Origin of the sequence: Reyranella sp. (genome assembly GCF_036558665.1) — a bacterium.
Lineage (GTDB): Bacteria > Pseudomonadota > Alphaproteobacteria > Reyranellales > Reyranellaceae > Reyranella.
This window is the reverse complement of sequence record NZ_DATBFE010000097.1, coordinates 1-53,365: the sequence shown is the minus strand read 5'-3', so window position 1 is coordinate 53,365 and position 53,365 is coordinate 1. Positions and strand designations below refer to the sequence as shown.

Here is a 53,365-nt window from a genome sequence, read left to right as displayed (position 1 = left end):
AGGGGGTGGCGACTGTTTAACAAAAACACAGGGCTCTGCTAAGCCGTGAGGCGAAGTATAGGGTCTGACGCCTGCCCGGTGCCGGAAGGTTAAGAGGAGAGGTTCACGCCTTGAATCGAAGCCCCGGTAAACGGCGGCCGTAACTATAACGGTCCTAAGGTAGCGAAATTCCTTGTCGGGTAAGTTCCGACCTGCACGAATGGCGTAACGACTTCCCCGCTGTCTCCAACACCGGCTCGGCGAAATTGAATTCCCCGTGAAGATGCGGGGTACCCGCAGTTAGACGGAAAGACCCCGTGCACCTTTACTACAACTTTGCAGTGGCATTAGAGAATGGATGTGTAGGATAGGCGGGAGCCTTTGAAGCGCGGGCGCTAGCTCGCGTGGAGGCAACCTTGAAATACCGCCCTTTTGTTCTTTGATGTCTAACCGCGGTCTGTCATCCAGATCCGGGACCCTGCATGGTGGGTAGTTTGACTGGGGCGGTCGCCTCCCAAAGAGTAACGGAGGCGCGCGATGGTGGGCTCAGGCCGGTCGGAAATCGGCTGCTGAGTGCAATGGCACAAGCCCGCCTGACTGCGAGACTGACAAGTCGAGCAGGGACGAAAGTCGGCCATAGTGATCCGGTGGTTCCGCGTGAGTGGGCCATCGCTCAACGGATAAAAGGTACGCCGGGGATAACAGGCTGATACCACCCAAGCGTCCACAGCGACGGTGGTGTTTGGCACCTCGATGTCGACTCATCACATCCTGGGGCTGGAGCAGGTCCCAAGGGTTCGGCTGTTCGCCGATTAAAGTGGTACGTGAGTTGGGTTCAAAACGTCGTGAGACAGTTTGGTCCCTATCTGCTGTGGGTGTTCGAGACTTGAGAGGAGCCGTCCTTAGTACGAGAGGACCGGGATGGACGTACCTCTGGTGTACCAGTTGTGACGCCAGTCGCAGCGCTGGGTAGCTATGTACTGAAGGGATAAACGCTGAAAGCATCTAAGCGTGAAACCCGCCTCGAAACGAGGTCTCGCTGAGAGCCGTGGTAGACCACCACGTTGATAGGCCGCATGTGCAAGTGCAGTGATGCATTCAGCTTAGCGGTACTAATAGCTCGATCGGCTTGATTTCATTCGTTCCGTGCAGCGGTCGACATCCGCTGTTCGGCCTTGTACCCGAGACGTTGACCTCTGTGCGCTTCGACGACCTGGTGGCTGTAGCGAAGGGTGAACACCCGATCCCATTCCGAACTCGGCCGTGAAAACTTTCAGCGCCGATGGTACTGTGTCTCAAGGCACGGGAGAGTAGGTCGCTGCCAGGTCTTCCAAACGCGCGGAACCTCTTCCGATGAGGGCGAAGTAACCTTCGCCTAGATTTCAAAACTTTACGCATGGATTTGCCGCGGGGTGGAGCAGCCCGGTAGCTCGTCAGGCTCATAACCTGAAGGTCGTAGGTTCAAATCCTGCCCCCGCAACCAGTTCAAAAGGCCGTTCCCGCAAGGGGACGGCTTTTTGCTGTCGGGTTCGCATGGCAACCGGACGCTCTATCGATCGAGGCCGAGCTGGCCGAGATACGGCTGACGAGACGTCGGTTAGCGCCGGCCTCGCCACGAGCAGGCACCGTCGTCAGCCGCCCTTGCTCTCGTCGATCAGATCGAGGAAGTCATCCTCAACCCTGGCCTCCCACGTCTCGATGATGAAGGTTGCGGCGGCTCCCGCCATGCCGACGGCAAGCTGTGCATGGCGTGCCACGGGCCTTGCTGGCCGCCTGCCGTGGCCGTGCGCTTCATCAATCCTGCTGCGCAGGGAGCCAAGCCCTTCGATGACGCTCGCGGCGCCGACGAGGATGCGCTTGAATGCAGTCTCGGAGTGGTGTGTCGGAGCGAGGTTCAGTTGCTCGGCCGTCATCTTCACAAGCACCGGCAGATCCAACGTCTCCGAGTAAGTAATGTCACGCTCGTCGAGGACATGCTTGCATACCGTTTCGAGGAGTGTGCGCGCGCAGGCGATCGCGCCCTCGGGGTCCGAATGCCGTCGCTCGAGTGCCTCTTGCCAGACGGCGTAAACGCTCTCGGCATCAAGACTTTTCAGGGCGTCGGATGCCTTCGTCTCCCCGCGAGCGCCGACCGCCTGCAAGTGATCGAACAGCGGCGCCAGGGCGTCACGCACGTGCTTCCGCCGAGGCTCCCATTTCGGATCGATGTCCTTGATGTAGGACCACAGGTGCGGCAGATCGCGGTGCGCCAGGACGAACTCGGGCAGCCGCCGCTCGAGTTCCGGATCGCGGCGCATCACCCGTCGCAGTTCAATGTACGCATGGGCATCGGCCGGGCCGCGGTGGCCTTCGCACGCCCGGAGCAGCACAGTCTGGAGCAGCCGCGCGCGGCCTTCGGCGTCCTCCGGGATCGGGTCATTCACGTCGAATTCGTTGGACATGGAACCGGCGCCTCCCCGTGCATGAAGCGCGATCGGATGAGCATAGCTCAAAGGGCGAACCTGGTTTTGCAAAATCTTCGGCGGGCCGCCATTGGCAGTCCCGGTTTCTCGGGGCAGGAACCCCGACCCGATATCACATGGCCGCTTCGCGGGACGATCAGATGGTGCGGAAACCGCCGTCGGCCATGATGATGGAACCCGTGACGTAGGCCGACATGTCCGACGCGAGGAAGACGGCCGGGCCCGCGATGTCCGCGGGCTTGCCGGGACGGCCGAGCGGCGTGTGCCGCATGACCATGGCGACCATCTCCGGATTCCTGGCCCGCGCCTCGGCGTTGATCCTGGTCTCGATCAGCCCCGGGCCGATGGCGTTGACGCGCACGCCGTCCTTGCCGAGTTCCGCCGCCAGCGCCCGCGTGAACCCGAGCACGCCGTGCTTCGACGTCGTATAGGCGGCCGAGTTCGGCCAGCTCACATGCACGAACGACTGGATCGAGCCGATATTGACGATCCGTCCCCTGGTCGCCCGGAGCTGGTCGAGGAAGGCCTGCGTGACGTTGAACATGCCGTCGAGATTGATCGAGAGGATATCGTCCCAGTCCCGGGCCACGGCGGCGGCCTCGCCGGTGATCGGATTGCGGCGGTTGATGCCGGCATTGTTGACGAGAATCGAGATCTTGCCGCCGCGGCCGATTTCGGCCGCCGCGGCTTTGCAGGCCTCACGATCCGTCACGTCGAGCGCAATGGCCGATGCCGCGCCGCCTGCGGCCTCGATCAGGCCGATCGTCTCCTTTGCGCCATCGAGGTTGATGTCGAGGACGATCACGCGCGCGCCTTCCCGGGCGTAGGCCTGGCATATGCCCTGACCGATGCCCGATCCTCCGCCGGTCACGGCTGCAACGTGTCCCTCGAGAAGTCCTGCCATGGCTTGCTCCTGTCCACGTGCCGCATTCTTGCGTCTTCGCCAACAAAAGGGAACGACCCGATCGGCGACGATGCCTTGCCGTAGCCATTGGTGCGCCGCCGCTGACGATTCCCATATCTCCCGGCGACGCGCCCATGCGAGGTCAGGCGCATGGTTGTTGCCCCCGTAGAGGGGCACTCCTACAGTCGGGCAGGGGGAAATCGCAGAGGGGACCAGCCATGGACATCAAGCGCGTGCGCCGCCGCCAAGCCGTCTCGCTGATGGGAGGTGCTGCCGTCGCCGGCCTCACGAACGGGGCGTTCGCACAGGCCGAGCCACCGAAACCAGCCCAGATCGTCGTCAATCATTCCGGCGGGTCGATGGGCGCCGCGATGCGCAAGGCGTTCTTTAACGGCTTCGAGAAGAAGTATGGCATCCGCGTCGTCGAGACCTCGCCGGTCGATTTCGGCAAGCTGCGCGCCATGGTCGACTCCGGCAACGTCGAGTGGGACCTGACGGAAATTGGCGGCCAGGACGCGATCCGCGCGGGCAAGGCCAACCTCCTGGAGAAGATCGACACCAACCTCGTCGACCGCTCCAAATATCCGGCGACGGCGCAGAACCCCTTCGTCTTTGCCTCGTCAGTCTACACCACGATCATCGGCTACCGCACCGACGTCTTCAAGAACGGCAATCACCCCAAGACCTGGGCCGAATGGTGGGACGTCAAGACCTTCCCCGGCGCGCGCTCCATGCGCAACCATCCGACCGACAATCTCGAGTTTGCGCTGCTTGCCGACGGCGTGCCCAAGAACAAGCTCTATCCCATCGACTTCGACCGTGCCTTCAGGAAGCTCGACCAGATCAAGCCGCACGTCACCGCCTGGTGGTCGACCGGCCAGCAGCCTGCACAGCTCCTGCTCGACAAGGAGGTCGTGCTCGCGACCGGCTGGAACGGCCGTTTCTACGACATCATCAAGAAGGGGGCGCCCGTACAGGTCGAGTGGAACCAGGGGGCGTTGAAGCAGGGCAGCTTCGCTATTCCGCGCGGCGCCAAGAATCCCTATTGGGCCAACAAGATGCTGGCCGAGCTCGCCGTGCCGCAGCAGCAGGCCGTCTATGCGTCCGAGCTCGGTTATCCCGGTCTCAACCTCGAATCGCTGGATTTCGTCGATCCCAAGGTGAAGCCGTACCTGCCCACGGCCTATCTCGACAAGCAGTTCTGGATCAGCGACGAATGGTACGCCGAGAACGGCACCAAAGCGGCGGAGCTCTGGAACGCGTGGATGCTGAAAAACGGCTGATCCGCGCTTTGAGTATGCGTGCGGCTTCCGCCGAGCTGCGAGTCGAGGGCATCGGCAAGCGCTTCGGCGACGTGGTTGCGTTGGACCGCGTTTCGCTTGAGGTCGCCCAAGGCGAGCTTCTGACCATCCTGGGTCCGAGCGGATCGGGCAAGACCACCCTGCTCAAGGTCGTCGCGGGCTTCGAGGCGCCGGACGGTGGCAGCGTGAGGCTTGGTGGCGCCGAGATCACGTCACTGCCGGCGGCAAGGCGCGACATCGGCATGGTATTTCAGAACTACGCGCTGTTCCCGCATCTTACGGTCAAGGGCAACGTCGCGTTCCCGCTCGAGATGCGCAATGTTGCCAAGGCCGAGATCGACAAGCGGGTGACCGAGGCGCTGGCGATGGTCGAGCTCGAGGGCTACGAGGCGCGCCTGCCCCGGCAGCTTTCGGGCGGCCAGCAGCAGCGCGTGGCCCTTGCCCGAGCCATCGTGTTCAACCCGCGTTTGCTGTTGCTGGACGAGCCGTTCGGGGCCCTGGATCGCAAGCTGCGCGAGACCATGCAGCTCGAGGTGCGCCGCCTTCAGCGCCGCCTCGGCGTTACGACCATCTTCATCACCCACGACCAGGAGGAAGCACTCATCCTCTCCGACCGTATCGCCGTAATGCACCGCGGTGCGGTGCAACAGATTGCTACGACGACGGAGATCTACGAGCGCCCGGCCAACGACTTCGTCGCCGACTTCGTAGGCGAGAGCAACATCTTCCATGGAACGCTTTCGGCGCCGGGAACGGTCACGTTGCTTCGCGGCGGCACGCTCGCCGTCAGGAGCGACAAGCCCGTAGGCGCGGGAGTCGGCGTCCTGATGCGGCCGGAACGCTTTGGCCCCTCCGGTGCCAACCGGTTCGCCGGCGAGGTGATCGAGTCGGTCTATCTCGGTACGGGCTTCAAGCTGCGGCTGGCCTGCGAGGGTGGGATCGAGCTCTTGGTCCGCCAGCCTGCGCGCGGTCCGCTGCCCACGGCCGGTGCCAGGATCACCGTCGGCATCGACCCCGAGTCGGTCCATGTGTTCTAGGAACCGTGACCCCTTCGGCGCGCGCCGGCGTCATTTCGAGCGCCGCAAGGGATCCTTCGCCTCGCCCGGGACAGCCGGCGTGGCGCGGGGGTGCGCGCCATGAACAGATCGCTCTTGCCCGCGCTGCCCGCGCTGGTCCTGCTCGTCGCCGTCTTCCTGCTTCCGGTGCTACGCTTGCTGGGCGTCAGCCTCGAGGGCGGCACCCTCGACTGGTACGCCAAGGCGCTGGGGGAGGGACTCTATCTTCGCGTCTTCTGGAATACCTTCGAGATCGCGCTGCTGGTCACGCTGTTCTGCCTCCTGCTCGGCTATCCCCTGGGCTTCCTGATGGCGACGACTACGTCCGGTTGGGCGACCCTCGGCTTCATCTTCGTGGTGCTGCCGCTCTGGACGTCAGTGCTGGTCCGCACCTATGCCTGGATGGTGCTGCTCGGGCGAAACGGAGTCATCAACCGGATGCTTGTGGATGCCGGCGTCATCACCGATCCAATCCCGCTCCTGCACAATTTTGCCGGTGTCCTGATCGGCATGGTCCACGTCCTGCTACCCTATATGGTGCTGCCGATCTATGGCGCCGTGCGCAAGGTCGATCCGGCGATCCCGGCCGCGGCCGCGGGCCTCGGTGCCTCGGCGCCGGGCATCTTCTGGCGCGTCTGGTTGCCCCTCACGCTGAATGGCATCTTCGCCGGCTGCGTCCTCGTCTTCGTGCTCTCGCTCGGCTTCTTCATCACGCCGGCGCTGTTGGGCGGCGGCCGCGTCATCATGATCGCCGTGTTGATCGAGCAGCAGGTGCGCGAGGCGCTGAACTGGCCGTTTGCCGCGGCGCTCTCGGCCGTGCTGCTGGCCTTCACTCTTGTCGTCTACACGATCATGCAGCGCGTTAGCCGGCCGGAACGGGCGCAATGAGGCCCACCTGGAGCCGACGCCTCCTGGTCGCGGTATGCGCCCTGATCGACTTCTTCCTCATGCTGCCACTGCTCGTGGTCTTTCCGATCTCGCTCTCGTCGGCGCCCTATATGCAATTCCCGCCGCCCGGCCTCAGCTGGCAGTGGTACGAGCGCTATCTCGATGATCCGCAATGGATCGATTCGACCGGGCGCTCGGTCTATATCGGCGGCGCAACCGCCTTCCTCGCTCTTGCGCTCGGCGTGCCGCTTGCCTTCAGCCTGGTGCGCGGCCGCTTCATCGGCCGCGTGCTGGTCGACCGCCTCGCGCTCGCGCCGATCATCGTGCCCACCATAATCCTGTCCGTCGCGGTTTACGGCCTGTTCGCAAAGCTGAAGCTGATCGGCACCTGGTACGGACTCGTCGTCGTCCACACCGTGCTGGCGATGCCTTTCGTGGTGCTGGTGATCGCCGCCGGTCTGCGCGACTTCGACCATTCCCTGGAGCAGGCGGCCGAGGGACTGGGAGCCGGCCGCTGGCAGACGCTGCGCCGGGTAACGCTGCCGCTGCTTCGGCCAAGCCTCGTCTCGGCGGGGCTCCTGGCCTTCATCTCGTCCTTCGACGAGCTCGTCGTGGCGCTGTTTCTGGCGGGCGCGAACATGACGCTGCCCAAGAAGATGTTCGACAACATCATGATGGAGATCGACCCGACCATCGCGGCCGTTTCCGTCATGCAGATCTTGCTGGTGTCGGTGGTCCTGGTCCTGATCGGGCGCTTCGGTCGCGGCCTGAGAGATAGCGTCAGGTAACGAGCGTTCTCGAGTTCGTTGGAGGGAGTTATGCCCGATTCGGTGTTCCACAAGGATTTCAAGGCCATGCCTTGGTGGTGGGAGTGGTGGCATCCCTCCAGCGAGCTGTCGCAGGATCCACCGCTGAAAATCGACGTGCTCGTGGTCGGCGCGGGGTATGGCGGGCTCTCGACGGCACTCGAGCTCGCGCGGTCCGGGGTCGAGGTCGCCGTGCTGGAGCGCGGCGAGTTCGGGGTCGGCGCCTCGACGCGCAACGGCGGTGGCGTCAGCGGCGGTACGACCATGGGCAAGGGCTTTTCGGGCAAGGGCGTCGGCGGCGATCCCGAAGCGTGGAAGAGGATCATGGCGCGCATGCTCGCCGACGCTGCCGATTCGCTCACGCAGGTCGAGACCGTGATCCAGCGCGAGGGTATCGACTGCCACTGGCGCATGAACGGCCGCTTCTCCGGCGCCTATACGCCTCGCCACTACCGGGAGCAGGAGGCCAAGGTCGCAACCTACAACGCCGGGGCCAAGCTCGGCACCTACATGATCTCGCGCGACCGCCAGCGCGAGGAAATCGCCTCCGACTACTATTACGGCGGCATGGTCGTAGAGCGGACCGGCCAGCTCCACCCCGCCCTCTACTATGGCGGTCTGCTCGAGGCTGCGCACCGAGCCGGTGCCAAGCTGTGCGCCAACTGCGACGCCGAGAAGATCGAGCGCAAGACCGCGGGTTTCCGCGTGCTCACCAGCAAGGGACCGATCGAGGCCCGCGCGGTGGTGATCGCGACGAACGGCTATACCACCGAACTCACGCCGACCCTCAAGCGCCGCCTCGTGCCGGTGGCGAGCCACATCATCGCGACCGAGGAGTTACCCGAGGACCTGGTGCGGAGCCTGATCCCGAAGAACCGCGTTGTCTCGGATACCAAGCGCGTGCTCTGCTACTACCGTCAGTCGCCCGACAACAAGCGGGTGATCTTCGGTGGCCGCGCCCGCTTCACGCAGGTCCCACCCGAGGTCAGTGCGCCGGTGCTCCACCGCTACATGCTGGAGCGCTGGCCCCAGCTCAAGGGTGTGAGGATCACCCACGCCTGGACCGGCAACGTGGCATTCGCCTTCGATTTCCTGCCGCACATGGGCGAGGAGCAGGGGATGCACTACCTGATGGCGTGCAACGGCTCCGGCGTCGCGATGATGAGCTATCTCGGCTACCAGACCGCCCGCAAGATCGTTGGCGCCTCGAACGCGCCTGTGAATGCCTTCGACGGCCAGCCCTTTCCGACCGTGCCCTTCTACAACGGCAATCCGGAGTGGGTGCTGCCCCTCGTCGGCGCTTGGTACCGCAGCCGCGACTGGTGGGACCGCGTCACGGCATAGTCTTCCTTCTTCCTCAGGCGAGCAGCATTTGACCAACGGAACTTGTCGCGCATCCGTGTAGCTTCGATCGCGCCTTCTCGGTAGCCTCGGGCATGGGCTACGTCTTCGACCTCGGCAATCCCGCCACCAATTCCAATCCCTTTCCCGAATTCGCCCGGCTGCGGACCGAGGACCCGATCCACTGGTCGCCGGCGATGAAGGCGTGGATCGTCACGCGTTATGCCGACGTCAAGCACGTAGCCCTCAACAACAGGCAGATCTCGGCCGATCGGCTGACACCTTTCTTCAAGGCCAATCCCGAGTACCAGAGGGGCGCGATCGAGAGTCTGGTGCGCTACCTCAATCACTGGATGGTGTTTCGCGACCCGCCGGACCACACGCGCCTGCGCCGGCTGTTCAACAAGGCGTTCACGCCGACTTCGGTCGAAGATCTTCGGCCCAACGTCGAGAGCATCGTCGCCGAGCTGATCGAGGGCATGCGGACCAAGGCCAGGCATGATGGGACGGCCGACTTCATCGTCGACTTCGCCTACCCATTGCCCGCCTCCGTGATCATGGACCTCTTGGGTGTGCCGCGCGCCGATCTCGTCCGCATGAAAGTCTGGTCGGACGACATCGCGCTTTTCATCGGCACGGCCCAGGTGGCCGGCAACAAGTATTTGCGGGCAGAGGCTGGCGCCAGGGCGATGGCCGACTATTTCCGCGACCTGGTGGAGCGGCGCACGGCCGAGCCGGCGGCCGACATGATCAGCAAGCTCGTGACCGCGCGCGACGAGGCCGATGCGCTTACGACCGATGAGATCATCGGCACGTGTATCCTGCTGCTCTTCGCTGGCCACGAGACGACGACCAACCTCATCGGCAACGGCTTCCTCTATTCGATGCTCCATCGCGGGCAATGGGAACGCTTGATTGCCCAGCCGTCGCTCGTTGCCACGGCCGTCGAGGAATATCTGCGCTTTGATGGTCCGTCAGGCGCGCTCGCGCGCGTGGCGTCCGGCGACATCGAGATGGCGGGCAAGACCATCCGCGCCGGCGACCGCGTCTTCGCCTTCGTGAACTCGGCCAATCGCGATCCCGAGGCGTTCGAGGAGCCGGAACGCTTCGACATCGGCCGCGACCAGAATCCCCACCTGACGTTCGGTCACGGCATCCACTTCTGCCTCGGCGCGCCGCTTGCCCGGTTGGAGGCCCAGATCGCCGCGCGGCGGCTCAGCGAACGACTGCCGGGCCTCCGGCTCTCGGCCGGCGAACCGCAATGGCACGATTCGCTCATCCTGCGGGGCGTCAAGAGCCTGCCGGTTCGGCTCGGCTAGCCGGGCAAGCCCGGAGGCGGGCCGGGAAAGCTTGGCCTGTACGCCGGAAATCGTCGTTGGGCGCCCGCCATTCCCTTGACCGGCGTGATTTGCCTGTGGCTAGCTGATTTGACCGCGCCCTGCGAAACAGGGATGCGCCAAGAGCCGGTCGACCGGCCGAATTGGGGAGGGGAAGAAGCAGGGATGACCACGGCAGGGTCCAGCCACGGCTCAGAGGCTCTGGACACTTTTCCCAAGATGCTGGCAGCGCGCGCGCGCGCCGGCGGCGATCGGCCAGCCTATCGCGAAAAGGAGTTCGGCATCTGGCAGACGTACAGTTGGGCCCATGTTGCCAGCGAGGTCGAGCGGCTGGCGGCCGGTCTGGTCGTCCTGGGCTTCAGCCGCGGCGACAGGCTGATCGTGGTGGGCGACAATCGCCCGCGGCTGTACTGGGCGATCTGTGCGGCGCAGTCCCTGGGGGGCGTGCCCGTGCCGGTCTACCAGGATTCCGTCGCGGAGGAGCTCGCCTATGTCGTCGAACACGCCGGAGCCCGCTTCGCCATCGCCGAAAATCAGGAGCAGATCGACAAGCTTCTCGAGATCCGCAAGAGCGCACCGGCATTGTCGGTCCTGATCTACGACGATCCACGAGGCCTGCGTCACTACGAGGGTCTGCTGTCCTACAGCGAGGTACAAGAGCGCGGAACGAAGCTTTTGGCCGGGAGGCCGGAGTCGGTCGCCGCCGAAGCGGCCAAGGGATGCGGCGCCGACGACGCGATCATTCTCTACACGTCCGGCACCACGGGCCGCCCGAAGGGAGCGGTGCTGAGCTACGACAATCTTGTCTGGGCGGCCAGGGCTGGCGCTCACTTCGACGGCCTGAGGGAAGGCGATGAGCTTCTCTCCTATTTGCCGATGGCCTGGGTGGGCGATCACATCTTCTCCTACGCCCAGGGCTATGTCGTCGGCCTGGTAGTCAATTGCCCGGAGTCGGCCACCACAGTGATGAACGACCTGCGCGAGATCGGGCCGACCTATTATTTTGCGCCGCCACGCGTGCTCGAGAACCTGATCACCCAGGTCACCATCCGCATGGAGGATGCCGGCCTCGTAAAGCGCAAGCTGTTTCAGATCTTCGTCGGCCTGGCGCGTCGGATCGGTCCGGCTCTGCTCGACGGCAAGAAGGTATCGCTGGCGGATCGCCTGCTCTACCGGCTGGGCGATTTGCTGGTCTATGGACCGCTCAAGAATTCCCTGGGCATGAGCCGCGTTCGGGTCGCCTACACCGCGGGGGAAGCCGTCGGCTCCGAGATTTTCAGCTTCTACCGCGCGCTCGGCATCAACATGAAGCAGCTCTACGGCCAGACCGAGGCCTCGGTGTTCGTCACCATCCATCCCAACGGCGAGGTCTATTCCGATACGGTCGGCAAGCCGGTCTCGGATGTCGAGCTCAGGATCGGCAGCTCGGGCGAAGTGCTCTACCGCAGTCCCGGCGTATTCAAGGAATACTTCAAGAATCCCGAGGCGACGAACGACACGAAGACGGCCGACGGCTGGGTGCATACCGGCGATGCCGGCTATCTTGATGAGCGTGGCCACCTGCGCATCATCGACCGCGCCAGGGATGTCGGGAAGTTGAACGATGGTACGCTGTTTGCGCCGAAGTTCATCGAGAACAAGCTGAAGTTCTTTTCCCACATCAACGAGGCGGTTGTCTTCGGGCAAGGTCGCGACTTCGTCGCGGCATTCGTCAATATCGACATCACGGCGGTCGGCGATTGGGCCGAGCGACGCAATATCGCCTATGCGAGCTACCAGGAACTGGCGGGCCGGCCCGAAGTCTATGACCTGATCCAGGGCGAGATCGAACGCGTGAACCGCGACCTCGCCAATGATCCGCGCATGGCGGGCGCCCAGATTCGGCGTTTCCTGGTCCTTCACAAGGCGCTCGATGCCGACGATGGCGAGTTGACGCGTACGAACAAGGTACGACGTGGCTTCATCGGTGAACGCTACAAGCCCCTTGTCGAGGCGCTCTATGACGGCTCCAGGAGCGCCCATATGAAGGTCGGCGTCACATTCGAGGACGGCCGCAAAGGCACGATCGAGGGGACCGTGCAAATCCGCGATCTGGCGCCCCTGCCGGCGGCGCCACTCAAGAAGGCGAGCTGACCGAGATGGCCGACCGCGTGCGCTCCTTGACCGACGTCCTGCTCTCGGTCGAGAGCATCAGCCTGTCGTTCGGCGGGGTGAAGGCGCTGACCGACATCAGCTTCGATATCAAGAAAGGCGAGATTCGCGCCATCATCGGTCCCAATGGTGCCGGCAAGTCGTCGCTGCTGAACTGCATCAACGGCTTCTACCATCCGCAAGAGGGAGCCATCACCTACAAGGGGCAGCGCCGCTCGCGCATGCGGCCGCACGAGGCGGCCGAGCAGGGCATCGCCCGGACCTTTCAGAACATCGCGCTTTTTCGCGGTATGTCGACGCTCGACAACATCATGACCGGCCGCAACCTGGCCATGAGGACCGGCCTCTTCTGGCAGGCGTTGCGACTGGGACCGGCCGAGCGCGAGGAGATCGACCATCGCAAGGCGGTCGAGCGAATCATCGACTTCCTCGAGATTCAGCATATCCGCAAGGTGCCTGTAGGCCAGCTTCCGTATGGCCTGCAGAAGCGCGTCGAGCTCGGCCGCGCGCTCGCTGCCGAACCGGAGCTGCTGCTGCTCGACGAGCCCATGGCCGGGATGAACCTAGAAGAGAAAGAAGACATGTGCCGCTTCGTGCTCGATGTGAACGACGAGTTTGGCACGACCATCTGCCTGATCGAGCATGACATGGGCGTAGTCATGGACATCTCCGACCGCCTTGTCGTGCTCGACTATGGAAAGAAGATCGGCGATGGCCCACCTGAGGCGGTCAAGCACGACAAGGCGGTCATCGATGCCTATCTCGGCGTCAGCCATTAAGAGGACGCGACCATGGGCTTCTTCCTCGAGGTTCTGATCGGCGGCTTGCTGGCGGGCGTGCTCTATTCGCTGGTGGCGCTGGGCTTCGTGCTGATCTTCAAGGCTTCCGGCGTGTTCAATTTCGCGCAGGGCGCCATGGTGTTGACGGCGGCACTCGCTCTGGTCCGCGCCCTCGACGTCTTCGAGCAGTGGCATTGGCCATTTGCCGTCGCCCTGTTGTCGGCCTTTGTCTTCGCCGCGGTGATCATGGCGATCATCGCCTGGGCTGCGGAGCGACTGGTGTTGCGCAAGCTGGTGAACCAGGAAGGGATCATCCTCTTCATGGCCACCATTGGCGTCACCTTCTTCCTGGAGGGCCTGTCGCAGAGCCTGTTTGGCGCCGACGTCTATCCGCTCAACGTCGGCCTCCCCAAGGATCCGGTCTTCCTCCTCGAGTCGCTGTTCGATGGCGGCATCCTGGTGAACGAGCTCGACATCTGGGCCGCCGTGATCGCGGGCCTGCTGGTGGCCGGCCTGGCGCTATTCTTCCAGAGGACGCGCATCGGCCGGGCGCTGCGCGCCGTGGCGGACGACCACGCGGCCGCCCAGTCGGTCGGTATTCCATTGAACCAGATCTGGTTCATCGTTTGGCTGGTGGCGGGGCTGGTCGCCCTGGTGGCGGGAACCGTGTGGGGCAGCAAGCTGGGCGTGCAGTTCTCGCTCTCCCTGCTGGCGCTGAAGGCGCTGCCGGTGCTGATCCTGGGCGGCTTCACCTCGGTACCGGGCGCCATCATCGGCGGTTTGATCATCGGTGCGGGCGAGAAGCTTGCCGAAGTGTTCCTGGGCCCGTCGATGGGCGGCGGCATCGAGATCTGGTTCGCCTACGTCCTGGCGCTTCTGTTCCTGCTGGTCAGGCCGCAAGGCCTGTTCGGCGAGCGCATCATCGAGCGCGTGTGAGGGAGGAGCGTCGTGATCTACCGCGAAGCCGGCCAGTACAAGGCGAGCTACCAGGCCGATCAGGCGATCTTCCCGATCGCGCAGGACCGCTTGGCGATGCTGGCGCTGCTCGTCATCGCCTTCCTGGTCGTGCCTTTCGTTGCCAGCGAGTATGTCTATCGCGCGGTGCTGATTCCGACCGTGATCCTGTCCCTGGCGGCAATCGGACTGAATGTGCTGATGGGGTACTGCGGCCAGGTCTCGCTGGGCTCGGGCGCGTTCATGGGCATCGGTGCGTACGCCGCCTACAATCTGGCCATCCGCCTGCCGTTTCTCAATCCTTTCGTTTGCATCCTGTTGAGCGGCTTCGTCGCGGCGGCGGTCGGCATCGTCTTCGGCATCCCGAGCCTGCGCATCAAGGGCTTCTATCTCGCCTGCGCTACCCTGGCGGCGCAATTCTTTGGCGATTGGGCGTTCCTTCGCGTCAGGTGGATCACGAACGATACGCCTTCGGGCTCCGTCAATGCTCCGCCGCTGCAGCTCTTCGGCTGGGACCTGAGCTCGCCCACCGCGAACTACCTGGTGGCGCTCTGCTTCACCGTGGTCCTGGCGCTTGGCGTCAAGAACATCGTGCGCGGCCATATCGGCCGACAGTGGATGGCGATTCGCGACATGGACATCGCGGCCGAGATCATTGGCGTGCGGCCGATGTACGCCAAGCTGTCGGCCTTCGCCGTGTCGTCGTTCCTGATCGGCGTGGCCGGCGCCATGTGGGCCTTCCTCTACCTCGGTTCGTGGGAACCGGCGGCATTCGACATCGGCCGCTCCTTCACGCTCATGTTCATGGTCATCATTGGCGGACTGGGATCGATCCTGGGCAGTGCGCTCGGCGCCATCTTCATCGTGCTGCTGCCGATCTTTCTCAACCAGGCGCTGCCGCCTCTGGGAGCGGCCGTCGGCTGGCAGATCAGCACGGCGACGGTGTCCCATTTCGAATCGATGATCTTCGGCGCCCTCATCGTGTTTTTCCTGGTGGTCGAACCGCGCGGCCTGGCCCGCCTGTGGTCGATCGGCAAGGAGAAGCTTCGCTTGTGGCCCTTTCCGCACTGACGGAGAGAGGCTAGGGTTTCGGCAATGAATGGCCGTCAAGGCCGTCGAACGGTCAAACAGTGAGGAGGAAACGATGAGAACTCGGAAAGCGGCGCTGCTCGGCGCCGCGCTGGCGTCTGCAGGAATGCTTGCTATTGCGGGCGCGCCGGGCACGGCACAAGCGCAGAACGAACAGTTCATCCCCAGTCTGGTTTACCGCACCGGCGCCTATGCCCCCAACGGCATCCCGTTTGCCGATGGAGCTGCCGACTACATCAACATGCTGAATGCGCGCGACGGTGGCATCAACGGCGTGAAGCTGGTGCTGGAGGAATGCGAGACCGGCTACGCGACCGATCGCGGCGTCGAGTGCTACGAACGCCTCAAGGGCAAGGGTCCGACCGGCGCCGCCTATTTCAGCCCGCTCAGCACGGGCATCACCTTCGCTCTGACCGAGAAGGCACCCGGCGACAAGATTCCGCTGATCACCATGGGTTACGGCCGGGCCGACAGTCGCGATGGCGAAATCTTTACCTGGAACTTCCCGCTGCTCGGCACCTACTGGACGGCGGCCAACGTCGCCATCCAGTATATCGCAAAGGAATGGGGCGGCTTCGACAAGCTCAAGGGCAAGAAAATCGCGCTGCTCTACCACGACTCGCCCTACGGCAAGGAGCCGATCGCAGCCCTCGAAGTCATGTCCAAGAAATACGGCTTCGACTTCCTGCAGATCCCGGTGCCGGCGCCGGGCAGCGAGCAGAAGTCGCAGTGGCTGCAAATCCGGCAGCAGCGGCCGGACTACGTCCTGCTCTGGGGCTGGGGCGTGATGAACTCGGCCGCCGTGACCGAGGCCGGGAACGTGAACTATCCGCGCGATCACATGCTCGGCGTGTGGTGGTCGGGTGCGGAGCCGGACGTGCTGCCGGCCGGCGACAAGGCCAAGGGCTACAAGGCATTGATGCTGCAGCATCCCGCCGGCAAGTTCGCCGTCCACAAGGACCTCGAGAAGTATGTGGTCTCGCAGGGCAAATCCATGGCGAAGGCCGAGGAAGTCGGCCAGGTGCTCTACAATCGCGGCGTCATCAACTCGATGCTCGGCACCGAATCCATCCGCACGGCCATGGCCAAATTCGGCAACAAGCCGATGACCGGCGAGCAGGTGCGCTGGGGCATCGAGCATCTGAACCTCACGGCCGACCGCATCAAGCAACTCGGTTTCGAGGGTATGATCGGGCCGATCAAGCTCTCCTGCGTCGATCATGAGGGCACGCGGCTGAGCCGTGTCCATCAGTGGGACGGCAAGGAATGGAAGGTGATCTCCGACTGGTTCACCGGCGACGACAGCATCCTGGAACCGCTGGTCAAGGCGACGGCCGAGGCCTACGGCAAGGAGAAGAAGATCACGCCGCGCGATTGCACCAAGGAGAGCTGAGCCAGGTGACCCGGCACGGCGCCTCCTCCACCGCGCCTCGTCCAGGTGACGAAAGCCATCTCTCCCGACAGTCGGGAGAGATGGCGGTGAAGGGCGCGGCGTCCGCCAACGTCATCGACGTGGCGAACATAGAGGTCATCTACAATCACGTCATCCTGGTCTTGAAGGGAGTGTCGCTCTCGGTCCCGCAAGGCGCTGTCGTCGCCCTGCTGGGCGCCAATGGCGCCGGCAAATCGACCACGCTCAAGGCGATCTCCAACCTCTTGCTGGCGGAGCGTGGGCAGGTGACCAAGGGCCGGATTCACTGCCGCGGCGAACGGGTCGACGGTCTTACGCCCAACGACCTGGTGCGTCGCGGCGTGATCCAGGTGATGGAAGGTCGACACTGCTTCGGCCATCTCACGGTCGAGGAGAACCTGCTCACCGGCGCCTTCATTCACGGGCGCCGGCGCCAGCAGATCACCGACGACCTTGAGAAGGTTTACCACTACTTTCCCCGCTTGAAGGAGCGGCGCACGAGCCAGGCAGGCTATACCTCCGGCGGCGAGCAGCAGATGACGGCGATCGGCCGCGCGCTGATGAGCCGGCCCGACACCATCCTGCTCGACGAACCCTCGATGGGGCTGGCGCCACAGCTCGTCGAGGAGATTTTCGAGATTGTGAAGAACCTGAACGAGCGCGAGAAGGTATCGTTCCTGCTGGCCGAGCAGAACACCAACGTGGCGTTGCGCTACGCCCACTACGGCTACATCCTGGAAAACGGCCGCGTCGTACTCGACGGCGATGCCGTCGACCTGCGCGAGAACGAGGATGTGAAGGAATTTTACCTCGGCATCGGCGGTGAAGGCCGTCGCTCCTTCCGCGAGGTCAAGCACTACCGCCGTCGCAAGCGCTGGCTATAGCTCCGGCCTGCGGGTCTCGCCGACGCGGATGGTCGTCTACCTTCGGCCGCCCACCTCGTCGATGTGGCGCAGGACGTCCGCGGGATCGTCGTAGACCCTGAACGCGCCGGCCTGCCGCAGTTCATCCGCGCCATAACCGCCGCTCAACAGGCCGACGCCGAGCGCACGGCAGCGCGTGGCCGCGAGCATGTCCCAGATGCTGTCGCCGACCACGATTGCTGTGTCGGTGGAAATGCCGAGGCGTTGAGCGGCGGCCAGGAACAGGTCCGGGTCGGGCTTTGCATATTTCACCTGGTCGCGGGTGACGACAGGTGTCTTGCCAATGTCGACGTCCAGCGCCGCGAGATTGACGGCTGCCGTTTCCATGCGGCCGCTGGTGGCGATTGCCCACTGAATTCCGCAGTCGGTCAGCCACGACAGCAACTCGCGCGCTCCCGGCAGGGGGCGGACGGCGCCGGCGAATCTCCGGTAGGAAGCCGCATGACGCTCGCGCAGCCTGTCGACCAGCTCGGGACTGATCTCCAGCGGGGTCTCGCGAAGAAGCTGATTGGTGAACAAACCGCCGCTCATCCCGATCTTGCGGTGGATGCGCCAGACGGACAGTTCTATGCCTTCGGCATCCAGCGCTTCTTTCCAGGCGAGGACGTGCTGATAGACGGAGTCGACGAGCGTGCCGTCGAGATCGAACAGGAACGCGGACTCGATGCGCATCTGGCTCTCCTGAATGGGTTGGCGTGGGGTAGTCGGATCCGGACTGGAGTAAGAAAGCGCATGGAAGCTTCTGACGGATTGCCAACGCCCCGACGGTACTGGGCGATGCTGACGGTGGCACTCGCCCTCATCATGGCGGTGCTGGACGGCGCGATCGCCAATGTCGCCTTGCCGACAATTGCATCGGACGTGCAGGCAAGCCCGGCAAGCTCGATCTGGGTCGTGAATGCCTACCAACTGGTCATCACGATTTCGCTCCTGCCTTGCGCCTCGCTTGGCGAGCATTACGGCTATCGGCGTGTCTACAAGGTTGGGCTGGCGGTTTTCACACTGGGGTCGCTCGCCTGCGCATTGTCGGACTCCCTTGCCACGCTGACGATGGCGCGCGTTGTGCAGGGTTTCGGCGCCGCCGGCATCATGAGCGTGAACGGTGCGCTGATTCGATACATCTATCCGCGTCGCCAGCTCGGACACGGCATCGGGATCAATGCGCTGCTCGTAGGCGTTTCATCGGCGGTCGGCCCGACCGTCGCCGCGGGCATTCTCTCGGTGGCGTCGTGGCCATGGCTATTTGCCGTCAACATACCGTTCGGCGTGGTGGCGCTGGCGATCGCCACACGCTCCTTGCCTGTCAATCCCAGGACCGGCCAGCGCTTCGACGTCGTCAGCGCCGTCCTGAACGCGCTCGCTTTCGGGCTGCTCATCATCGGCATCGACGGGTTGGGTCAAGGTGAAGGCCGGCAGCTCGAGGCCGTCGAACTTGGTGTGGCATTGCTGGCAGGAATATGGCTGGTGCGGCGCCAACTCGCTCTTGCCTCGCCGTTGCTGCCGGTCGACTTGTTGCGAATCCCCGTCTTCCGGCTCTCCATCCTGACTTCCGTCTGTTCCTTTGGCGCGCAGATGCTCGCCTATGTGGCGCTGCCCTTCTACTTCCAGGGTACGCTCGGCCGAAGCGAGGTGGCGACCGGTCTGCTCATGACACCATGGCCCTTGGCGACGGCGGTCATCGCACCGATGGCCGGATGGCTTGCCGACCGCTATCCCTCGGGCATGCTGGGCGGCATCGGCCTCGTGACGATGGCGGCGGGACTCGCGCTGATCGCGGGACTGCCGGCCGAGCCGTCGAGCCTCGACATCGTCTGGCGAATGGCAATCTGCGGTTTCGGCTTCGGCCTTTTCCAGTCGCCCAACAACCGCACGATGCTTTCGTCGGCCCCGCGCGAGCGCTCGGGCGGGGCGAGCGGCATGCTGGCCACCGCGCGGCTCCTGGGCCAGACCACCGGAGCAGCAATGGTGTCGCTGCTGTTCGGCCTCTATTCCGACAAGGCTGTCGCGCTCGCGATTCTCTCCGGGGCGGCGGTGGCCGGCGTGGCAGCGCTGGTGAGCTTCCTGCGGGTCCGTCACCAGACATGAATGGTCAGAAAAGCGCGGCAGCCAACGACAGCAGCAGCGCGGGCGGCATGACGAGCACGCCGATCTTCAGGAAGGCGAGCGCATCGACACGCTGGCCTTCGCGGCGCAGGGCGGCCAGCCAGAGGATGGTCGCGAGCGAGCCCGTCACCGAGAGATTGGGTCCGAGATCGACACCGATCAGTGCCGCCCGCGTGACCTGGTCAGGAACGGCGGCGATCTGCAGGGCGCTGCTGGCGATCAGGCCGGCCGGCAGATTGTTGATCAGGTTGCTGCCGAGCGCGACCAGCAGGCCGGTGCCCCAGCTCGTTGCCATCGCCGCCTGCTGCGCTGTGCGCTCGATCGCCTCACCAAGGAGACGGATCAGGCCGCTCTCGTCGAGCGCCTCGACCAGCACGAACAGGCCGGCGACCAGCGACAGAACGCTCCAGGGAATGTTCTTGATCGTGTCCCACGGGCCTTTGCGTTCGACGATGAGCACGACGGTCGCGGTGACTGCCCCCGCGATGGCCGTGAGCAGGCCGAGCTGGATGTCCAGGGCGGATGACACGATCAACCCGATTGCTGTCGCGGCGATGCCGACGGCCGCCACCTTGCCGCTGCGGGACAAGCGGGGGACGGGTACGCCGGTTGCGATCGGCCGGCTGAGCGCCTTGCGCTGGGTCCAGCGCAAGACGACGTAGGTGGCCCCGATCGACGCGATCGAGGCCGGAAGATAGCGGGGCAGCCACTCGAGGAGGGGCGGCATGTGGCTGCCGTAGAGAACGAGATTGGCCGGATTGGAGATCGGCAGCACGAAGGAAGCGGCGTTGGCGATGAAGGCGCAGATCAAGAGATGGGGCAGAGGTTGCTCGGCCCTGGCAGTGCGGGCGGCGGCCGCGACGGCAGGCGTCAGCACCACTGCCGTTGCATCGTTCGACAGGAAGATCGTCACAATAGCGCCGACGACGTAGACCAGCATGAACATCCGGCTTGCCGAGCCGTTCGCCTGCCGTGTCGCATGAGCGGCTGCCCAGTCGAACAGCCCTTCGGCCCGCGCCGTCTCGGCCAGCAGCATCATGCCAAACAGGAAAAGATAGACGTCGGTGCCTTTGCCGATGCCGGCCAACGCGTCTTCGAAGGAGAGCAGTCCGGTGGCCACGAGAACGGCTGCACCCAGAACGGCCCAGATCGCTTCAGGGGCGCCGAAGGGTCGGACGATGACTCCCATTGTCGCGACCGCGGCAATCGCCCAGATCGTGGATTGGATCAGCATGCTATCGATTCACGGCCTCGAGCACTCGCCTACCATCGACGACCTCCTGCGCGCAAATCGATCGCAGCGAATCGGCAAAGACGACCCAGAGAGCGATCGAGAGCAGTGCGAAGCCGCTCAGGATCAGGAATGTCGGGCTGTAGCCGATCGTCTGGGCAAGCCATCCGCCGAGCGCCGGGCTGAGCGCACCTCCGATGCCCTGAACGGTCATGACGGCGCCCTGACCCAAATTGACCCGGCCGGTCCCGTGCAAGATGCGCGCCACGAGGGCGGGGACGGCGGCAGTCTGGAGACCGGAGCTGATGCCGTCCAGGATCTGGACCGGATAGACACCCCAGCTCGTAATCAGGCAGGCCGCGAGCACGCCCCGGATCGGCAGCGCGACGAACGAGATCAGCAGCACGAACCAGAAGCCTTTGCTCTCCGCCATGCGCATCGCGACGAGCGATCCGACGATCATGACGCCCTGGCCGACCACGATCGTCTTGGCAACGAAGCTTGCGGCCTCGCCTTGACCTGCAGAGACGACCGCCCAGCCGTAGAGCGGCAGCATCGCGGCATTGCCGAGATAGAACGCTGCGAGAGCCGCGGCCAGCACGAGCAGCGGCTTGCTGGTGTGAAGCACGCCGAGCCCGAGCAGGCCCTCGTCTTCGGCGCCCTCTTCTTTGAGGCCGCGGGCGGCCCGCCGGCTGATCGCATCGGCCGGGATCATCGAGACCGAGATGATCGACAGGACGGCGAAGATGGCCGCCAGCCAGAACACTGCGGGCAGGCCGAATTGCCAGCCGAGAAAGCCTGAAAGCGCCGCCCCCACCATGTTGCCGGCGTGGTTGTAGGCCTGGTTCTTGCCGTTCTGGCGATTGAACCCGGCCTGGCGGACGATGCCCAGGGTGATGCCATTCACGGCCGGTCCGATCGCTCCTCCGGCAACGGCGGTTGCAACCTGTGAAACGGCCACGAGCCAGAAGTCCTGCGACAGCAGCACGATGCCGGAGGCGAGGACCGTGCAGGCACCGGTGACGATCACCAGGCCGCGCTTGTGCCGCGTCGCATCGACGAAGGCGCCGGCGGGCGCCGCGATCAGCATGCCGGCGATCGAGCCCGCCGTCATGACCGTGCCGATCGGACCGCTTTGCCAGTGATGAGCCAAAAGAAAGACGCCGAGGAAAGGCCCGATTCCGGCCTGCATGTCGGCCATGAAGAAATTCAGGGCCTGCAACGGCCAAATCCCCGGCCGATGGCGCGGAGAAGATGCGGCGGGGGTCAACCTGCGATTCCGGCGGTGAAGGAGGAGCCGGCTGCTAACGGTCCCGAACCGTGAAGGTTCCTGTATCGTGGCCCCTATGCCGATCCGAGCCTGGCGGTGCGCCGACGGGCGCGGCAGCTGCCGATCAGAGCCACGGCATATCGCGGCGCTGGCCGTCTTCGAAGCGGGCGATATCGGCCTCGTAGCCCAGCGTGAAGTCGATCGAGTCGGTGCCCTTCAGCAGCATGTCCTTGCGGAAGGAATCGATCTCGAAACTATCGATCTGGCCGTCGGGGCCGAGCACCGTCTGGCCGGCGAGATCAATGGCAAGCTTCGAGCCGGGCAGTTCGTGCAGGATGACCCTCAGCCGCGCCACGCGTTCGGCCGGAAGACGGATCGGCAGCGCACCGTTCTGGAAGCAGTTGTTGAAGAAGATGTCGCCGAAGCTCGGCGCGATGAAGGCCCGATAGCCGTTGTCGACCATCGTCGTCACCGCGTTTTCGCGCGAGGAACCGCAGGCGAAGTTGCGATTGCCGACGATGATCCGGGCACCCTTGTAGGCGGGGTTGTTGAGCGTCACGCCGTCGCGCGGCCGGCCGTTGGCATCGAGCCGCATATCGTGGAAAAAACCCTCGACCTGCTGCTCGCGCGACCGGCCGAGATAGCGCGCCGGGATGATCTGGTCGGTGTCGACATTGGCCTGGTCGATCGGGACGGCGAGGGCGGTGAGTTTGGTGAACGGTTCCATGGACAGCTCCTAGGCCAGCATCTTGCGCACGTCGGTGAAATGGCCGGTCACGGCCGCCGCCGCGGCCATCGCCGGGCTGACGAGGTGGGTACGCACCCCGCGGCCTTGCCGTCCGACGAAGTTGCGGTTCGAGGTCGAGGCGATGCGCTGCCCCGGCACGCCGATGTCGCCATTGACGCCGATGCACATGGAACAGCCGGGCTCCCGCCATTCGAAGCCGGCCTCGCGGAAGATCTTGTCCAGCCCCTCCGCCTCGGCCTGCTTCTTGATCAGGCCGGATCCGGCGACGACCCAGGTCGGGACCTGCGCCTTGCGGCCCTTGGCAATCCGGGCCGCGAGCCGCAGGTCTTCGATGCGACTGTTGGTGCAGGACCCGATGAACACGCGGTCGACCGGGATCTGCTCCACCGGCGTGCCGGGCTTGAGATCCATGTATTCGAGGGCACGCCGCATGCTCTCCTGCTTCGTCTGGTCGTCGGCCGACGCCGGGTCGGGAACGCGGCCCGTCACCGACAGCGCATCCTCGGGGCTGGTACCCCAGGTGACCATGGGGGCGACCTCCGATCCGTTCAACGTCACTTCGTTGTCGAAGTCGGCATCCGCATCGGTCGGCAAGCCCCGCCAGAACGCCATCGCCTTGTCCCACATCTCGCCCTTGGGCGCGTAGGGCTTGTCCTCGAGATAGGAGAACGTGGTGTCGTCGGGTGCCACCATGCCGGCGCGGCCGCCTGCCTCGATCGACATGTTGCAGAGCGTGAGCCGGCCTTCCATGGAAAGCGAGCGGATGGCACTGCCAGCATATTCCATCACGTGGCCGACGGCACCGGCCGCGCCAATCCTGCCGATGATGGCGAGGATGATGTCCTTGCCGGTTATGCCATCACCCAAGCGGCCCTCGACATTGATGCGCATCGCCCTGGGCTTGCGTTGCCATAGGCACTGTGTGGCCATGACATGTGTCACTTCCGAGGAGCCGATGCCGAAAGCGAGCGCCCCCAGGGCGCCGTGCGTCGAGGTGTGAGAGTCACCGCATACCATCAAAAGGCCGGGCTGCGTGAGACCTTGCTCGGGGCCCACGACATGAATGATCCCCTGTCGTGGGTCGCCCGCGGCGAAGACAGTGACGCCGTGGGCGTCGCAATTCTCCTTGATCACCTCGACCAGATGCCGCTGCTGGGAGTCCGCAATGTCCTGCGGGCGTCTGCTGCTGGTCAGGACGTAGTGATCGGGCGTGGCGAAGCTGCGATCGGGCCGGCGCACTGTCATGGCGCGTTCCCGGAGCCGCGCAAAGGCCGACGCCGACCCGTCATGCATCAGATGCCGGTCGATATAAAGCAGCGTGTAGCCGTCGTCGCGGTCGACGACGACATGGCGCTGCCAGATCTTTTCGAACATCGTCCGCGGCTGGGCCATCCGTTCCACCCTCTGTTCCTGTCGGGAGGGACTGTACCAGCCGCGGCCCGACCTTGCCGAGTCGCGCGATCACGGGCGGTCGCGTTGCAAAACGGTGCTAGGCCGCGGTCGCGGCCAACGCTGCTTTCACATTTACGGGATGGACCGAACGGAAGCTGATGGCGAAGCGGTTCCAGGCGTTGATCGTGGTCACCAGGAGGGTGAGCTTCACCAACTCCTGTTCCGGGAATTCCGACCGGGCTTGTTCGTAAACCTCGTCGGGCACGTGTGTCTGGCTCACCAGCGTGACGGCCTCGGTCCAGGCGAGCGCCGCGCGCTCGCGCGCCGAGTAGAGCGGCGATTCGCGCCAGGCATCGAGCAGGTAAATGCGCTCCTCCTTCTCGCCCTTGGCGCGGGCGTCACGCGTATGCATGTGCAGGCAGAAGGCACAGCCATTGATCTGCGAGGCGCGGATCTTGACCAGCTCCATCAAGGCCGGTTCCAGACCGCTGCTCGTGGCCTGGCTTTCCAGGCCCATCAGCGCCTTCATGACGGCCGGAGCGGCCTGGAAGGCATTCAGTCTCGGTTTCATGGCAATGCTCCTTCTTCCTCGTTGCAATGGGTGATCAATGGGCGCCGCCCGCCGCCGGGGGCCTGCCCTTCCTCAGCATCAGTCCGGCCAACAGCGCCGCCACCAGCGCAAGGCCCAGCAGGTAAAAAGTGTCGGCGAAGGCCATGGTGTAGGCCTGCTGATGCACGCGATTGCCGATGGCGATCACGGCCTTGTGCCACGCAGCCGATGGATCGCTCACGCCATGGCCCAGGAAATAGTGCGTGAGCCGATCAAGGCGGTGACGGGTCGCTTCATCGAAAATGGACACCGATTGGCCAAGCACGTTGGAATGGAACTGCTCGCGTTTGGTGAGGAACGTCTGCAATGCCGCAATGCCGATCGCGCCGCCGAGGTTGCGCGTCATGTTGAACAGAGCCGAGGCGGAGCCGGCATTGGCCGCCTCGATGCCGGCAGTGGCCACGGCGGAAAGCGGCGTCATGACCAGAGCCTGGCCGACGGCGCGCACGATGTTGGGCAGCAGGAGCTGGTCGGCGGCTGTGTCGGCGCTCATGTCGATGTTCATGAAGTTGCTGGCCGCAAACAGCACGAACCCCGCCGCGATCACGATGCGCGCGTCGATCCTCTTCATCAGGCGCGGAACCAGCGGGATCAACACGAGCTGCGGCAGGCCGGTCCATGCCAGTACCATGCCGATCTGCTCCGAATTGTAGCTCTGGATGCGTGACAGATAGACCGGCAGGATGAAGACCGAGCCATAGAGGGCGACGCCCAGCAGGAAGTTGGCAAACAGGCCGAAGCCGAAATTGCGCCGCAGCATCAGGCGGAGGTTCAGCAAGGGATGACTGGATCTGAGCTCGATCCAGGCGAAAAATGAAAGCGCGATCGCGGCCACTACCGACAGGCGCAGGATGAAGGGCGAGCCGAACCAGTCGTCCTTGTTGCCCTCCTCCAGCACGGTCTGCAGGGCGCTGAGCCCGATCGCCATGGTGGCAATGCCGGTCCAGTCGCCGCCGCACAGAAGGCCGAGCTGCATCGGCGCCCGTTCCAGCGAGAACCACAGCATGACCAGCATGACGGTGCCTGGAACGAGATTGACGTAGAAGATGTACTGCCAGCCCCAGTTCTCCGTGAGATAGCCGCCGATCGTGGGGCCGATGGCGGGTGCGAAGGTGGCGGACAGCGCGAACAGGGCGAGGCCGACCGGCTGCTTGGCGGCAGGCAGCAGCGTGATGATGAGCGTGAAGGCCATCGGGATCAGTACGCCGCCCGTGAAACCCTGGAAGGCGCGCAGCACGATCATCTGGCCGAGGGTCTGGGCGAGTGCGCAGGCCGCCGAGAAGGCCAGGAAGAGCATGGCATTGGCCAGCAAATAGATGCGCACCGAGAAGACCCGTGCGAGCCAGCCAGTGAGCGGGATGACCACGATCTCGGCGACGAGATAGGCGGTCGAGATCCAGCCGCCGTCATCGATGCCCGCGCCGATCGCCCCCTGGATGTCGGCGAGCGAGGCATTCACGATCTGGATGTTCAGCACCGCCATGAAGGCGCCCAGCGTGGAGCCGACGACGGCGATCCAGGTCCGCGCGGATACCGGGGTTGCGACGGCGTTCATCGTCGCCTCTTCACTCGGCGGCCCGGGTGTCGATAGTCGGCTCGACCGACATGCCGGCCCGCAGCAAGCCTTCGAGCCTCTCGTCGTCCAGCGCGATCTTCACCGGGATGCGCTGCACGATCTTGGTGAAGTTGCCCGTGGCGTTGTCGGGCGGCAGCAGCGCGAATTCGAGGCCGCTCGCCGGCGACAGGCTGTCGACATGACCCTTCAACTTGACGCCCGGAAAGCTGTCGATCTCGATTTCCGCCGGCTGGCCGGGGCGCACATGGGCGAGCTGCGTTTCCTTGTAGTTGGCGACGACATAGCTCGCATGCAACGGCACGATCGCCATCAACGCCGTGCCGCCCTGCGCGAATTGGCCGACACGCAGCGAGCGGGCACCAACGGTGCCGTCGACCGGCGCGCTGATCGTCGTATAGGAGAGGTTCAATTCCGCCTGATGCCGGATGGCGAGGCTGCGGTCGCGATTGGCTTCGGCACGAGCGCGCTCGGTCTTGAGGACGTCTACCTTGCGCTGCGCGACCAGCAGGCTCGCGCGGTCGTGCTCGAGCATGGCCGATTTTTCCTTGAGCGCGGTCTCGGCTTGCTGTGCGCGCTGTATCGTTCCGTAGCCGGTCTTGACGAGGGCGCCGTAGCGGGCGTTGTCGGCTTGGGCGAAGCTCAGCGCTGCCTGGGCCGACGCGATGTCGGCATTGGTCTGGTCGATGACTGACCGCTGCTGGGCGATCTGGGCATCGAGGTTGCGCAGCGAGGCCTTTGCCGCTTCGACATCGGCATCGGCCTGCTCGAGCGCGACCCGGAAGTCGCGGTCGTCGATGCGCGCCAGGACCTGGCCCGCCTTGACCTTTTCGTTGTCCCGCACCAGGACGTCGGTGATGTAGCCGGAGATCTTGGGCGATACGGTCGTGTAGTCGGCTTGGACGTAGGCATTGTCGGTCGACACCTGGTACCGCCCGACCGTCCAGTAGTCGTAGCCTCGGTCGGCTGCGAGTCCCAGAGCCGCCGCGAGACCAATGCCGAGCGCCGACCGCTTCAGCGCAGCCTTGGACAACAAGGGCGCTTTGCCCTGACGGGCGAAACCGGCGATGGCGGCGTAGGAAAGCAAGGGCATGGCGTGCTCCGCGTTCGGATGCGGAACAATTGCGCTTGGGCGCGATCATTGATAATGGCTTAAATATTCGAAAGATTATCCTGAATTACGGGACAATGGTCACCGATGGATCGCCTGACAAGCCTGACCGTCTTCGTCCAAGTGGCTGAATCAAGCGGATTCTCCGCAGCCGCCCGACGTCTCAACATGTCCACGACGATGGTCAGCAACCATATCCAGGCTTTGGAGGACCGACTGGGTGCCCGGCTCCTCAATCGAACCACGCGCCGGGTCAGTCTCACCGAGGTAGGCCAAGCCTACTACGAGCGTTGTGCGCGGTTTCTGGAAGAACTGGAAGAAGCCGACCGCGCGGCCGGACTGCTGCAGACCACCGTCCGCGGCACGCTGCGTCTCTATGTCGGCTCCCACCTCACTCCGTTCATCGCGCCCGTCGTCGTCGAATTCCTGCGCCGCCATCCGGAAGCATCGATCGACATCAATGCCGGTGAGCGCATCATCGACATGGTCGAGGAAGGCTTCGATCTCGCCATCCGCGCGACCCAGCCGCCGGACTCCAGCATGATCGTTCGGCAGCTTGCCGACTGGCGCCACATTCTGTGTTGCGCACCTGCCTATCTCGAGAAGCATGGAACGCCACAGCATCTGGAGGATCTCACCCGACACAACTGCCTGCGCTTCTCGCTCTATCCGTTCGGCGACGACTGGCAGTTCGTTGGACCGGGGAATGCCCAGATGTCCGTCAAGGTGTCGGGCAGGCTCGTCACCAACAATGCCCAGACGCTGCGCGCCGTCGCGCTTGACGGCCAGGGCATCATGCTGGTTGCGAGCTTCGCCGGGGCGGAGAGCGACCTGAAGGCCGGCCGGCTCGTGCCGCTGCTGCCTGATCATCGTCCGATCAACTTCGCCATCAATGCGACCTATCCGACGCGGCATCACCTTTCAACCAAGGTACGCGCATTCCTCGATCTGGCGGCCGAACACTTCGCGCGCAGTCGCGAACGGGCGATTTCCGAATAGATCAGGAGCAAGGGGCAAAAAAGCCGTGCAGTCCGTACGGCACATGGTGCTTCAGCCGCGCGGTGAACAGAGGCCGGGCCCCGAGGTCGCGCGCATCGAGGCCGACGATGGCGCTGCGTTCGGTCGTCGAGTCGAAGACCAGCGTCACGAGGATGCCGTCGTCTTCAGCGCCGCCGGTCGGGATGAAGACGGCCTCGCCGGGATAGCCGCCCGGACCGAAATCGTGGGCCGTCACGGTGCCGCGCTCGAGATCGACCTTCGCGATCTGCTGCTGCAGGCCCATGGTGTGGCCGGCGGGATTGCAGGCAAAGTAGGCGAACCGGTGACGCCTCCCCACACAGGCGGGATTGATGGTTGGAAATTCGTTGGCCGTTCCTGCGGTGAACGACCGCATGTCGACCCTGCCACTGGCGAGATCCACGCGCAGCCGTGTCAGGTTGGCCATGCCTTCGGCCGGCCAATCGGAGCGCCAGAAGTCGCGCAACGCCTGGCCGATCACCGCAAAGTCCGGGTAGCGCGCGAGGTCGAGGACGATGGCGCCGTCCTCCTCGTAGCCATTGGCGAAGTGGAACTGGAAGAAGGGATCGGTTTCGATCGTGCGGAGAGGTCCCTTGCCGTCGCGCGGCACCAGCAGGATCAGGGTGGGCTTGCCGCTGTCCCAATGCAGCGCGCGGTCAAAGCTCGCGAGTCCCACCATCATCTTCAGCGAACGGACCAGGATCGGGCCGAGGCAGAAGACGAGATGGTGTCGCGTCAGCACGAAATCGTGGTTCATCAGCGGATGAGGCAGGGTCACTGCAGGCAAAGCCGTCGCTTTGCCGCGATGCAGGCGATAGGGCGTCAGCGTGGTCTTGCGGCCGTAGTCGATGCCGAAGTTGAACAGCTCACCGCTCTCGGGATCGATCTTGGGGTGGGCGGAGAAAGCTCGCAGTACGCCACCGAAATCGGCGACACCCTTGGTTCTCAGCGTGTCGCGATCGAGCTCATAGGGTGGTCCGCCTTCCCACAGCGACAGGAGGCGGCCGCTCTCGACGACGACCGACGTGTTTGAGACATTGGCGGGCTCGCGAAACATGTTCGCCAGGACGCCCCCTGGACGCATCTTGCCGAAGCCGCGATAGAGGATGCGGCCCGTTCGCGTCTCATCGCGGTAGCTTGCGGTCACCACGTAGCGGTTGCGATAGCGGATGCCGTCGGCGTCGAAGCGGATCGCCTGGATCATGCCGTCGCCGTCGAACCAGTGCGCGAACCATCGACCGTCGAGCTCGTTGCGGCCCGAGCCGTTGCGGAACAGCGTGCCGCGTAAAGAAGCGGGCACCTCGCCGTCGATATCCTCGACACGATAGTCGAATTCGTCGGCCAGGGAGCGGAAGCCTCCGCTCCAGGGATGGACGGCCATTTGCGCCGGGCGAGACTAGTAGCCGCCCCCGAACCTGTAGGAAAGCCCGGCGCGAATGGTTTGGTCGGAGGGCTGGAAAGTCGCGCCATTCGCCGACACTTGTTCGAATTGTGTGTAGCGATATTCGACGCGCGTCGACCAGCCGTCGGCGATGCGGATCTCGACACCCGGTCCGATCGTCCAACCGCTGAGCGTGTTGTCCTGCGACATGGAGGCGAAGGCGCCGCCGGCGGCAGCGGAGACCGTCGTCGTGAAGGTGGTGCCCGTGTAGCCGCCGGCCGCATAGAGCAGAGTTGACGGTGTCGGCAGGAAGCCCAGGCGCGCCAACACGCTCCAGGACATGTTCTGTCGCGAGTTCACCGTGGCGCCAGCGTTGCCGGCGGCGGTGGTCGTGGTCGATTGCAGGCCGGCCCAGGTGAGATCGCCCATCACACCGACCAGTGCGCGGTCGGCGAACTGATAGTCGGCGCCGGCAAAGACCGATCCCAGGAGTCCCTGGCCACCCGTATTGGCGCTTGCCGAAGCGCCGCCGAAGCTAGCGTTCACGTTGTTGCTCAAGGCGCCGGCACCGCCGGCGCCGCCGAGATAGAAGCCGGTCCAGTTGACCCTGCGCTCGGATGCCATCTCCGCTGCTTGAGTGCTAGCCCCGCCTGGCGCGCCGAACCGATAGGTGAGGCCGAGGCGTGCAGTGTGGATCGAAGGCCATAAGCTCAGGGCCGTGCCCGGCAAGGTCTTCTGCTCGAACTGGCTGTAGCGATATTCGACCTTGGTCGTCCAGCCGGCGCCCAACCGCGTCTCGATACCGGCGCCGACGGTCCAGCCGTTGAACGTGTCGCGGCTGTCGAAGAAGGCGGAGCCGCCGCCGCCGAATGCGGTCGCGGTCGTATGGAGACTCTGGCCGGCATAACCGCCGATGCCGTAAAGCAGGGTGGAGGGCGTCGGCAGCACGCCGGCACGGACCAGCAGGGCCCAGCTGAGATCGGGATGACTGGTGAGCGTCGCGCCGGCGCCCGGCACCTGAGCCGAGACCGTCGAATCGAGACCGCCATAGGACAATTCAGCCAACGCGCCGATCAAGGCTTGCGGGATGAATTGATAGTCGACGCCGCCATAGATCGAGCCCAGGACACCCTGGCCGCCCAGCCCATCGACGCTGAGCGATGTCCCGGCTGCCGAGGTGTTCAATCGGTCGACCATCGCTTCGACGCCGAACGCGGCGCCGACATAAAAGCCGGTCCAAGCCGGCCCGTAGGCTGAAGCAGGAATGTCGATGGGTTGTGTTTGGGCCGAGGCAGCGCCCATGCCGACCATCATCGCGGCAATAGAATAGCGGACAATTTTCAACATTTTTCATTCGCTTACGAAGGGGAGTTAAAGTAATTTAGCACACAAGCGGGCCTAGCCACAAATGGCCGGGACCATCGAGGCTGCGAAGGCCTTGAGTTCCGCCGGCGCAACACCGATGCGGGCGCGAATAGCGAGAGTATCGAGGAGCGAGCCCGCCATCCGCGCGCGGGCCGCCGGGCTCGGCGAGCGGCCGAGTTCTCTGGCCGCCACCGCTTTGGCAAAGGTCGCCTCGAAGCACTGCTCGAATTCCAGCAGCAACGTATGCGCCATGGCCGCAATCCTGGGATGGGTTGGCGCCTCGACGGCCGCGGTGCCGACGATCAGACAGCCACGCGGCCTGGGTGGCGCCGTATAGAGATCGATGGCGGCGTTGTAGACCTGACCGAGACGCCGCTCGATCGATCCCTTGCCACCAAGGATGGTCTCGAGGCCGGCGAGGCTCTTGTCGCCATAGAATCGCAAGGCATGGAGATAGAGCTGCTCCTTGTCGCCGAACGCGGCGTAGAGGCTCGGCCGGTTGAGTCCGGCCGCTTCGGCGAGCTCGTCGAGCGAGGCGCCGGCGAAGCCCTTGTCCATGAACACCATGCGCACGCGGTCAAGTACTTCCGAGGTATCGAATGAGCGCGGCCGGCCACGCGGGCGCTTGGGAGGCGGCTCGACTATTTTTGTACTGTCTCGCATATTAATCCTTGACTCGGCCGCTCCACCGGATTTTTGTACAGCATCGCATAAAAACATGGAGGATGCGATGGAACTGTTCGCTTCACCGATGGCCTGCTCGCTCGCATCGCACATCACCGTCCTCGAGGCCGGCCTGCCGGTGAGAGTTCGCTTCGTGAGGGACAAGAAGACCGACGATGGCGGCGACTTCTTCGCCATCGCCGCCAACGGCTACGTACCCGCCCTGCGGCTGGATGATGGCGAGATACTGAACGAAGGCTCCTCGGTGCTGCAGTATCTCGCCGACCGCAGGCCCGAGTCGGGTCTCGCGCCGGCCTGGGGCACGATCGCGCGCTACCGCCTTATCGACACGCTGAACTATCTCGCGACCGAGGTGCACAAGAAGTTGTTCCAGCCGATCTTCTCGCCGGCCGCGCCGGCGGACGCGAAGGCGGCTGCCAAGGCGTTGCTCGAGCCAACGCTCGATTACATCGCGCGGCGGCTCGGCAGCGGCAGCTATCTGGTCGGCGACGGGTTTACGGTCGCGGATGCCTATCTCGTGACGCTGCTCAACTGGTTCGGCTTCGTGGGCTGCGACCTCAAGAAGTGGCCGACGATCCATGCCTATCACCAGAAGCACCTGCGGCGCCCGTCGGTGGCTCAGGCGATGGGCGTCGAGATGGAGGAGCGCAAGCGGCGCGCGGCGTAGCCTTCTCTCTTTCGGACCGCGAGCCTCTGGCTCGCTCGGATCCAGAAGCGAGCCGGACGCTCGCGGGCCGGAAGACTATGATTTCCTGTTGAGAACGCCGAACCGCTCCTTCGGCGCTTTCTCCCGTGCCGCCGGCCCGTAGGTGCCGAGCTCGATGCGATGCGGGATGGTGAGCATGTAGTTCTTGAAGGCGCCTTCCATCGCCTGGCGCCAGCCCTGAGCGTCCTGCATCTCGTTGACGGATGCCTTGGCGAACTTCAGCGCGAAAGGATCTCGTTCGGCGATCCGTTGAGCAAGCGCCATCGTCTCTTCCTCCAGTTCCGCACGCGGCACCACTCGATTCACGAGGCCCGCTTTCTCGGCCTGCGTTGCGGTGATGAAATCGCCGGTGAAGAGATACTCCTTGGCCTTGCGCGGACCGAGGTCCCACGGCATCGAGAAGTACTGCACATGGGCGCCGCCCCACTTCACGGCACGATCGGCGAACAGCGCATCGTCGCTGGCAATGATGAGATCGCAGGCCGACGCGATCATCATGCCGCCCATGATGCAGTAGCCCTGGACCTGCGCGATGGTGGGCTTGGGGAGATCGCGCCAGCGCATCGTGTTCTCGAAGAAACGCTCCCAGAGCCGGCGGTACTCGCCCTTGAAGCCGGGCTCGAGCAGGGTCTTCTTCTGGTCCTCCATCTCCTGCGGGCTGCCGAGATCGTGGCCGGCGGAGAAGTGCTTGCCCGCTCCCGCCAGGATGACGACCCGCACCTTGTCATTGTCGATCGCCGCCTTGAAGGCGTCGTCCAGCTCCTCGAGCAGGATCCGGCTTTGGGCGTTCAGCACCTCCGGCCGGTTGGTCGTGATCTTGAGGACCGCGCCGGTGCGTTCGGTCAGGAGCGTCGCGTAGCTCTTCATGCCGCTGCCCGCAGTTCGGGCGCGAGGCCCGCGCCCATGAGGTCGACGAAATTGTCACAGTAGAAGCGCTGCTTCTGCGCCTCGGTGGTCCCGGCCTTCGCCATCGATGCCTCGAAGCGCTTGATCGGATGACGGCCGCCTTCAACATGCGGGTAGTCCGAGGAGAAGAGGCACACCTCGTCACCCGAATTGGCGATGATCCAGCCTGCATCCTCGTGCGGATAGGGCGTGACGCGTACCTGGCGCTGCACGTATTCGCTGGGCTTGAGCGACATCTTCCGCAGCCGCTCCTCGTTCTTGTAGAAGGCGTTGTGCGCGGAATCCATGTTGCGCATCCAGCCCGGCACCCACGAGGCGCCCTGCTCAATGACGCCGAACTTCAGTCGGGGGAAACGGTCGAGCACGCGATCGACGATCAGTGCCGTCAGCGCCTTCATCGGCGGATAGGCGATCGCCATGTAGTCGATCGACCTGAAATTGTCGTCGCCGCCATGGAAGTCGGGCACCGGAGGCAGACCGTTGTTGAAATAGGCCTCTTCCAGGAGCTTTCCGCCGCCGCCGACATGGAACACGATCGGCAGGCCCGCTTCCTGGGTGATCGCCCACAGAGGATCGAAGCCGATATGGCTCGGCGAGTGGTCGTCGGGACAGCGCGACGGAATGAGCAGTGCCTTGGCGCCAAGCTCGATCGCCTCGCGCGCCGCCGTGGCCGTGCGCTCGAAATCGAGCAGCGGGACGTAGCCGGTCGGCAGCAGGCGCCGGTCAACCGAGCAGAAATCGACCATGTGGCGCGCATGGGCGCGCGCGACCGCGTAAGCGAGATCGTGATCCTGGCCGCCTTCCAGCGCGGTCGAGTAGTTGAGCAGCGCTGTCGTGAACATGAGCTGGCTGGCGAAGCCCAAGAGGTCGATCGAGCGGGCGCGGTCGTGCTTGCGGAAGGACCCGAGCGCATCCCAGTTCTTGCGCAGCATGATTTCCGAATCATCGAACGCCACCGCAGCTTCGCCGCGATGGATGTCGGTGAGATGACTATGGAAACCTTCGCGCCGGGGGAACAGGACGGCGTCGGTGACGATGGCGCGATACTTCGCCTCGAGATGCCGTTCGAGGAAGCCCGGCACTTCCATGATGTGCGCGTCGGCGTCGTGAATGACGCGGCCGCTCGCGTAGGGCATGTTCCCTCCGGTCTTTGGTGTGGACCGGAGCTTAACATGACGACCGACCTTTCCTATGCCGTTCGTCTGCTGCTGGAGGCGCGTCATTCCGGCAAGCAGATGACGCCGCCGTTCGCATTATCGGACCGCAGTGCGGTCTACGCCGTCCAGGACGGGGTCGCTGCCGAGACCGGGCCGGTGTCCGGCTGGAAAGTCGGCGCACGCACACCGACGGCGGAGCCGAGCGCGGCGCCGCTGCTGGCCGATGCTTTGGTCAGATCGCCGGCCAGGTTCGACGGCAGGGCGATGCACATGATCGGCGTGGAGATCGAGATCTCGTTCCATATCGTGCGTGACATTCCTGCGCGCAGGGAACCGGTCGGACGAAACGAGGCCCTTGATATCGTGGGCGACGCTTTCGTCGGCATGGAGGTGGTCGACACGCGCATCGCCGACTTCAAGAACGTCGATCCCGAATGGCTTCTCGCCGACAACCAGATGAACCACGCGCTTGTGATCGGCGATGGCATCGAGGCGTGGCGCACGCTCGATTGGCCGAATCTGCGGGTGAGGCTCGTGGTCGACGGCAAGGTCGACGTCGACCAGAAGGGCGGACTTGGTGCCGTCGATCCGGTACGGCCGCTGGCCTGGATGATCGATCATGCCGTGCGCCTTCGCGGCGGCATCCGTAGAGGTCAGGCGATCACGACCGGCTCCTGGACCGGCTTGCGATACTATCCGCCCGGCACGAGCGCTCGAGGCGAGTTTGTTGGTTTCGGTTCCGTCGAGGCGAGCTTCTGACGCTTCGGCTGCGGCCGTAACCTGGAACGCAGGTTGGTTGGCATTGTCGGCCGATGCAAACCGCCCTTCGCTTCTACGCTTCTGCGGCGGGGACGCGCACATCGCGCCTCTGGCCCTCCATTCGGTCGACGCTGGCTTTGTGGTGTGAGCGCAGCCGCTCGCGGCGCCATCTCGCCATGCTCGACGATCGCAGGCTGGTCGATATCGGCATCAGCCGCGCCGAGCAGTGGCTGGAATGCCGCAAGCGCTTCTGGCAAGGGTGACCGTCAGCGGCCGCTCCACTTCGGCGGCCGCTTCTCCAGGAACGCGCTCATGCCTTCGCGGAAATCGGCGCTGCCGTACGTGTGGCGGATCAAATCGTCAATATTCTCGTCGCCCAGCTTGGCTTGCAGCCGGCGCAGTGCTTCCTTGGTGGTCTGCATGGTGAGAGGTGCATGGCCGGCGAGCGTCGAAGCCAGTTCCTGCGCCCGCGCATGCAGCCCGGCTGCGCCCGGCAGCACTTCGCTGACCAGCCCCACCTGCAGTGCAGTCGTTGCATCCATCATTTTGGCGAGCAGGATCATTTCCTTGACGCGTTGCGGACCGATCAGTGACGCCAAACGCGCGTAGTTGGGCATGGAAAGGCAGTTGCCCAGGGTGCGCGCGATAGGGAAGCCGAATTGGGCCGAGACTGAAGCGATGCGGAAATCGCAGACGGCGGCGATCGCGGCCCCGCCGCCGGTGCAGTATCCGGCAATCGCGGCGATCGTCGGCACGGCGCACCGCTCGACGGCGTCGAGGATGCGATCCATCTTGCGCTCGTAGGCGATGCCGTCATCGCCGTCCTTGAACGACTTGAACTGGGCGATGTCGGTGCCGGCGGCGAAGGCCTTGTCGCCGGCGCCGGTGATGACCAGCACCTTGGCCTCATGCGTCGTGGCGACGCGGCCACAAATCTCGGCCAATCCTTCATACATCGCGAAGGTGAGCGCGTTGCGGGCCTGGGGCCGGTTGAAGGTGATCCAGCCGATGTCGCCGCGCTTGTCGTAGAGCAGGTCCTGGGTCATGTCCCTTTCCGTGGAATGACCATATCGTAGGCGAGACATCATGCCGTTTGAACGACTTCTGAAGGGCTTCACGGAATTCCGCCTGGGCTATTACCGCGAGCATCCCGAACTTTTCGAGAAGCTCGCCACCGAAGGCCAGTCGCCGGAGGTCCTCGTCATCGGCTGCTCCGATGCGCGCGTCGATCCCGGGATCCTCACGCGGACGCGGCCCGGCGATATCTTCACCGTGCGCAACATCTCGGCGATGGTGCCGCCTGCCCAGATCCCGCCCGATGAGCGTCAGCACGGCACGTCGGCGGCGATCGAGTACGCGGTGCGCGGCCTCGAAGTCGGCCATATCGTCGTGCTGGGGCATGCGCTGTGCGGCGGCATCGCCGCCCTGGTCGACGGCGAGCGGTCGAGCGCCTATGCGAGCTACGACTATCTCTCGACCTGGACGGCCGTCGCACAGGAAGTGCGCGACCTCGCCGTGCGCCAGCTTGCGGGAAAGCCGCGGGAACAGGTCGTCCGCACCGTCGAGCAGGCGGCGGTGCTGAACAGCGTCGTCAATCTGATGAGCTTTCCCTGGATTGCGGACCGCGTCGCCGCAGGGAAGCTTCGGCTGCACGCCTGGTGGTTCAATCTCGTCGAGGGCCAGCTCTACGCCTTCAATCCGGCAACAGTTCGTTTCGAGTCGGTCGAAGGAGTCGATGTCGCGCCGACGGTGGCGAAGGACACGTCCCTCTCGTCGATCAAGCCCGAGCGACTGATCGCTGTCGCGGCCGGAAAACCGGCGTTCTAGCCTTATCCGGCCAGGGATTCGATCGCGGCATCGACACCGCCGGGTGCGAAGGGCACGCCGGCCGTCTTCATGGCGAGCTCGGTGGTGGCGAGGCAGCCCAGCAACATCGGCTCGTTGAGGTCGCCCAGGTGGCCGATGCGGAATACCTTGCCCATCAGCGGCCCAAGCCCGCCGCCCAGCGACAGGTTGTAGCGCTCGAGCGCCGCCTTGCGCAGGCCGTCCGAGCTCACGCCCTCGGGCATCAGCACCGTCGTCACCGAATTGGACAGACGGTCGACCGTCTGGCCGTAGAGCGTCGGGCCCTTGCCGTTTGCTCCCCAGGCGCGGACGGCCGCGCGCGTTGCCTCGGCAAGGCGGGCGTGGCGCGCAAACACTGCATCGAGCCCTTCTTCCTCCAGCATCTTGATCGATTCCTGCAGGCCGAAGAAGAAGTGCACGGGTACGGTGCCGATGAAGCGCTGCGGCGGACGCGCCTCCATCAGCTGCCAGTTGAAGTAGTACTTCGGCAACTTCGATTTGCGCGAGGCTTCGAGCGCCTTGGTGCTGACGCCGGTGAGTGCCATGCCCGTGGGCATCATCAGGCCCTTCTGGCTGCCGCCGACCGTGACGTCGACTCCCCAGGCATCCATCTTGTACTCCATGCTGCCGAGCGAGGAGATCGTGTCGGACAACAGCAGCGCCGGATGCTTGGCCTGGTCGAGCGCGCGGCGGATCTCCGCGAGAGGCAGCACCATGCCGGTCGCGGTCTCGTTGTGCACGGCGAGAACGGCCTTGATTTCGTGTGCCTTGTCCTTGGACAGCCGCTCGGCGACCTTGGCCACGTCGACGCCCTTGCGCCAGTCGGCCGTCACAGTCTCGACCTTGAGTCCCAGAGTCTCGGCCATCTCCTTCCAGCCCATCGAGAAGTAGCCGGTCTCCACCACCAGCACGGTCTCGCCAGGCGAGAAGAGGTTGGCCACTGCCGCTTCCCAGGCGCCATGGCCGGTCGAGGCATGAACGAAGAGCGTCTGGTCGGTCTTCAGGATACGCTTCACGCCGGCCATGCAGGCGCGCTGGATTTCCAGGAATTCCGGCGCCAGGAAGTCCATGACCGGCCGGTCCATGGCGCGCAGGATGCGATCGGGAATGTTGGTCGGACCCGGGTTGTTGAAGAACTGGCGTCCGCGCGGCTTCACGTTCACGGGGGCATTCACTGGGGCGTTCACTTGCGGCTCCGGTCTGCGAAAGACACGGACGATAGGACCGCGCCCCTTGGCGAGGCAAGCTAGGCTTGCGATGCTCTGGCATTAGTTACGTGAGGGCAAATGAGTACCCAGAACGCCGGTGCCGGCAAGACCAACTCCGCCATCGTCACCGACTATCGAGCGCGCACCGGCGGCTCGGCAGCGCTGTTCGAGCGTGCCCGAAAGGTGCTGCCGAGCGGGATCACGCATGATGCACGCTACCTCGAGCCCTATTCGATCCATGTCGCCCGGGCCAGTGGCGCCCGCAAATGGGATGTCGATGGCAACGAGTATGTCGATTATTTCGGCGGCCATGGTGCGCTGCTGCTGGGCCATTCACATCCGGCGGTCGCCGAAGCGGTGAAGCGGCAAATGGATCTCGGCACACACTACGGGTCGAGCCATGAACTCGAGGTGCGCTGGGCCGAACTGGTTTGCGAACTGGTTCCGTCGGCGGAAAAGGTGCGCTTCACGGCTTCGGGCACCGAAGCCTCGCATATGGCGATTCGCCTGGCGCGCGCCCACACCGGCAAGGAGCGGATCGTGCGCTTCGTCGGCCATTTTCATGGCTGGCACGACACCGTCGCTGCCGGCGCGGTCTCCCACTATGACGGCACGACCACGCCGGGCGTTCCGCAGAGCGTCGCCGATCTCACCGTCCTGATGCCGGCCGATGATGTGGCTCCCGTCGTGAAGCTCCTCGAGGAGCGCGACGACATTGCCGCGGTGATGTTCGAGCCGTCGGGCGCCTCCTGGGGCCAGGTGCCGCTGCCGCCGGGCTTCGCCCAGGCGATTCGCGAGGTGACGGCGCGCCGCGGCGTCGTGATGCTGATGGACGAGGTTATCACCGGCTTTCGCTGGTCGTCCGGCGGCGCCCAGAAGGCGCTGGGTGTCACGCCCGACCTCTGCATCCTCGCCAAGATCGTGGCAGGCGGGCTGCCGGGCGGCGCGGTCGCCGGCAAGCGCGAGATCCTCGATCGCATCGATCATGCGGCGACGGTGGCGAAGAACCAGGAGAAGATCGCCCATCCCGGCACCTACAACGCCAATCCGCTGTCGGCCGCCGCCGCGGTGACGGCACTGTCGATGGTGCGCGACGAGGATCTCGCCGAGAAGGCCAACAAGACCGCGGCCGAGCTGCGGGCCGCGCTGCGCCAGGTGCTGGTCGAGGAAAGTGTGCCATGGGGCATCTACGGCCAGTCCTCGACCTTTCTGATCTATCCCAATCCGGCCGGCGAGGCGCTCGATCCCGCGACGTTCGATCCGTTGAAGATGGGCTTCGCCAAGCTCAAGGGCGCGCGCTCGGGCCCGCTCACGGGCAAGATCCGCATGGGCCTGATGACGCACGGGGTTGACGTCATGGGGGCGCCGGGTGGCTTCGTCTCGGCAACGCATGGCGGCGCGGAGATCGAGAAGACCGTGCATGCGCTGCGCCAGACCGTGCGCGCCTTGAAGGCCGAACGCGAGGTGAAGGCGGCCTGATGTATGGAATGACCAAACCCGTGCCAGCAACGGAATTCTCCCGTCTGCCGGACAAGTTCCGCAAGAAGCGGCGGACGGCGTGGGCCGACGCCAATGCCGCCGGCATGGAGCTCGACAGCTTCCTCGAAGGGCCGAGCTTCGACCGGGCGGGCAACCTTTACGTCACCGATATTCCCTTTGGTCGCGTGTTCCGCATCAGCCCCGCGGGCGAATGGACGCTCGTCACCGAATATGACGGCTGGCCGAATGGCCTCAAGATCCACAAAGACGGCCGCGTCTTCATCACCGACTACAGGCGCGGGATCGTCCTGCTCGATCCCGCGAGCGGCAAGGTGGTGCCGCTCGTCGAGACGCGCGGCTCGGAGAGCTTCAAGGGCGTCAACGATCTCTTCTTCGCCGCCAACGGCGATCTTTATTTCACCGACCAGGGTCAGACCGGCCTGCACGACCCGACGGGCCGCGTCTATCGCTACGACACGGCGGGCAAGCTCACCATGCTGGTGAACACCGTTCCCAGCCCCAACGGTCTGGTCATGAACAAAAGCGAGAATGTGCTCTATGTCGGCGTCACACGGGGCAACGCGGTATGGCGGCTGCCATTGATGGCGGACGGGACGGCGAGCAAGGTCGGCCTCTTCATCCAGATGACCGGCGGCCATGCCGGCCCGGACGGCATGGCTCTCGATTCGGAGGGCGGGCTGGTGATCGCACATCCCAGCACGACGGCGTGGCGCTTCGATCATCTCGGCCGGCCGACGCATCATGTCGATGCCGGCGACGACATCTTCTGCACCAACATCGCGTTTTCAGGCCACGATCTTTACCTCGTGGTCTCGCGCCCGAGTGCCAAGGTGGCCGGTGGCACAATCGTCAAGGCGACCATGCCGGCGGCCGGCAAGCCAATGTACTCGCACACCTGAGGTTATCGCGGGCCCTTGCCGATATGAGCGATGGCCTCGATCTCGACGAGGATCTCCGGCGCGGCGAGCGCTCTGACCTCGACCAGCGTCGAGGCGGGAAAGTTGCCGCTGAAGAATTCGCGCCGCGCCGCCCAGACCTTGATGTTGTTCTTGATGTTGGTCACGAAGATGGTGACCTTGACGACGTCGGCCATCGCGCCGCCCGCCGCTTCGAGCATGCCCTTGATCTTGCCGAAGATCTGCTTGGCCTGCTCGTACTCGTCCATGCCGGCCAGTACCTTCGGATCGGTGCCGCGCGCGGTCATGCCCGAAACGTAGGCGATGCCGTCGCACACCAGGCAGTTGGACCAGCGCTCGGGCGGCGGTTCGGGCACGGCGGCTGACGTGACGCGGCGGATGGTCATGAGGCTCCTCCCCTGTTCAAGTGGAGAAGTATAGCATCAGGCGATGCGCGTCCTGGCCGCCTCGAAGAGCTGACGGAAATCGTCGAGCACGAAATAGGTGTGCTGGAGTTTGTCGATCTCGTAGGGCCGGCGCATCACGCGGGAAGCCTCGAAGGGCAGCCGCTCCACATCCTTGCCCTCGATCGCATGCCTCACTTCGCTCGCCGAGGAGAGGATGCCGGCACCGTAGATCTTGAGGCCCGCGGGCGTGCGGATCAGGCCGAATTCGACCGTGTACCAGTAGAGGCGCGCCAGGAGATCGATGCTCGGTCCCGCCTCGATGCCACGCTGGCCATAGAGCTGCATGTAGTCGGCGAACACTGGATTGCTGAGCAACGGCACGTGGCCGAAGAAGTCGTGAAACAGGTCCGGCTCGACGAGATAGTCGATCTCCGAGCGCCTGCGGATCCAGACCGTGACCGGAAACCGCCGGTGGGCGAGATGATCGTAGAAGGCCTGGTCGGGAATGAGACCTGGCACGCCGACGACACGCCAGCCGGTCAGCGGCTCGAGTCGCCGGTTCACCTCGGCGAAATCGGGAATCGCCTCGCTGATGCCCAGTGTTCGCAGTCCCTGGACGAACTCGGCGCAGGCATGGCGTTCCGCCAGCCGCGTCTGCCGCTCGGCGAGCAGGCGCCAAACGTCCTGATCCTCGGTCGAATAGGAATCGAGGTCCTGCGGCACCGTCCAGTCGACCGCCATCGCGCGGTAGTCGCCGCGCAGCGTGTCCAGAGGGGCAAGGGTCTCCATACCGATAAATATGGGGGTGAGGGGTGGAGCGAATCCCGGCAAATTCAGCCGCGATCCGGTCGCGTTTTGGAGATATTCTCCAGGGATCAACCCGAGATAGGCGGAAACATCCATGATCGAACTCGATGACCTCGACAAACGCATTGTCGCTGCCCTGCAGGCCGAAGGCCGGTTGTCGATCGTCGATCTCGCCGACCATGTCGGCCTTTCGCCCACGCCCTGTCAGCGCCGCGTGAAGCGGCTGGAAGGGGAGGGGGTGATCGGCCGCTATGCGGCACTGGTGTCGCCGGCGGCGGCAGGTTTCAACCTGCAGGCGCTGGTCGAGGTTACGCTCGACGATCACTCCGAGAAGATCGTTGAAGCTTTCGAAGCCGCAATCCGCGCGCGGCCCGAGGTGGTGGCCTGCTATGCGGTGACCGGCGACATGGATTTCCTGGTCCATGTCTTCGCCGCCGACCTCGCGCAATTCAGTGATTTCGCGATGAAAGCGCTGTTGCGCATGCCGGGCGTCAAGGGCACGCGCTCTTCCTTCATTATGCAGCAGGTGAAGAACGACCTGGCCTGGGCACCCTTTCCCCCCAAGGTTCTGCCGCAAAAGCGCATGAGGTAGATGGTTCACGCATGGCGTTGCAATCCATGCTCCGTCTATGATGCGCGAGGTCTTTCCATCCGGAGTAGCTTGATGCCCGTTCTGCCGCGTGCCCTGGAGATCCAGGGCGAGATTGCCGCGATCCGCCGAGACATCCACGCCCATCCCGAGCTCGCCTATGAAGAGAACCGGACCTCCGACATCGTCGCGGCCCGGCTGCAGGAATGGGGGCTCGAAGTCACCCGCGGACTCGGCAAGACGGGCCTCGTGGGCACGCTGCGCAAGGGCAACTCCGTAAGGTCTATTGGCCTGCGCGCCGACATGGACGCGTTGCCGATGGACGAGACCAACGACTTCGCCCATCGCTCGCAGAACGCCGGCCGCATGCACGCCTGCGGTCACGATGGCCACACCGCCATGCTGTTGGGCGCGGCCAAGGTGCTGAGCGAGACGCGCGACTTCGAGGGCGCGGTGCACTTCATCTTCCAGCCGGCCGAGGAGGGCGGCGGCGGCGCGCGGGCGATGATCGAGGACGGGCTGTTCGAGAAGTTCCCCTGCGACGCGGTGTTCGCCATCCATAACAAGCCCGGCGTGCCGCTCGGCCATATCGTCACGAAGCCCGGTCCTCTTCTGGCTGCGGCCGACCGCTGGGACATTCGCATCACCGGCAAGGGCGGCCACGCTGCTCATCCGCACGCCACGTTCGATCCCATGGTGGCCGGTGCCAGCATCGTGATGTCGCTGCAGACCATCGTCAGCCGCAACATCGATCCGATCGATTCGACGGTCGTGACCGTGGGATTCTTCAAGGCGGGTTCGGCCTACAACGTGATCCCGGGCGACGCACATATCGGCGGTACGACGCGCACCACCACGCCCGAGAATCGCGCCCTGGTGAGGCGTCGCATCGAGGAAATCTGCGAGGGCGCCGAGAAGATGTACGGCGTCAGGATCGCGCTCGAGCACAAGCCGGGTTACCCACCGACGGTCAACAATGCGGCCCGTGCCCGCTTCGCCATCGACGTGGCGGCCGGTGTCTGCGGCGAGGGCAACGTCCGGGACAATGTGCGCGCCAGCATGGGGGCGGAGGATTTCTCCTACATGCTGGAGAAGGTGCCGGGTGCGATGGTGTGGCTGGGCAACGGCGGCGACAGGGATGCCGTGAGCCTCCACAACTCGCGCTACGATTTCAACGATATGGCGATCCCGTTCGGCGTCAGCTTTTTCGTGCGCACCGTCGAACGCTTCCTGAGCGAGCAACCGACGGCCTAGTTGACGCCTCCGCCTCTCTTGTCATGCTGAGTGGAGCGAAGCATCTTTCGGTGACAGGAAAGATCCCTCGCTCCGCTCGGAATGACACGGCGAAACCCTAGTGGCGTCTCGCGACGATATGCTCTGAATGGAATTCTTCCGGGTCTACGGCCGCGTCCTGGGGTTGCTGCGCGACGAGCGAAGACTCGCGATCACGCTGGCCCTCGCGAATGTCGTCGTCGCGGCCCTGCAGTTCTACGAACCGGTGCTGTTCGGCAAGGTGGTCGACCTGCTGTCGAACGCCCGCAACGAGACGACCGCGACGCTGTGGTCGAACGCGCGGGAGCTGCTCGCCCTGTGGGCGGTGGTGGGACTGGGCGGCATCGTCGCCAACATCGTGGTTTCGCTGCAGGCGGACCGCATGGCCCACCGCCGTCGCCTGGGTGCGATGGCGCGCTACTTCGAGCATGTGCTGGTGCTGCCCTTCGCTTTCCACAACGCCCAGCACTCCGGCCGCCTGCTCAAGGTGATGCTGACCGGCGTCGATCACCTGTTCGGCATCTGGCTCAGTTTCTTCCGCGAGAACCTCGCGACCTTCGTCGCGCTGTTCGTGATGCTGCCGTTGAGTCTGTTCATGAACTGGCGATTGGCGCTGCTGCTGATCGTGCTGATCCTGTTCTTTGCCGCCGCCAATGCCTGGGTGGTCGGCAAGACGGACAAGCTGCAGGCGCGGGTCGAGGACCATCACAGCGAACTTGCGAGCCGGGCGGGCGATGCGCTGGGCAACATCCATCTGATCCAGAGTTTCGTTCGACTGGCCGCCGAGACCCGCGAGCTCAATCGCATCATCGGCGAGACGCTTGCGGTGCAGTATCCGGTGTTGAACTGGTGGGCGCTTCTGTCGGTGCTGACGCGGGCTGCCTCGACCATCACCGTCATCTCGATCTTCGTACTGGGCACCTGGCTATATACGCGCGGCGAGGCGAGCGTCGGCCAGATCGTGAGCTTCATGGGGTTTGCCGCCATGCTGATCAGCCGCATGGACCAGGCGTCGGGCTTCGTGAGCCGCATCTTCTTCCAGATGCCGGCGCTGGCCGACTTCTTTCGCGTCATCGACCACCAGACCACGGTGCCGGACAAGCCCGATGGCATCGATCCGGGCCGCGCCAGGGGCGACGTCGATTTCGAGGATGTGAGCTTCTCCTATGACGGCCTTCGACCGGCGCTGCGGCATTTCTCGCTGCATGCGCCCGCCGGAACGACCGTGGCCCTTGTCGGCCCCACGGGCGCGGGCAAGAGCACGGCGCTGTCGCTTTTGCATCGCATGTGGGACCCCCAGTCGGGCACGATCCGTATCGACGGCATCGATCATCGCGACATCAGGCTCGAGTCGCTTCGCCGCAACATCGGCGTGGTGTTCCAGGACTCGACCATGTTCTATCGCTCGATCGCGGACAATCTGCGGATCGGCAAGCCGGACGCGACGCAAGCCGAGCTCGAGCAGGCGGCCCGGCTGGCCGAGGCGCACGACTTCATTTTGCGCCAGCCGCAAGGCTATGAAACGCTGGTCGGCGAGCGCGGCACGACCCTGTCGGGCGGCGAGCGGCAGCGACTCGCGATTGCGCGCGCGCTGCTCAAGAATCCGCCGATCCTGATTCTCGATGAGGCCACCAGCGCACTCGACTCGGTGACCGAGGCGCGCATCCAGAAGGCACTCAAGGTCCTGATGAAGGGCCGGACGACCTTAGTCATCGCCCATCGCCTTTCGACCATTCGCGACGCCGATCAGGTGATCGTTCTGGACCAGGGACAGATAGTGGAGCGCGGCGGCTATCGCGAGCTTATGGAAAAAGGCCGGGTTTTCGCCACCCTCGTGGCCAGCCAGCAAATCGGCACGGAATCTGCCTGATATCCCCTTGGCGGATCGGCGTGGCCCGCCTAAGAGTCGGCCGACAGCAGTCGAGGGGGCTTGCATGGGCAAAGGAATGAAGGCGTTGGGCATCGTCGTGGCGATGGCAATGGCATCGGGGGCGCTGCCGGCCGAGGCCCAGACGCCGATCAAGTTCACCCTCGACTGGGTGTTCCAGGGCCCGACCTCGCCGTTCCTCGTGGCGCTGGAGAAGGGCTACTACAAGGCCGAGGGACTCGACGTCACCATGGACCCGGGCCAGGGCTCGGCCGGGGCCGTCCAGCGCGTCGCCACGGGCGCCTATCAGATCGGCTTCGCCGACGTGAACTCGACCATCGAGTACAACGCCAAGAACCCGGGCAAGGAAGTGCTCTGCGTGTTCATGGCCTACGATTTCGCCCCGTTCGGCGTCTATGCTCTGAAGAAGAGCGGCATCAAGGTGCCGAAGGATCTCGAGGGCAAGAAGCTCGGCGCGCCCGTGTTCGATGCCTCGTTCCGCCTGTTTCCCGCCTTCGCCAGGAAGAACGGCATCACCAAGTGGGAACATGTGAACCTCACGCCCCAGCTTCGCGAGCAGAGCCTGGTGCAAGGCTCGGTCGATTTCATCTCGGGTCACTATTTCTCCTCGATGCTCGACCTCAAGGCGCGCGGCGTGAAGTACGACGACATCGTCGCCATGCGCTACGTCGACTACGGCCTCGATGTCTACGGCAACGGCATCGTGGTTTCGCAGGAAATCGCCAAGAACGAGAAGGCGGTGAAAGGATTCGTCGCCGCCACCATCAAGGGCTGGCGGGACGTGATCAAGGACAACAAGCTCGGTGTCGCCGCCGCTAAGAAGCGCGACCCGCTGATCGATGACGCGCTCGAACTGGAGCGTCTGCAGCTGTCGCTGCAGACCAATATCCTGACGCCCTACGTGAAGCAGAACGGCATGGGTGATGTCGAGCCCGAGCGCTTCGCCCGTTCGGTCAAGCTCGTCTCCGACGCTTTCGCCCTGCCGCAGGCCCCGGCACCCGACAAGGTCTTCACCAACAAGTTCCTGCCGCCCAAGGCCGACCGGATGGTCGCGCAATAGTGACCTTCGTCGATCTCAAGCACGTCAGTCTTACCTATCGGCTGGGCAAGGAAACGACGCTCGCGCTCGCTGACGCCACGATGGCGGTCGACAAGGGGGAGTTCGTTGCCGTGGTCGGGCCCTCCGGCTGCGGCAAATCGACGATCATGAAGCTCGTGACCGGCCTTCTGCCGCCGTCCGGAGGCGAGGTGCGGGTGGGCGGGCAGCCGGTGACGGGCCCGGTCAAGGGCGTCGGCATGGCGTTCCAGAATCCGACGCTGATGGCATGGCGCACGACTATCGCCAACGTCCTTCTGCCCATGGAGGTGGTCGAGCCGCACAAGCGCCGCTTCCGCCGCAACCGCGCCGAATACGAGGCGCGGGCGATGGAGCTCCTCGGCACGGTGGGCCTTGCCGACTTTGCGCGGAAGTATCCGTGGCAGCTTTCCGGCGGCATGCAACAGCGCTCCAACCTCTGTCGCGCCCTGATCCACGAACCCGAGCTCCTGATGCTCGACGAGCCGTTTGGCGCGCTCGATGCCTTCACGCGCGAGGAGCTGTGGGGCGTGATGCAGGCGCTGTGGCTCGAGAAGCGCTTCACCGGGGTATTGGTGACGCATGATCTGCGCGAGGCCGTCTATCTCGCCGATACCGTCCATGTCATGAGTCGGCGACCGGGCCGCATCGTGCTCACGCGCAGGATCGACATTCCGCGGCCGCGGACGCTCGCCACCACCTTCGAACCGCATTTCGTCGGGATCGTCCACGAACTGCGCGACCGCATCCACCAGGAACACGCGGCATGAGCGAGCGTCGGCGCAATTTCCTGCGGCTCGCCATGCCGTGGCTCGCGATCGCGATCCTGCTCGTCATCTGGGAAGTCGCCTGCATCGTCTTCGATCTGCCCGAGATCCTGCTGCCGCGTCCGACCAGGGTATTCGAGGTCTTCTTCGCACGCTTCGACATCCTGCTGCTCTTTTGCTGGCAAACGCTCTGGACGTCGCTCATCGGCTTCCTGATCGCCATTGCTGGCGGTCTGCTGCTGGGGCTGGCGATCGGCGCCTCGCCCTTCGTCTATTCGGGTCTCTATCCGCTCCTGATCGCCTTCAACGCCGTGCCGAAGGTAGCGCTGGTGCCCATCTTGATGATCTGGGTCGGCGTCGGCGCCCTGCCGGCGGTGGTGACGGCGTTCGTGATCAGCTTCTTTCCCATCGTGGTCAATGTCGCGACCGGGCTCGCCACCATCGAGCCCGAGATGCGCGACGTCCTGCGTTCCCTCGGCGCGTCACATTTGGAGATCCTCACCAAAGTCGGCATCCCTCGCGCCATGCCCTATCTCTTCGCCAGTCTCAAGGTCGCGATCACGCTCGCTTTCATCGGCTCGGTGATCTCCGAGACGGTCGGCGGCAATCGCGGCATCGGCTTCCTGATGCTGTCGGCCGGCGCGCGCAACGATGCGCCGACCACCTTCGCCGGCCTGTTCGCCATCGCGATCATGGGCGTGCTGATGTATGCCGTCTGCGCCCTCGTCGAGAAGCGCATGACGCGCTGGGCATTCCGCGGCGAGATCGTGGGTTAGCGCCGACACGCACTCCTGAGTGACGGGCTCCGGGGACCGAGATGTGTTCGTCTACACGACGTTCATTGCCGTCTTCGTGCACGTCGACTATAGGCCTCTCTTCCGACCGACAAGAGAAACCCCGAACGTCGTTCTACGGAAAGCTGATGGCCCTCGTCCCCACACCGCCACCGTTCGACCCGGACCGGTACCGCACCGCCGCGGCGCATTACGAAAAAGGGCGGGTACCCTACGCCCCGGCGCTGATCCGACGCGTCGCCGAGGTCACCGGCCTCGGCCCGCAGCACCGCGTGCTCGACCTTGGCTGTGGCCCCGGGCCACTCGCCCGCAGCTTCGCCTCGCTCGCCCGCGACGTGGTTGCGATCGATCCCTCTCCGGAGATGCTGGCCGCGGCCCGCGCGCTGGCCGGGCAGGCGGCAAACATCCGCTTTGTCGCCGGCAGCTCGTACGATCTCGACCCGGCACTCGGCTCTTTCCACCTCGTTGTCATGGGCCGCTCGTTCCATTGGATGGACCGGGTGGACACGCTCGAGCGGCTCGATCAGATGATCGAGCCAGCGGGCGCATTGGCGTTGTTCCGCGATTCGGCGCCTGCGGTCCCGGCCAATGCCTGGCGCAAGGTCTGGCACGACATCCGCGAGCGCTACGAGCCCGACCGCGGGCCCCACGAACGCGACCCAAATTGGATTCGCCACGAGGCGATCCTGCTCGACTCGGCCTTCACCCGCCTGGAAAGCTTCGGTGTGATCGAACGCCGTGCGATCGACGTCGAGACACTGGTGCAGCGAGCGCTCTCGATGGGCTCCACTTCGCCCTCGCACCTCGGCGAGAAGATGGCAACCATGGCGGGGGAGATCCGCACGACGCTCGCAGACGTCCGCGAGGAAGTGGTGGAAACCTCCGCCCTGGTGGCGTGGCGACCGGATTCTCGGTGAGCGTCTTGTAGCTCGGTTGCACCCGGCCCAGCCCCGACCCTGGATCATCGACCCTTGCGGAGCTCGGCAAGAAGCGGCATCGCCTCGGCCGCAAAGCGTTCGATCTCGTCGAAGCGCTCCTCGTAGGGGCCGACGAAGTCGACGATGATGTGACGAGCGCCCACGTCGTAGAAGCGGCGGATGGTCTCGACGACCTGTTGCGGCGGACCGAGCGCGCAGTAACGTTGCGCAGCGCGGCGGAAGTCCATGGCATAGCGCGTGCTCAGGCTTTTGGTGGCGGCTTCGAGCGCGTCCTCATAGGTGTTGTCGACGCGCGTGAAGAGAAGATGCGCGGAGGCAAAGCCGCGGTCGAAGGTCCGGCGGCCGCCCGCCGCCTCGGCGATCTTGTCCAGGCTCTCGCGGAACATATCCGGCGTGACGACGTAGGACATCCATCCGTCAGTCATCCGCGCGACGCGCTTCAAGGCCGCATCGGAGCGGCCGCCGCACCAGATCGGCGGTCCGCCGGCCTGACGCGGCGGCGGCTGCATCTCGATGTCGGCGAACTCGAAGAAGCGGCCATCATGCGTTGCGGGTTCGCCCGTCCACAGCTTGCGCAGCACGGTCAGGCTTTCCGACAGGCGCGCGCCGCGCTCCGCCATCGGCACGCCGCAGAGCTCGTACTCCTTGGGAAACTCTCCGCCTACGCCGACGCCAAAGATGAACCGGCCCTCGGTGAGATGGTCGAGCGTCGAGACCTGCTTGGCGACCGGACCCGGATGGCGCAGCGGCAGGAGATATACCGCGGTCCCGAGCTGCAGTCTCCGGCTCGCCACGGCAGCCTGCGCGAGCTGCAGGAAGGGATCGAGGATGGGCAGGGCGAAGGAGACATGATCGCCGACCCACAGCGAGTCGTAGCCGCTGCGGTCGACCAGTTGGACCAGCTTCACCAGCTCGTCGATATTCGGTCGCCACGGGCCGACTCCGGGTTCAGTGCGACGATGGATCGTCTGCACGCCGAGGCGAAGTCGATCGTCGAGAGGAAGGTCCATCTTCCTACCCTTCCGTCTTGAAGCCTCGAAATGCCCGCGGAATTCGATGGATCCCGGCGAGCATCTCGCGAACTGGCTCGAGTTCCCAGCCTGGCGGCAAGGGAATGGTGATGGAGTCGGCGGCGCCGCCGAAGCGTCGCTCGATCTCGGGGACGACCTCCGCGTAGGTGCCGCAGGCGGCGAAGATGCGCAGCGTGTCGTCGGAAATCTGCCGTGCCATTTCCTTCCACTGGCCCTGTACCGACATCTCGTGCAGCTTCCGGCCGAGATCCTCCAGCCCATGCAGGGCCAGGATCGGCATGTACGTCCTGGTCGAACCGTAGAAGGCGACGCGGAAGCGTGCTGCTTCCATCGCTTTGCGGACCGCTGCCTCGTCGGGGCCGGTGCATACGAACCCGCCGCCATGGATGTCGAAGTGCGCGCGGCTGCGTCCGCTGCGCTCCATGCCCTCGAGCATGGTCGGCAGACAGACGTCCTCGAGATAGCGGCGACTGCAAAGCGGATGAAGCCGCACGCCGTCGCACAGCTCGCCCGCCAGTCGCAGCATCGCCGGCCCGACCGCCGAGATCGTCACCGGCACCATCGGCAGGCCGGTCCGCACCGGCGAAAAGTCGGGAGTCATCAGCGTCAGCGTGTAGTGTTTGCCGCGATAGTCGAGCTTCTCGCCCATCTCCCAGCACCGCCAGATGGCGCGCAGCGCCTCGACATACTCGCGCAGGCGCGGCGCCGGCGGGCTCCACGGAATGCCGAAGCGCCGTTCGTTGTGGCCCTTGACCTGCGGGCCGAGCCCGAGGACGAACCGCCCGCGCGAGTTGGCCTGAAGGTCCCACGCCTGCGAGGCGAGGACGGTCGGGCTGCGCGGGAAGGCGACGGCGATCGACGGAGTGAGCTCCACCCGCTCGGTGGCGAGGGCGGCGAAAGCGAGCGGCGCCAGCACGTCGTGGCCGAGCTCGACCGTCATCAGGGCGTCGAAGCCCGCGGCTTCGGCTGTTTCAGCGACCTGTCTCACGCTGCGCCAATCGGCCAGCGGCAGTTCAGTGAATACGCGCATGACCGCTCCCAAGGTCGATTGCAAGGTCGGCGCCACAGTATCGCAGTTGAGCGACCCGAACGAACGACCCGTCGCTAGGGTCAAAACCCATTAAGTCGTACCCGTGTCCGCTTCCGCTCTGATTGCAGACTTCGGCAACATCACGCGGTTCGTCGGAGATGGGCCACAAGCGGAACATGAATTCCAAGAAGTCTCACGCTACGGCGCTGAACAGGCGTATCGGCTCACCGAGATCCTTTAGCTCAGCTGGGCCCTGGTCGACGAACTTGAGCCCGGCACCCGCAACCAAGTCCTTGACCGTGCTCGATGCTAGCACCTCGCTGGCGCTAGCCCTTTGCGCCACGCGCGCAGCTATATGAACAGCGATGCCGCCCACATCGTCGCCCATCATCTCTACTTCGCCGGTATGAACGCCGGCCCGAATCTCGAGGCCGAGGGGTCGTACTGTTCGGACTATTTCTTGCGCACAGCGCACAGCTCGCGCCGGGCCGTCGAACAGCGCGAGAAAGCCGTCACCTGTTGTCTTCACTTCGCGTCCCCGATGACGTTGGAGCCCCGCGCGCACGGCGGCATGATGGGCGTCCAGCGTTGAGCGCCATTGTTGGTCGCCAGCCTCAACCGCACGCTTTGTTGATCCAACAATGTCGGTAAACAGAACCGTCGAAAGCACACGGTCGGTTTCTAGGCTAGGAGGCGACGCGCCCATGAACTGGCGTAGCTCCTCAATAATCCTGCTTTGATCGGCGCTGTATGGCGAATGATCGGCTCCCGCAAATTCCACGTATCGGGCATTGGGGATTTTCTCGGCAAGTTCACGCCCGGCTTCGACGCGAATGCGCGCATCGTTGCTACGATGGAAGACCAAGGTCGGCACCTGGATCGTCGGCAGTATAGCCGTAACGTCGATTTCGCGATTCATACGCAACAATTTGATCGCGTCAGTCGGACTCGCACCCAAACGTTCCCACTTCGCCAGCCATTCAACGAACTTACGATCATTAGCAAGAGAAGGAGCGAGATTGGTGACGGTCTTACCTTGTCCCCATGTTTCTCGGAAGACCCGTTCCATCGCCGCAAGATCGTCCTGACTGAAAGCCGATCCCACCGAGCGAGCATAGGAGCCAAATAAAATCAGCCCGGCGACTCGTTTGGGGTAGGTTGCGGCGAACAGCATCGACATCGCGCCGCCATCGGACATACCGAATAGGTAGGTCCTACGGGATTCTGTGGCGTCCAACACGGCGCGGATGTCGTCGATTCGTTGGTCAAGATGTGGGACGCCGACGCCGCGGTCGCTCAAGCCAGTCCCACGCTTGTCGAAACAGATTAGGCGCGAAAAAGCGCCCAAAGCATTATGAAACTGCGCAACGAGTGGCTGCTCCCAATTGTGCTCGAGATGCGAGACGAAACCCGGCGCAATCATCAGGTCCGGTCCTGACTGTCCCGTGACTTGGTACGCGACGAAAACCTCGCCGCTCTGAACGTAGCGCGTCTCGACAACCATGGCTGGCATCCAACCTACCGGGCCACTCGGGCTAGTGCTACAGGCCCGGAGGCTTTGCATAGCAGTACCCACCGACCTTCAACAGGAGCTCAACAGTGCATTTGCTGGTTCACTATGTCCGCTATGGGTCAAACTGAGAAGTGGGCCCACTCTAATGGGATGTCCGCTTTGCCCTCCAAATGCGAAGAGTATCGCTCACAGGCCGGAAGCCGACACATAGGGCAGACTTTATGGGTTTGACCCTAGACGTTATGTCCGTCGGCTGAGAACGGCGGTCCGTCCCCTCGTGCAATAGAGATAGCGAGGGTTGCTCGGGTGGGCCGAGCCGAGCCTCATGCACAGAGGGCGGACCATGAAGAAGTATAGCGAAGTATTTGTCGGGTTCGACACGGCGAAGAAGAAGCACGCGTTAGCGGTGGCC

49 protein-coding genes, 1 tRNA gene and 2 rRNA genes are annotated in these 53,365 nt (G+C 64.5%); 30 read left to right on the top strand and 22 right to left on the bottom strand.

Annotated features, from left to right (window positions below; translation table 11 throughout):
- The 3 genes from VH499_RS16075 to VH499_RS16065 form a co-directional block, all read left to right on the top strand.
- Window positions 1-1,116 (top strand): 23S ribosomal RNA (locus tag VH499_RS16075); the annotation flags it as partial.
- Between the two features lie 75 nt (window positions 1,117-1,191).
- A 5S ribosomal RNA gene (gene rrf, locus VH499_RS16070) occupies window positions 1,192-1,306 on the top strand.
- A gap of 79 nt (window positions 1,307-1,385) precedes the next feature.
- Window positions 1,386-1,462: transfer RNA gene (locus VH499_RS16065), tRNA-Met, on the top strand.
- A 148-nt stretch (window positions 1,463-1,610) separates the two neighbouring features.
- Here VH499_RS16065 and VH499_RS16060 read toward each other — a convergent pair.
- On the bottom strand, window positions 1,611-2,420 hold the full coding sequence (locus VH499_RS16060; RefSeq protein ID WP_332053755.1) for an abortive infection family protein: 810 nt from the start codon (window positions 2,418-2,420) through the stop codon (window positions 1,611-1,613).
- 157 nt (window positions 2,421-2,577) lie between these two features.
- Window positions 2,578-3,345 (bottom strand): SDR family NAD(P)-dependent oxidoreductase, encoded by a 768-nt coding sequence (locus VH499_RS16055; protein ID WP_332053754.1) that lies wholly within the window; start codon window positions 3,343-3,345, stop codon window positions 2,578-2,580.
- 218 nt (window positions 3,346-3,563) lie between these two features.
- Between VH499_RS16055 and VH499_RS16050 the strand changes: the two genes are divergently transcribed.
- The 12 genes from VH499_RS16050 (at window position 3,564) to VH499_RS15995 (ending at window position 17,341) form a co-directional block, all read left to right on the top strand.
- Window positions 3,564-4,628, top strand: a complete 1,065-nt coding sequence (locus VH499_RS16050) for an ABC transporter substrate-binding protein (protein ID WP_332053753.1) — start codon at window positions 3,564-3,566, stop codon at window positions 4,626-4,628.
- 14 nt (window positions 4,629-4,642) lie between these two features.
- Entirely contained in the window at window positions 4,643-5,683 is a 1,041-nt protein-coding gene (locus tag VH499_RS16045; protein ID WP_332053752.1) for an ABC transporter ATP-binding protein, read from the top strand.
- 99 nt (window positions 5,684-5,782) lie between these two features.
- Entirely contained in the window at window positions 5,783-6,589 is an 807-nt protein-coding gene (locus tag VH499_RS16040; RefSeq protein ID WP_332053751.1) for an ABC transporter permease, read from the top strand.
- Window positions 6,586-7,377: an ABC transporter permease gene (locus VH499_RS16035; protein WP_332053750.1), complete on the top strand. Its 792-nt coding sequence runs from the start codon at window positions 6,586-6,588 to the stop codon at window positions 7,375-7,377. The genes VH499_RS16040 and VH499_RS16035 overlap by 4 nt, the downstream gene beginning before the upstream one ends.
- A gap of 30 nt (window positions 7,378-7,407) precedes the next feature.
- Window positions 7,408-8,739 (top strand): FAD-dependent oxidoreductase, encoded by a 1,332-nt coding sequence (locus VH499_RS16030; protein WP_332053749.1) that lies wholly within the window; start codon window positions 7,408-7,410, stop codon window positions 8,737-8,739.
- Window positions 8,740-8,831: 92 nt separating this feature from the next.
- Entirely contained in the window at window positions 8,832-10,055 is a 1,224-nt protein-coding gene (locus tag VH499_RS16025; RefSeq protein ID WP_332053748.1) for a cytochrome P450, read from the top strand.
- Window positions 10,056-10,238: 183 nt separating this feature from the next.
- Window positions 10,239-12,206: an AMP-binding protein gene (locus VH499_RS16020; RefSeq protein WP_332053747.1), complete on the top strand. Its 1,968-nt coding sequence runs from the start codon at window positions 10,239-10,241 to the stop codon at window positions 12,204-12,206.
- A 5-nt stretch (window positions 12,207-12,211) separates the two neighbouring features.
- On the top strand, window positions 12,212-13,003 hold the full coding sequence (locus VH499_RS16015) for an ABC transporter ATP-binding protein (protein WP_332053746.1): 792 nt from the start codon (window positions 12,212-12,214) through the stop codon (window positions 13,001-13,003).
- Window positions 13,004-13,015: 12 nt separating this feature from the next.
- Window positions 13,016-13,939 (top strand): branched-chain amino acid ABC transporter permease, encoded by a 924-nt coding sequence (locus tag VH499_RS16010; protein WP_332053745.1) that lies wholly within the window; start codon window positions 13,016-13,018, stop codon window positions 13,937-13,939.
- Between the two features lie 12 nt (window positions 13,940-13,951).
- A complete protein-coding gene (locus VH499_RS16005) occupies window positions 13,952-15,028 on the top strand; it encodes a branched-chain amino acid ABC transporter permease (protein ID WP_332053744.1) in 1,077 nt (358 codons plus the stop codon).
- A gap of 73 nt (window positions 15,029-15,101) precedes the next feature.
- Window positions 15,102-16,439 carry an ABC transporter substrate-binding protein gene (locus tag VH499_RS16000; protein ID WP_332053743.1) on the top strand — a complete coding sequence of 446 codons (1,338 nt, stop codon included), beginning with the start codon at window positions 15,102-15,104 and terminating at the stop codon, window positions 16,437-16,439.
- A gap of 80 nt (window positions 16,440-16,519) precedes the next feature.
- Window positions 16,520-17,341 (top strand): ABC transporter ATP-binding protein, encoded by an 822-nt coding sequence (locus VH499_RS15995; RefSeq protein ID WP_332053742.1) that lies wholly within the window; start codon window positions 16,520-16,522, stop codon window positions 17,339-17,341.
- Window positions 17,342-17,377: 36 nt separating this feature from the next.
- On the opposite strand, the gene VH499_RS15990 is transcribed toward VH499_RS15995, so the two are convergent.
- Window positions 17,378-18,052, bottom strand: a complete 675-nt coding sequence (locus tag VH499_RS15990; RefSeq protein WP_332053741.1) for an HAD family hydrolase — start codon at window positions 18,050-18,052, stop codon at window positions 17,378-17,380.
- Window positions 18,053-18,112: 60 nt separating this feature from the next.
- Between VH499_RS15990 and VH499_RS15985 the strand changes: the two genes are divergently transcribed.
- Entirely contained in the window at window positions 18,113-19,465 is a 1,353-nt protein-coding gene (locus tag VH499_RS15985; protein WP_332053740.1) for an MFS transporter, read from the top strand.
- A gap of 4 nt (window positions 19,466-19,469) precedes the next feature.
- On the opposite strand, the gene VH499_RS15980 is transcribed toward VH499_RS15985, so the two are convergent.
- From VH499_RS15980 to VH499_RS15950, 7 genes are all read right to left on the bottom strand, one after another.
- Window positions 19,470-20,717 (bottom strand): arsenic transporter, encoded by a 1,248-nt coding sequence (locus VH499_RS15980; RefSeq protein ID WP_332053739.1) that lies wholly within the window; start codon window positions 20,715-20,717, stop codon window positions 19,470-19,472.
- Window position 20,718: 1 nt separating this feature from the next.
- Window positions 20,719-21,936, bottom strand: a complete 1,218-nt coding sequence (locus tag VH499_RS15975; protein ID WP_332053738.1) for an MFS transporter — start codon at window positions 21,934-21,936, stop codon at window positions 20,719-20,721.
- Window positions 21,937-22,108: 172 nt separating this feature from the next.
- Complete coding sequence (gene leuD, locus VH499_RS15970) at window positions 22,109-22,711, bottom strand: 3-isopropylmalate dehydratase small subunit (protein WP_332053737.1); 603 nt, start codon at window positions 22,709-22,711, stop codon at window positions 22,109-22,111.
- Between the two features lie 9 nt (window positions 22,712-22,720).
- A complete protein-coding gene (gene leuC, locus VH499_RS15965; protein WP_332053736.1) occupies window positions 22,721-24,124 on the bottom strand; it encodes a 3-isopropylmalate dehydratase large subunit in 1,404 nt (467 codons plus the stop codon).
- A gap of 97 nt (window positions 24,125-24,221) precedes the next feature.
- Window positions 24,222-24,695: a carboxymuconolactone decarboxylase family protein gene (locus tag VH499_RS15960; protein ID WP_332053735.1), complete on the bottom strand. Its 474-nt coding sequence runs from the start codon at window positions 24,693-24,695 to the stop codon at window positions 24,222-24,224.
- 34 nt (window positions 24,696-24,729) lie between these two features.
- Window positions 24,730-26,289, bottom strand: a complete 1,560-nt coding sequence (locus VH499_RS15955; protein ID WP_332053734.1) for an MDR family MFS transporter — start codon at window positions 26,287-26,289, stop codon at window positions 24,730-24,732.
- 10 nt (window positions 26,290-26,299) lie between these two features.
- A complete protein-coding gene (locus VH499_RS15950; protein WP_332053733.1) occupies window positions 26,300-27,400 on the bottom strand; it encodes an HlyD family secretion protein in 1,101 nt (366 codons plus the stop codon).
- Window positions 27,401-27,505: 105 nt separating this feature from the next.
- On the opposite strand from VH499_RS15950, the gene VH499_RS15945 reads away from it, so the two are divergent.
- Window positions 27,506-28,417, top strand: a complete 912-nt coding sequence (locus VH499_RS15945; RefSeq protein WP_332053732.1) for a LysR family transcriptional regulator — start codon at window positions 27,506-27,508, stop codon at window positions 28,415-28,417.
- Window position 28,418: 1 nt separating this feature from the next.
- Here VH499_RS15945 and VH499_RS15940 read toward each other — a convergent pair whose 3' ends face one another.
- The 3 genes from VH499_RS15940 to VH499_RS15930 are packed head-to-tail and all read right to left on the bottom strand — an operon-like array spanning window position 28,419 to window position 31,844.
- Window positions 28,419-29,816, bottom strand: a complete 1,398-nt coding sequence (locus tag VH499_RS15940; RefSeq protein ID WP_332053731.1) for a carotenoid oxygenase family protein — start codon at window positions 29,814-29,816, stop codon at window positions 28,419-28,421.
- Window positions 29,817-29,831: 15 nt separating this feature from the next.
- Window positions 29,832-31,163, bottom strand: coding sequence for an outer membrane protein (locus tag VH499_RS15935; RefSeq protein ID WP_332053730.1), 1,332 nt, complete (start codon window positions 31,161-31,163; stop codon window positions 29,832-29,834).
- Window positions 31,164-31,214: 51 nt separating this feature from the next.
- The gene (locus VH499_RS15930) at window positions 31,215-31,844 is read right to left on the bottom strand and encodes a TetR/AcrR family transcriptional regulator (RefSeq protein WP_332053729.1); all 630 of its coding nucleotides are present in this window, start codon (window positions 31,842-31,844) and stop codon (window positions 31,215-31,217) included.
- Between the two features lie 67 nt (window positions 31,845-31,911).
- Between VH499_RS15930 and VH499_RS15925 the strand changes: the two genes are divergently transcribed.
- Window positions 31,912-32,532, top strand: coding sequence for a glutathione binding-like protein (locus tag VH499_RS15925; protein WP_332053728.1), 621 nt, complete (start codon window positions 31,912-31,914; stop codon window positions 32,530-32,532).
- Between the two features lie 75 nt (window positions 32,533-32,607).
- On the opposite strand, the gene VH499_RS15920 is transcribed toward VH499_RS15925, so the two are convergent.
- Entirely contained in the window at window positions 32,608-33,438 is an 831-nt protein-coding gene (locus tag VH499_RS15920) for an enoyl-CoA hydratase (RefSeq protein ID WP_332053727.1), read from the bottom strand.
- Window positions 33,435-34,613 carry an amidohydrolase family protein gene (locus tag VH499_RS15915; RefSeq protein WP_332053726.1) on the bottom strand — a complete coding sequence of 393 codons (1,179 nt, stop codon included), beginning with the start codon at window positions 34,611-34,613 and terminating at the stop codon, window positions 33,435-33,437. Before VH499_RS15915 ends, VH499_RS15920 begins: the two co-directional genes overlap by 4 nt.
- 36 nt (window positions 34,614-34,649) lie before the next feature.
- Between VH499_RS15915 and VH499_RS15910 the strand changes: the two genes are divergently transcribed.
- Window positions 34,650-35,393 carry a fumarylacetoacetate hydrolase family protein gene (locus tag VH499_RS15910; protein ID WP_332053725.1) on the top strand — a complete coding sequence of 248 codons (744 nt, stop codon included), beginning with the start codon at window positions 34,650-34,652 and terminating at the stop codon, window positions 35,391-35,393.
- A 53-nt stretch (window positions 35,394-35,446) separates the two neighbouring features.
- A complete protein-coding gene (locus VH499_RS15905) occupies window positions 35,447-35,656 on the top strand; it encodes a DUF1127 domain-containing protein (RefSeq protein ID WP_332053724.1) in 210 nt (69 codons plus the stop codon).
- A 3-nt stretch (window positions 35,657-35,659) separates the two neighbouring features.
- Here the strand turns inward: VH499_RS15905 and VH499_RS15900 are convergent, their stop codons facing one another.
- On the bottom strand, window positions 35,660-36,439 hold the full coding sequence (locus VH499_RS15900) for an enoyl-CoA hydratase/isomerase family protein (RefSeq protein WP_332053723.1): 780 nt from the start codon (window positions 36,437-36,439) through the stop codon (window positions 35,660-35,662).
- A 40-nt stretch (window positions 36,440-36,479) separates the two neighbouring features.
- Between VH499_RS15900 and VH499_RS15895 the strand changes: the two genes are divergently transcribed.
- Entirely contained in the window at window positions 36,480-37,220 is a 741-nt protein-coding gene (locus VH499_RS15895; RefSeq protein ID WP_332053722.1) for a carbonic anhydrase, read from the top strand.
- Window positions 37,221-37,222: 2 nt separating this feature from the next.
- Here the strand turns inward: VH499_RS15895 and VH499_RS15890 are convergent, their stop codons facing one another.
- Window positions 37,223-38,425: a pyridoxal-phosphate-dependent aminotransferase family protein gene (locus VH499_RS15890; protein WP_332053721.1), complete on the bottom strand. Its 1,203-nt coding sequence runs from the start codon at window positions 38,423-38,425 to the stop codon at window positions 37,223-37,225.
- Between the two features lie 99 nt (window positions 38,426-38,524).
- Here VH499_RS15890 and VH499_RS15885 point away from each other — a divergent pair, with 99 nt between their 5' ends.
- Window positions 38,525-39,925, top strand: a complete 1,401-nt coding sequence (locus tag VH499_RS15885) for an aspartate aminotransferase family protein (RefSeq protein WP_332053720.1) — start codon at window positions 38,525-38,527, stop codon at window positions 39,923-39,925.
- Window positions 39,925-40,845 carry an SMP-30/gluconolactonase/LRE family protein gene (locus VH499_RS15880; protein ID WP_414709799.1) on the top strand — a complete coding sequence of 307 codons (921 nt, stop codon included), beginning with the start codon at window positions 39,925-39,927 and terminating at the stop codon, window positions 40,843-40,845. Before VH499_RS15885 ends, VH499_RS15880 begins: the two co-directional genes overlap by 1 nt.
- A 2-nt stretch (window positions 40,846-40,847) precedes the next feature.
- Here VH499_RS15880 and VH499_RS15875 read toward each other — a convergent pair whose 3' ends face one another.
- Complete coding sequence (locus tag VH499_RS15875; protein WP_332053718.1) at window positions 40,848-41,249, bottom strand: RidA family protein; 402 nt, start codon at window positions 41,247-41,249, stop codon at window positions 40,848-40,850.
- A gap of 36 nt (window positions 41,250-41,285) precedes the next feature.
- A complete protein-coding gene (gene phhA / locus VH499_RS15870; protein ID WP_332053717.1) occupies window positions 41,286-42,038 on the bottom strand; it encodes a phenylalanine 4-monooxygenase in 753 nt (250 codons plus the stop codon).
- Between the two features lie 112 nt (window positions 42,039-42,150).
- Here phhA and VH499_RS15865 point away from each other — a divergent pair, with 112 nt between their 5' ends.
- The 7 genes from VH499_RS15865 to VH499_RS15835 all read left to right on the top strand — a co-directional run bounded on the left by VH499_RS15865 (window position 42,151) and on the right by VH499_RS15835 (window position 49,358).
- On the top strand, window positions 42,151-42,648 hold the full coding sequence (locus tag VH499_RS15865; protein WP_332053716.1) for an Lrp/AsnC family transcriptional regulator: 498 nt from the start codon (window positions 42,151-42,153) through the stop codon (window positions 42,646-42,648).
- Window positions 42,649-42,720: 72 nt separating this feature from the next.
- On the top strand, window positions 42,721-43,899 hold the full coding sequence (locus VH499_RS15860) for a M20 aminoacylase family protein (RefSeq protein ID WP_332053715.1): 1,179 nt from the start codon (window positions 42,721-42,723) through the stop codon (window positions 43,897-43,899).
- A 127-nt stretch (window positions 43,900-44,026) separates the two neighbouring features.
- Complete coding sequence (locus VH499_RS15855) at window positions 44,027-45,787, top strand: glucan ABC transporter ATP-binding protein/ permease (RefSeq protein WP_332053714.1); 1,761 nt, start codon at window positions 44,027-44,029, stop codon at window positions 45,785-45,787.
- 64 nt (window positions 45,788-45,851) lie between these two features.
- The gene (locus VH499_RS15850; protein ID WP_332053713.1) at window positions 45,852-46,865 is read left to right on the top strand and encodes an ABC transporter substrate-binding protein; all 1,014 of its coding nucleotides are present in this window, start codon (window positions 45,852-45,854) and stop codon (window positions 46,863-46,865) included.
- On the top strand, window positions 46,862-47,650 hold the full coding sequence (locus VH499_RS15845; RefSeq protein ID WP_332053756.1) for an ABC transporter ATP-binding protein: 789 nt from the start codon (window positions 46,862-46,864) through the stop codon (window positions 47,648-47,650). Before VH499_RS15850 ends, VH499_RS15845 begins: the two co-directional genes overlap by 4 nt.
- Window positions 47,647-48,423, top strand: a complete 777-nt coding sequence (locus VH499_RS15840) for an ABC transporter permease (protein ID WP_332053712.1) — start codon at window positions 47,647-47,649, stop codon at window positions 48,421-48,423. The genes VH499_RS15845 and VH499_RS15840 overlap by 4 nt, the downstream gene beginning before the upstream one ends.
- A gap of 146 nt (window positions 48,424-48,569) precedes the next feature.
- The gene (locus tag VH499_RS15835) at window positions 48,570-49,358 is read left to right on the top strand and encodes a class I SAM-dependent methyltransferase (protein ID WP_332053711.1); all 789 of its coding nucleotides are present in this window, start codon (window positions 48,570-48,572) and stop codon (window positions 49,356-49,358) included.
- 44 nt (window positions 49,359-49,402) lie between these two features.
- Here the strand turns inward: VH499_RS15835 and VH499_RS15830 are convergent, their stop codons facing one another.
- From VH499_RS15830 to VH499_RS15820, 3 genes are all read right to left on the bottom strand, one after another.
- Window positions 49,403-50,389 (bottom strand): LLM class flavin-dependent oxidoreductase, encoded by a 987-nt coding sequence (locus VH499_RS15830; RefSeq protein ID WP_332053710.1) that lies wholly within the window; start codon window positions 50,387-50,389, stop codon window positions 49,403-49,405.
- Between the two features lie 4 nt (window positions 50,390-50,393).
- Window positions 50,394-51,440, bottom strand: coding sequence for a TIGR03617 family F420-dependent LLM class oxidoreductase (locus VH499_RS15825; protein WP_332053709.1), 1,047 nt, complete (start codon window positions 51,438-51,440; stop codon window positions 50,394-50,396).
- Window positions 51,441-51,633: 193 nt separating this feature from the next.
- Window positions 51,634-52,944, bottom strand: a complete 1,311-nt coding sequence (locus tag VH499_RS15820; protein ID WP_332053708.1) for an adenylate/guanylate cyclase domain-containing protein — start codon at window positions 52,942-52,944, stop codon at window positions 51,634-51,636.
- Window positions 52,945-53,365 lie beyond the last annotated feature (421 nt).

Excerpts from the sequence above, each read along its gene's own strand:
- VH499_RS16060 (WP_332053755.1), bottom strand. The coding sequence starts at position 2,420 with ATGTCCAACGAATTCGACGTGAATGACCCGATCCCGGAGGACGCCGAA.
- VH499_RS16055 (WP_332053754.1), bottom strand. The coding sequence starts at position 3,345 with ATGGCAGGACTTCTCGAGGGACACGTTGCAGCCGTGACCGGCGGAGGA.
- VH499_RS16050 (WP_332053753.1), top strand. The coding sequence starts at position 3,564 with ATGGACATCAAGCGCGTGCGCCGCCGCCAAGCCGTCTCGCTGATGGGA.
- VH499_RS16045 (WP_332053752.1), top strand. The coding sequence starts at position 4,643 with ATGCGTGCGGCTTCCGCCGAGCTGCGAGTCGAGGGCATCGGCAAGCGC.
- VH499_RS16040 (WP_332053751.1), top strand. The coding sequence starts at position 5,783 with ATGAACAGATCGCTCTTGCCCGCGCTGCCCGCGCTGGTCCTGCTCGTC.
- VH499_RS16035 (WP_332053750.1), top strand. The coding sequence starts at position 6,586 with ATGAGGCCCACCTGGAGCCGACGCCTCCTGGTCGCGGTATGCGCCCTG.
- VH499_RS16030 (WP_332053749.1), top strand. The coding sequence starts at position 7,408 with ATGCCCGATTCGGTGTTCCACAAGGATTTCAAGGCCATGCCTTGGTGG.
- VH499_RS16025 (WP_332053748.1), top strand. The coding sequence starts at position 8,832 with ATGGGCTACGTCTTCGACCTCGGCAATCCCGCCACCAATTCCAATCCC.
- VH499_RS16020 (WP_332053747.1), top strand. The coding sequence starts at position 10,239 with ATGACCACGGCAGGGTCCAGCCACGGCTCAGAGGCTCTGGACACTTTT.
- VH499_RS16015 (WP_332053746.1), top strand. The coding sequence starts at position 12,212 with ATGGCCGACCGCGTGCGCTCCTTGACCGACGTCCTGCTCTCGGTCGAG.
- VH499_RS16010 (WP_332053745.1), top strand. The coding sequence starts at position 13,016 with ATGGGCTTCTTCCTCGAGGTTCTGATCGGCGGCTTGCTGGCGGGCGTG.
- VH499_RS16000 (WP_332053743.1), top strand. The coding sequence starts at position 15,102 with ATGAGAACTCGGAAAGCGGCGCTGCTCGGCGCCGCGCTGGCGTCTGCA.
- VH499_RS15995 (WP_332053742.1), top strand. The coding sequence starts at position 16,520 with ATGGCGGTGAAGGGCGCGGCGTCCGCCAACGTCATCGACGTGGCGAAC.
- VH499_RS15990 (WP_332053741.1), bottom strand. The coding sequence starts at position 18,052 with ATGCGCATCGAGTCCGCGTTCCTGTTCGATCTCGACGGCACGCTCGTC.
- VH499_RS15985 (WP_332053740.1), top strand. The coding sequence starts at position 18,113 with ATGGAAGCTTCTGACGGATTGCCAACGCCCCGACGGTACTGGGCGATG.
- VH499_RS15980 (WP_332053739.1), bottom strand. The coding sequence starts at position 20,717 with ATGCTGATCCAATCCACGATCTGGGCGATTGCCGCGGTCGCGACAATG.
- leuD (WP_332053737.1), bottom strand. The coding sequence starts at position 22,711 with ATGGAACCGTTCACCAAACTCACCGCCCTCGCCGTCCCGATCGACCAG.
- leuC (WP_332053736.1), bottom strand. The coding sequence starts at position 24,124 with ATGGCCCAGCCGCGGACGATGTTCGAAAAGATCTGGCAGCGCCATGTC.
- VH499_RS15960 (WP_332053735.1), bottom strand. The coding sequence starts at position 24,695 with ATGAAACCGAGACTGAATGCCTTCCAGGCCGCTCCGGCCGTCATGAAG.
- VH499_RS15955 (WP_332053734.1), bottom strand. The coding sequence starts at position 26,289 with ATGAACGCCGTCGCAACCCCGGTATCCGCGCGGACCTGGATCGCCGTC.
- VH499_RS15950 (WP_332053733.1), bottom strand. The coding sequence starts at position 27,400 with ATGCCCTTGCTTTCCTACGCCGCCATCGCCGGTTTCGCCCGTCAGGGC.
- VH499_RS15945 (WP_332053732.1), top strand. The coding sequence starts at position 27,506 with ATGGATCGCCTGACAAGCCTGACCGTCTTCGTCCAAGTGGCTGAATCA.
- VH499_RS15940 (WP_332053731.1), bottom strand. The coding sequence starts at position 29,816 with ATGGCCGTCCATCCCTGGAGCGGAGGCTTCCGCTCCCTGGCCGACGAA.
- VH499_RS15935 (WP_332053730.1), bottom strand. The coding sequence starts at position 31,163 with ATGTTGAAAATTGTCCGCTATTCTATTGCCGCGATGATGGTCGGCATG.
- VH499_RS15930 (WP_332053729.1), bottom strand. The coding sequence starts at position 31,844 with ATGCGAGACAGTACAAAAATAGTCGAGCCGCCTCCCAAGCGCCCGCGT.
- VH499_RS15925 (WP_332053728.1), top strand. The coding sequence starts at position 31,912 with ATGGAACTGTTCGCTTCACCGATGGCCTGCTCGCTCGCATCGCACATC.
- VH499_RS15920 (WP_332053727.1), bottom strand. The coding sequence starts at position 33,438 with ATGAAGAGCTACGCGACGCTCCTGACCGAACGCACCGGCGCGGTCCTC.
- VH499_RS15915 (WP_332053726.1), bottom strand. The coding sequence starts at position 34,613 with ATGCCCTACGCGAGCGGCCGCGTCATTCACGACGCCGACGCGCACATC.
- VH499_RS15910 (WP_332053725.1), top strand. The coding sequence starts at position 34,650 with ATGACGACCGACCTTTCCTATGCCGTTCGTCTGCTGCTGGAGGCGCGT.
- VH499_RS15905 (WP_332053724.1), top strand. The coding sequence starts at position 35,447 with ATGCAAACCGCCCTTCGCTTCTACGCTTCTGCGGCGGGGACGCGCACA.
- VH499_RS15900 (WP_332053723.1), bottom strand. The coding sequence starts at position 36,439 with ATGACCCAGGACCTGCTCTACGACAAGCGCGGCGACATCGGCTGGATC.
- VH499_RS15895 (WP_332053722.1), top strand. The coding sequence starts at position 36,480 with ATGCCGTTTGAACGACTTCTGAAGGGCTTCACGGAATTCCGCCTGGGC.
- VH499_RS15885 (WP_332053720.1), top strand. The coding sequence starts at position 38,525 with ATGAGTACCCAGAACGCCGGTGCCGGCAAGACCAACTCCGCCATCGTC.
- VH499_RS15880 (WP_414709799.1), top strand. The coding sequence starts at position 39,925 with ATGTATGGAATGACCAAACCCGTGCCAGCAACGGAATTCTCCCGTCTG.
- VH499_RS15875 (WP_332053718.1), bottom strand. The coding sequence starts at position 41,249 with ATGACCATCCGCCGCGTCACGTCAGCCGCCGTGCCCGAACCGCCGCCC.
- phhA (WP_332053717.1), bottom strand. The coding sequence starts at position 42,038 with ATGGAGACCCTTGCCCCTCTGGACACGCTGCGCGGCGACTACCGCGCG.
- VH499_RS15865 (WP_332053716.1), top strand. The coding sequence starts at position 42,151 with ATGATCGAACTCGATGACCTCGACAAACGCATTGTCGCTGCCCTGCAG.
- VH499_RS15860 (WP_332053715.1), top strand. The coding sequence starts at position 42,721 with ATGCCCGTTCTGCCGCGTGCCCTGGAGATCCAGGGCGAGATTGCCGCG.
- VH499_RS15855 (WP_332053714.1), top strand. The coding sequence starts at position 44,027 with ATGGAATTCTTCCGGGTCTACGGCCGCGTCCTGGGGTTGCTGCGCGAC.
- VH499_RS15850 (WP_332053713.1), top strand. The coding sequence starts at position 45,852 with ATGGGCAAAGGAATGAAGGCGTTGGGCATCGTCGTGGCGATGGCAATG.
- VH499_RS15840 (WP_332053712.1), top strand. The coding sequence starts at position 47,647 with ATGAGCGAGCGTCGGCGCAATTTCCTGCGGCTCGCCATGCCGTGGCTC.
- VH499_RS15835 (WP_332053711.1), top strand. The coding sequence starts at position 48,570 with ATGGCCCTCGTCCCCACACCGCCACCGTTCGACCCGGACCGGTACCGC.
- VH499_RS15830 (WP_332053710.1), bottom strand. The coding sequence starts at position 50,389 with ATGGACCTTCCTCTCGACGATCGACTTCGCCTCGGCGTGCAGACGATC.
- VH499_RS15825 (WP_332053709.1), bottom strand. The coding sequence starts at position 51,440 with ATGCGCGTATTCACTGAACTGCCGCTGGCCGATTGGCGCAGCGTGAGA.
- VH499_RS15820 (WP_332053708.1), bottom strand. The coding sequence starts at position 52,944 with ATGGTTGTCGAGACGCGCTACGTTCAGAGCGGCGAGGTTTTCGTCGCG.